Below are 43,814 nucleotides of genomic sequence, written 5' to 3' on the forward strand. Positions count from 1 at the left end.
AATCTTATTTAATCGTAGGGTGTGTTAGGCACGGGCGATAAATTCAGCATTCCAATCCATCAATAAATTCCCGTGCCTAACGCACCGTTCCCTGGTTTGTAACATTTATGAACATTTTTCCCCATTAACCCGAAAGAGCCATTCTTGTACCCAAATGCTTCACCCTCCCCCGCAGATAACCTGTATTTACAATCTTCCAATCTTCCGCTAAGACAGGGCGAAGCATTCGGATATTCATATTTTGGTTGAGTGGCGTAAATTGTCGCCCGAATGCTTCTCCCCTACAAAATTTCTGTTCGATACGCTATTTCACATTTGCTAAAAGTTTGTGGAGTCGATCGCACCCACCCCACCCAATTTAAAATATTAAAGTGCCTCATATTCTCCCCAAACTACCAACTAAAACCCATGACAAAAACCGAAATCTTACAAGTACTCAAGCAAATGACAACTGATGAACGCTTAGAAATTATCGAAGCTGCTTCGAGAATGATGCGGGAAGAGATAGCAGAAAAAGCCAAACGCAAAGCTGAAAGAGAGGAAAAACTTGCTGCTGCGGTTCAGGATGCAATTCCTGATTATATGCCAGGAGGTTGCTTATACGATCTCTGGTCGCCTGACAGCGAACCATATTATAAAAGTGAGGATGAAATTCCCGGTGGTGGACTAGAAAAAAATGCTTAGGGGTGAAATTTGGTTAGTTACACTTGATCCTACTGTGGGTGCAGAAATAGGTAAAACTCGCCCAGCAGTAATTATCAGTGATGATGGAATTGGAATTTTACCTCTTAAAGTTACCGTCCCGATTACTGTATGGCAAGACCGATATATTAATAGAGATTGGATGGTGAGAATTGAACCTAGCGCCGAAAATAATCTGACAAAAACCTCAGCAGTAGATACTTTTCAAGTCCGTTCACTTTCCCAAGAAAGATTTCTCCGTCAGATAGGAACCCTTCCCGAAACAATTATGGAAGAAATTAGCGCCGCCTTAGCAATTGTTCTAAATATTAACTAATAATTTAATTTGCTAGTTACATAAATTGTTGATTAGATCCCCCCTAACCCCCCTTACCAAGGGGGGAACCGGATTTAAACTCTCCCGCTTACAAAAAAGGGGAACCGGATTCAAAATTCAAAGTCCCCCTTGGTAAGGGGGATTTAGGGGGATCTCAAACTTCTCGGATTCAAAATTCAAAGTCCCCCTTGGTAAGGGGGATTTAGGGGGATCTCAAACTTCTCGGATTCAAAATTCAAAGTCCCCCTTGGTAAGGGGGATTTAGGGGGATCTCAAACGTCTGGGCTAATAACTAGCAATTTACGTTAATAGTTTTACAATTTAACTATGCAAAAGTGCAAATGTACTGCTATTAATAAATAAAGAAAGGTACGGCGAAACAGCCTGCATGATTCCTCTACAACTCTCATTAACAAACTTCCTCAGCTATCGTAAAGCAACCCTGGATTTTCGGGGATTGCATACCGCTTGCATTTGTGGCGCAAATGGGGCGGGAAAATCTTCCCTGTTAGAAGCTATCACTTGGGCGATTTGGGGCGAAAGTCGGGCGGCGACTGAAGATGATGTCATCCACTCTGGCGCGGATGAGGTTCATGTGATTTTCGTTTTTGAACATCAACAAGCAGTTTATCGCGTTTTGCGATCGCGTCGTCGAGGCGGAGGCGCAACTTTAGAATTTCAGGTACAAACCCCTACAGGTTATCGCGCTTTAACCGAACGGGGAATGCGTTCAACTCAGCAATTAATTTCCGAACACCTGAGATTAGATTACGATACTTTTATTAATTCCGCTTATTTGCGTCAAGGTCGAGCCGATGAATTCATGCTCAGAAAACCCACTGAACGCAAGCAAATTTTAGCAGATTTGTTGAAACTTAGTCAATATGAAGAATTAGCGGAAAAAGCCAAAGATTTATCCCGTCAATTTAAAGGACAAGCAGATCAAATTCAGCAGGATTTAGATAGAATTAAAATTCAGTTACAGCAGCGAGATGTCATTGCTCAAGAACAAGCGATCGTAGAAGCTCAAATCAACACTCTCCAACAAGCCCAAGCTGCTGATAATCATGAATTGCAAAGGTTACAAGCTCTACAACATCAGCGCCAAACTTGGGAACAACAGCTAACTTGGCAACAACAACAATATCAGAATCTCCGGGGAGATATTGAACGACTCCAGCAAGATTTGGCGAGTAGTCAACAGCAACAACAAGAATTAGAAAATCTCCTGAGTCAGGAAGCAGAAATAACTGCTGGTTATGCTCATTTTCAAAACTTACAATCTCAGGAAGAAGCTTTAGCTGGAAAATTTCAAGCCCATCAAAAAGCAGTTGAACAAAAGCGCAAATTACAAGAACAACAAACCGGGGTAATTAACGAGTTAAATCTGCAATTGCGTCAGATACAAACGCAGTTACAAGAGTTAGATAAACAGGAACAACAAAACCAACAAATTTTAAATCAAACTGGCGAAGTTGAAGCAGCTTTAGCGAAATTACAACAAGCACGAATTCGCTTAAATCAATTGGATGAATTGCAATTGCAAGTTAGTCCTTTGTTACAGCGTCGTCAACAGTTGCAAAACCAGATCGATCGCACTCATGCTAAACTCAGTGCCAGGTTAGAGGAAATCTCCGCTTCCGCTTACCAATTGCAAGCACAGCAGCAACGTCAACCAAAACTGCAACAAGCAGTCATGGAAGTGGCGACGCAAATCGATCAGTTGGAGAAAAAGCGGGTTTACCAACAGCGAGTGCAGGAGAAAGGTTTAGAAAGACGCAGCTTTATGGAGCGTCTGCAAGAAAATCAACGGGTATGTGAGCAAAAACTCGGAGAATTGCAGCAAAAAATCGATATGTTGCAAAATCCTGACGCAATTTGCCCATTGTGCGATCGCCCCCTCGACGAACACCACTGGAATCGAGTCGTACACAAAACTCAAAACGAACACCAGGAAATCCAGCAAGAGTTTTGGGTAATCCGAGAGCAATTGGCAGTCTGCGAACGAGAAATCCAGGTACTTCGCGGAGAATATCGCCAATTATCCCAAGAATTAGCTCCTTATGATAATTTACGGGAACAAAGGGGAGAATTGCAAGCCCAACTTCAGGCGACAGGCGACGTACAACAACGTTTGCAACAAATGAGGGCGGAAGTTGAGCAACTTGAGCGATCGCTAGCCACTGGAAATTATGCCACAGAAGTCCAGCAAGAACTCCGCCAACTAGAGCAAGAGTTACAAAACTTGAGCTACGATGAGAAAAACCACGCTTTAGCCCGAAATGAAGTCGAAAGATGGCGCTGGGCGGAAATTAAGCAAGATAGAATCAAAGAAGCGCAACGTCGTCAAACGCAAATTACCGCCAGAAGACCTGAACTTCACGCCGAAATCGCAGAAATTCAAAGCCAAATTGAGCAACAGCAAACTGATTCCGAATTATCGCGTCAAATTGCGGCAATTAACCAGAAAATCGCCGAAATTGCTTATAAAGAAAGCGAGTACAACTCTGTAAGAACTGCGGTGCGTCAAGCGCGGAATTGGGAAATGCGCTATCAACAATTGATTGCGGCTCAACAACAATATCCGCAAATTCGCCAACGCTGTCAAGAGTTAGCGGGTGTGTTGGAAGTGCGATCGCAAGACGTAGAAACTGCTAACTTACAAATTAACAATATCATCAAACAATTAGAGCAAATTCCCAACACAATCAATGAAATTCAAACCATAGAACAGCAGATGCAATGGCGAAAATTGCAATTAGAAGAACAGTTGCGTCAAATGGGAAGTTTGCAACAACAATTACAGCATTTAGAAGCCCTAAATCAACAATATCAAGCGCAAAATTACCAATTACAACAAGCGAAACGTCAATACAAAGTACATAGCTCTTTAGCAGAAGCCTTCGGTAAAAAAGGCATTCAAGCTTACATGATTGAGAACATTTTACCGCAATTAGAAGCCGAAACAAACTCTTTATTGGCGAGACTTACAGGGAATCAATTGCACGTTCAATTCGTCACCCAAAGAGCAGGAAAAAGCGGTAGAACATCAAGTAAAAAAGAAGTCAAAATGATTGATACCCTGGATATTTTAATAGCAGATGCGCGGGGTACTCGTGCTTACGAAACATATTCCGGTGGCGAAGCATTTCGGATTAACTTTTCCATTCGTTTAGCATTAGCAAGACTGTTAGCGCAACGTGCAGGAACAGCCTTACAAATGCTGATTGTAGACGAAGGTTTTGGAACACAGGATCAGGAAGGGTGCGATCGCCTAATTGCAGCGATAAATGCGATCGCCAACGACTTCGCCTGCATCCTCACCGTCACCCACATGCCATACTTCAAAGAAGCCTTCCAAGCGCGAATCGAAGTCAACAAAACTCCCAACGGTTCCCAGTTAAGATTATCGATGTAAATTTTCGGTAAGTTGTGATATAATTAATAATTGTGCCGATATAGCTCAGTGGTAGAGTAGCTGATTCGTAATCAGTTGGTCGTGGGTTCAAATCCCACTATCGGCTTTTAAATTTTCTACAACTCTTCTCCAGTAACTCTGGAATAGCGAACACTAAGCAAGCATTCTTCTGATTCTCCCATTGTTAAAACTCCTTTATTACAAATCGAGAAAATGTCTAATCCCACTATGTTTAAATTTATACAACCTCATAGGATCTAATGTTTCATCTGTATTACCAAAAACAATATCACCTATATCATGTCCATTAAAAAAATATACTAAAAAGCCTAGTTGGAACATACTACTATCTCTATAAAGACTAACTAATACATCTATTTCTTTTTTATGTACAGCTATATCGTCAGGGTACTTCCATCGTGTAGTTTTGTCTAATATTTCTATTGGAGCAAACTGTATTGGATCATTTTCATCAATTACACTTAGTAAAACATATTTATCTCTTCCTATATTTTCTAATATCTCTTTAGCATTATCCTTTAACCTTAATAACCAATATTCTAAAAAGTAATTATGGCTAAAATACAATCCATCAGATCTTTTTACCATACTTTCCCAATCAGATCCTTTACCTAACTGTGTACCTTTTTTCAAAATCAAGGTTTTAGCGAATCACCTTTACCTACCCAATCCATTAAACCATGAGAAGTTACCCTGGAAGTTACCAGGCTAAAATTGCTGGTAACTCGTTGAGTAACCGTAAGCAACAGTAGAGGTAAATTATGGCAACACTCACCATCGAAAACCTACCCGATGACTTAATGGCACAACTGCAACAACTTGCCAGCCAAAACAATCAAACCATCAACGAACAAATCATCAACCTATTAAAAGAAGCCATCCAAAAACCCCAACTTCCCCTAAAATTTCTCATCTCTCCCGAAACAGATCCCACCTGGGAAGAACGCCGCAAAGCAGTCCCGCAAATTCTTGCCGATCTTGACAAACGCCGTCGTCTTAACCCAGCAGACTTCGGACTACCCGACAGTACCGAACTCATTCGCGAGGATCGAGAAAGATGAGCAACCCTTTACAGTGTGTTATCGATGCCAACGTCGGCATCAAGCAATTTATTGCCGATCCGCTGACTCCGAAAGTTAATCAACTTCTGGCACACTCGAACATCTCGAACACAGAAATCTATATTCCAGACCTGTTTTATATTGAAGTCAGCAACATTTTCTGGAAATACGTCCGCGCTGGAATGTATACGGCTGTGGAAGTTCAAGCAGACTTAGCTACTCTCAAAAGCTTATCTTTCCGAGTTGTTTCTATGGTTGAGTTAATGGAAGAAGCCGTTAATATTGCCATAGCTTACGGAATTTCTGCTTATGATGCTTCTTATGTTGCGCTTTCTCACCGAGTCAGCGCCCCTTTACTCACATTAGATCAAAGATTAGTAAATACTCTCACCAATGCACCTTATAACGTGCAGTTATTTACTAACTTTTCCGTTCCACCTTTGCCTTAAAATAATGCACAAACAAATCCTGATTATTAACCGTCTCAAAGCTGGTTATTTTTCAGAATAATATTGAGGAAAAAACAATGGCGCAAGTTATTATTGAAGATTTAGATTCAGAGGTTATTGAGAAATTACAAATGCTTGCCCAGAGGAATGGGCGATCGCTCCAAGCAGAATTAAAGCACATCCTGGAAACAGCAGCCTCATCTACTTTATCAAAAGAGGAAATTATCCTCAAAAAAGCTGAAAAAATGCGTCAGCAAATCGCATATCATGCGGGACAGGATATCAGCGAACTTCCACCAATAGATAGAGAAAAAGCATTACAAAAGCTAGCCGAACTGAAAGAAATTAAAAAAATTTCATCTACTGGAATGTCTATTCGAGAAATGCGAGAAGAGGGTAGGAGATTTTAATGCAGTTTGTGCTTGATTGTTCAGTTGCTATTAGTTGGTGTATGGCTGATGAAGATAATCCATACGCCAACGCTATTTGGGCTTTTATGTCAGAAAATGAAGCTGTTGTTCCTGGTGTTTTTTGGCTAGAAATTGTTAACGTTTTGCTAGTTGCTGAACGTCGAGGACGGATAACACAGGCTAACACAACTGAAGCATTAACTAGGTTAAGAGCTTTAAGGATTGTTGTTGATACTGATAGTTCTCAACAATCACTTGATGCTACTTTAGCATTGTCTCGTCAGTATAATCTGGCTGCTTATGATGCGGCTTATTTGGAATTAGCAATTAGGGAAGGATTACTTCTGGCTACTATTGATAATAGGCTCGCTGAAGCAGCAAGACAATGTAATGTTTTATTGGAGAATCCTGCAATTGAAACTTGATTGAGGTTGTTAATTTTGCGATCCGCGCTACGCGCACACTTCGTGAACGCACTCCCAAAATTAGCTTTGAGAGGGAGCGATCGCCTCTTACCCTGACTCAACCAGAAAATCCGTTTTGTGCTATCTTAAAATTAACTAATTTATTTGGTGTTTTCAAAGCTTTATAAATATAAATGAACACTGTAAAAATTGTAGATGCTAACCAACAACTCACTGAACTTGTGAATCGTGCTACCAACACAGGTGAACTGATTATTTTAACAGCTGATGGAAAGGCAAAAGCAGTGTTGTTAGGTGTCGATGCTTTTGAAGAATTACTTGGGATGCGTGAATATTCTCAACGTGAACTTATGCCTTTTGATGATTTGCAAAAGCAGTTTCAGGAAGCACTGAGAGAAGCAGGTTATGATTCACACGAAAAGATTGTCAATTTGGTGCAAGAAATTAAACGGGAAATAGCTACTGAACGTCAAAATAATCTGTGAATTAATATCACTATAATTCATAAAGGTAACTGATGAGTGTTACTCCTTCACGCATATTTTTAGATACTAATGTTTACATTATTGGTGCTGCCGATCGCTCTAGCTACGAAAGTCAGTTATTAGAATGGATCGGATTTAGAGAAAAAAAGATAAGTGCAGTTGAGGTAGTGGTTTCTGAAGAATTGTTTGCTCAAATATTGCGAGTAGCAAAACGGTTACAGAATAAAGATTGGGGAGGTGAATTATTAGGGAGAATTTGGCAGAATCTCAATATTTGTTATGTACTACTTGACTGGGATGAGTTTTCTAGGGTGCAAGCGTTGGGAGTAATTCCCCGTGAAGATGTAGGCGTTTACTTAACTGCTAAAACTGGTAAAGCAGAATGTTTTATTTCTGCTAATCATAAGTTAATTGGTGCTTTGGTTAAGCAGACAGGGGATTTTGAGTGCTTAACGCCAGAAGAATTTGTCAAACAGTATATTGGATAGGTTGTTAGGCAATTTGCGCGATCGCACTTTTCTAACTAGTTGAATTCCAGAGAGAGCGATACGCGCTACGCGCACACTTCGTGAACGCACTCCCAAAATTAGCTAAAGTTGAAAAGGAGCGATCATTTTTTGGAGTCTAAAGGAGAAGCTATGACGAACAAAAAAATAAAGAATGATGAATTTTGGCTCTCTTATGAGGAGGAAAATCGAAATTTTCAGAATAGAGACTTAAGGAATGTGAATTTTATACATAGAGTTGTCAAAGAGGCAGATTTCCGAAGAGCAAATTTAAAAAATGCAAATTTGAGCTATTCTTCTTTTTTAGGGGTAAACCTATGTAGCGCTAACTTACAAGAGGCAAATCTTCAAGGAGCTATTCTATGGAACAATGATTATTATTATCGAGAAATTGTAAACCTGCAAGAGGCAAATCTGAAAAAGGCAAATCTCCAGCAGGCAAACCTTCAGGGAGCAAACTTCACTTGTTCAAACCTTCAAGATGCAAATCTTAAGCAGGCAAACCTTCGAGGAGCAAACTTGACTAGTGCTAATCTTGAAAAGGCAAATCTTCAATGGGCAGATCTGGCAGGGGCAAATCTAACAGGAGCTAATCTTCAAGGAGCTAATTTTCAAGGAGCTAAACTCCACGAAACTAGATTACCGTCTTTAGAAAAAATGCAAGGAGCTAATTTTCAAGAAGCTACTCTTCAGTGTGTTGAATTGACATCGGGTGAAAATCTCCATGAGACCCTAGAAAAGCATCAATACATTATTCCATTTACCCGTCAAAGAAAAGCTGGGAAGCCTGAGAAAAAATTGATTGCAAATACATACTTAGAAATAATTAATTCAGAAGAAAATCAGAAAATATTAGATCCAAATCAGCAAACTATTCTTACAAAAATTAGTAATATTGCCGAAGCTCAAAATTATCTTGATACTGAGGGATATTACTACCCAAAAAGTATAGAGGAAGCTAGATTCCGAATCATCGAATCTATTGCTCGAAGACAAGGACAAACAAAGTTTCGCCAGAATTTACTTGAAGCTTACGAAAATTGCTGCGCTATTAGTGGATGCCATGTAAAAGAGGCATTAGAAGCAGCCCACATTATTCCTTATTCTGAAACAGAAAACAATCACCCTTCAAATGGTTTGTTACTACGTGCAGATATTCACACTCTCTTTGATCTCTACCTAGTTGCGATTAACCCAGAGACAATGACTGTGCATTTTGCCTCTAGCTTATTACCTGCTTACAAAGACTTTGACAAACAACTTTTGAGGCTGCCTAAGAATAAAGATTTCCATCCGAAAAAAGATGCTCTTGAATGGCGGTGGAAACAGTACATACCCCAAGTTAAAGTTGATATAAATACTGCTATTGAGGAACTATTGAAGGCAATGGAAGACTGGTAGTTTTAGCCCAAATGCGATCGCACCCTCCACACCTACCTTCTCTAAAACTCAACCAGAAATCTTCTTCTTCAAATTCTCATCACTTGGCCCCAATTTTGCCACATCATAATTATTAGCAGGATAAGAACGAGAAGGACGATCGACAAATAAACCAGACTTAGTGCGTGCAGGTAAAAAACTCAACACCCAAGCGCGTGTGTGCAAACAAAATTCGACAAAGTTTTTGATTGCAACTGGAGGCGTTTCTAATTCAAAAGCTTTTAGCGATCGCTCATCTAAAATACAACGAAATACTAACTCAACCAACCCTCTAGGAACCAAGGGAAACCAACTAGAAATTAAGCCAACAAACAAGTGATACAATTCTTTAGTAGCCGGAGAATTATAAACAAACTTATCCTCATATTCCTGCTTAAAACGAGCTATTTCTTCTAAAGAATCAGGTAAATCTTTAATCTTCATTCGTTTACCAATCTCCAGCCAAAAGTTCAGCCATGCACAGCGTTCCTTTTCTGACATTCTTCGCCAGCCAAAGCGATCGTTCCAGTGAATAGGTTCTACGATTAAAGCAGCAGTACTATAAATAAAATCTTGATTATTGATCTTAAAATGACCGTGAATGTAATTCATTCGTTCAATGCAAGCACGACCTTGTTCGCTATCATAGCCATGCTTGATCATCTCAAACATCATAATTGAGCTATCATCATAACGCTTCTGAGTATGTGCCTGTGTGTAACCTCGCTTTGCCACTAAACTAGCTATTCTGGGACTAGCAAACGCCTTAGCTAAACCTAATTCAATGTAACTTCGCTGAAAGTCCCAAGGAAACTCATAACTAACCATAATTTTCACAATTTCTGAATGATCCTTAATAGGATCTAATTGCTCTATTTTTCTGAGATTATCGTAACGTCCCATTTTCTATTCCTCGTGTTAAATACTTTTTTTATAAAAGCTTCCAGCCAAGATATTTACCCAGTACTAAACAAAAAACTTCGACACAATACAACTAAAACTAGGCAACAAAGGCGAAGTTAATTCATCATCATTAATCAACGTCGCCACTAACACCAACCGCGCATTTTCTCTGCGATAAACTTCAATTTTTTTCAACCGCCAATCAGCAATCCAATACTCTTCAACTCCCCGCGAAGAATAAAGTTTCAATTTTGCTTCTCTATCTCGCCTCACATTCTCATTACCAGCAGATAAAACCTCTACCACCAACTCAGGCGCACCAGTCAAATGTCCCGCATCATCTAATAGTAAATCTAATCTTTCATTACTCGCCCAAACCACATCAGGAATCACATCATCTGACTCACCAAAAAGCACCCCAGCAGTGATAGTCGCCTGCCCTAAACCACTAGAACGCGACCAAGATTCAAGTTCTTGACAAACATTAAAACAAGTACGTTGATGTTTCCAGTGAGGCGCTCTCGTCATAAACAAATCCCCATTCACAACTTCGTAGCGCGTACCTTCATTTTCCGGTAAAAGCTCTATATCTGCGGTAGTCCAACGCACTCCCTGAGCTTTAGCATAACTCATGGTAGAACTCCTTTTCAGTGATACTAATATAAATAGTATAGTGAAATTAATTTACATCATTTAGCTATTAAAGCTTTATTTCCATAGTTATATGTGGAATTGTCAGAAATTCAAATAGTTCACCTTGTTCAGAAAAACCGATTTTTTTATAAAAGTCTATTGCTGTAATTCGTGATTTTAATCTCACAACGTGCAAATTTTCTTGCTGTGCTTTTTCGATTAACTTTTCTATTAGTTTTGTTCCGATACCTTGATTACGGAATTCTGGTAAAACAACGACAAAAGAAATAATTCCCAAGTTTTCTGATTCTTTTCGCAGTCTAGCTGAACCAATAATGCGATCGCCAAAAACCGCAACTAACTGAAAAGAATTCCCTTCATATTGATCCTGCTCAGTACCTAACGCCATTCCCAAAGGCTTTCTTAACACCAGCCAGCGCACATAGAACATCTGACTTAGTTCAACTTCATTAGCAACTAAGCGAATTTCAATTTCTGACTCAGAAATCTTCATCACATAAAAACTTCAACAACACAGCTAATTTTTCTCCTTCTCTTCTCTGTGTCCTCTGCGCCTCTGCGGTTTAATAAAAAAACTAATGGACATTTTCCGAAATCCAAGCTAAATAAGGCGGATACCCAGCAAGCAAAGGTAAAGCAATAATTTCAGGAACTTCGTAAGAATGTAACTCTTTCACCTTCGCCGCCAAACTTTCAAACTTTGCCAAATCAGTTTTAATTAAAAGTTGCCATTCTTCCTCTTTATACAACTCACCTTGCCAAGTGTAAATGGATTTAATTGGCACCAAACTGACACAAGCGGCGAGTTTAGACTCTACTAAACTTTGGGCTATCTCTTCCGCTTCAGCTTGGGAAGGTGCTGTTACCAACACTACACCATATTGAATTTCTGAACTCTCACTCATTACCTGCAACCCTTAATTCTGCTGCTTCAAAATGTAGCGCAGTTTGGGGTAAAGCGAAATAGAATTTAGTTTTTTTTTGGGGTGTAAACGCACATTTGGGCCTACAATGTTCAAGATTTGTACCTGTCAGCGTTGTATCCGTTAAATCAGCATCCGTTAAATCAGCTTGATTCAACCTTGCCCAAGTTAAATTTGCCTTTTCTAAACAAGCTCCAACTAAATTTGCTCCCGTTAAATCTGCTCCTGCTAAATTGGCATTCCGCAAAATTGCTGTGCTTAAATTTGCCCCAATTAAATTCGCCCCTTCTAAATTTGTCCCGATTAATTTAGCACCACTTAAATTAATAGTAGCCAAATCTACTCCACTCAAATCTAAACCATTCAAAAATGCTTTTTGGAAATTAATCCCACTAAAAGAAGAACCATAAAGCATTGCGCCGATTAATCTTGCAGCTTCAAAATTCACCCAATTTAAATTAGCACCACTTAAATTAGCACCTCGCAAATTAATTCCTTGCAAATTAGCGCCACAAAGATTTGCGCCCCACATATTTACCGATCGGAAATTAGCCCCCTTCAAATTAGCACCACTCAACTTTGCCCCTGGTAACTTAGACTTTACCAAAAAAGCACCTCTCAACTCCGCTTTAGTTAAATCAGCATCAACTAACTTAGCTTCACCCAATTTAGCAAACTTCAAATTTGCCCAATTTAACAAAGCACCACTCAAATCTGATTTATCCAGCAAAGCATGAGCCAGATTCGCCCCTCTTAGATTTGCTCCCGATAAATTTACCCCCTTTAAATTAACTTTCGTCAAATTAGTGCCGCTTAAATCTATTCCGGCAAAATTTCTTTTTCCTTGTTCATAAAGCTCTAATAAAGTACTAACTTCCATAATGATTCTGCCCCTTTCTCTTTAACTATGGAATCCTCTTCAATTCTCAACTACCAACAAAAGTCAAACAAATTACACCAACTAAAAGAGCATCGAACAGGAAAACCGTAAATTAGTTTTTGATAATTTAAAATGCTTTGCACAACTACAATTCAGCTTTATCCAAAATTAAAAAGACAAAACTAATACGATTAAATACTTGGATTTTAATTAAAATTTTACTATGTAATTTTTCCTTTGTTGTCCGCCAAACCACCTAGCGTTACAAATATTTTCATAATTTCATTTATTATTAACAAAAACTAAGCTGCTTTGTGTGAGAACCAAACTTCTCCAAAGCAGCTTAATTCCAGAAAAAGCTCAGATTTAAATTTAATTTGGCGACAAAGAATAAACTTGCCCATCTATGAGCAAGCGGGTAATTCCTTTCGCTTTCAAATAAGGGCTAGCTTTTTGCAGCATTCTACCATCAGGAACCTTAATCACCCGTTGATTCCGGTTAGAAAAACGTCTAGCGATGCGATGATTATCGAACACAGGCAGAGTTCTTTGTTGAATTTCGTCTTTAGGAATTTGACCCAAATCACCAAAATCCCTTAAAGGTCTGGTAATTAATTCTGCTGCCCGATCGACCACCAAGTAACATGGTCTAGGGAAAGAAGCTTCCGAGAGTGGTAAAACCTGAATCAAAGCGCCAATCTGCACTCTTCTTCTCGGAGTTAGTAGCACTTCATCATCATCTAAATCATCATCATCTTCATCATCATCTAAATCATCATCATCTTCATCATCCAAATCTTCTTCGCCATCGAGCAAATCTTCACCCAACATTTCCCTAATAGTGCTGACATCAGCATTGTATGCTTCATCAAGCAATTCATCATTTGTCTGTACTTCTGGCGGATCTTCGGAGAATTCCACTTGTGGAGGAGCAGGTTTATTTGCCAATTCTTCTTCCACTTCATGCACTGGTGAAGCAACAGCAGAAGAACGTTTTCTAGAACGTCTGGCAGAACTTACCTCTACTTCTGGAGAAACTTCTGGTTCTTCTAGTTCTTCTGGTTCTTTTTCTTTAACAACCTTTTTTGGTTGAGGTAGTACTGGTTTCGGTTTTTCCGGCGTGGGTTCTTCTACTACTTCCGGTTCAGGAACATCAGCAACATTTTGTCCGCGAGACGATCGCTTTTGTTGGATCAAAACTTCATATTCATCAGGCAACAAAGTACTTTTCAGCAACCGACTAATTGTGGAGTGACTAACACCATAGCGTACCGCCAGAGTAGAAGTTGTCTCCTCCGGGTTGTAATACAACTTAAGAATTTCCGACTTATCTTTTTGAGTTAATTTTTTAGCCATTATAGTTTACTTCCCCTAACCCCTTTTACGCGCCCCAGAACGCCGAGAACGGCTTGATGTCGATGTGTCATATTCTAAGGCAGCGCCAATTGCAAACAACACTCCACTGAACACCCAAAAAACCTCTGGCAGAGAACCACTTTGATAATCTGGTTGTTTTTCTGCCCATTTAAACCACATATCTGCAATGTACAGAGATAAAGCAGCCGCCGCAATCATCCGCCAAGACTGAGAAAAACGTCCTCCCCAGAAAGCTAATAGTAGCATTGTGGCAATGATTAATAGCAGGACATCTGCCACTACATAAAATAGACCGACTGGCGTAGCAAAAGGTTTAAGTTGTTCATCGATCGCGACAATCCAAGCTGGTGCTGATGTAGTTGCTTCTGGAACTGCTGCTGGTGCCACAGTAGGCTTGGCAACTGGTTTTGGTGCTCCAGCTGGCGTGACGTTTGTGGCTGGTGGGGGAGTTGGTTTAGCCTCTGGGGTTTTGGCAGCTGGGGGTTTAGCAGCGGGTGGTGCAGCCGCTGGCGAAGGAGAAGCTTGAGCAACCAAAGCGACGTTATTGCTAGATGGTAGGAATTCGGCTTGAGCAGATGTGTTACCCAAGGTAGTCACCCAATAAGCTAAGGCTATACCAATACAAGCGATCGCCACCACTATTCCCCATTGCCATTTCTCCAAATTCAACCTGCGAGCCACTACTGCTTGGATCATGCCCCAAGCCAGAGCAATATAAGTACCGATAAAAAACAGATCTCCCAAAGAGACATCTGGTTCAAGTTGCCAAACTAATTCCCAAAAACCAAATAAAAAGTTGCCCAAAAAATAGAACAGCATCCCCAAACCTATTCCCAGCCAGACTTGACGACCACTGACAATTTGAGGACTGCGCCAATTTCTAAAGCAGAGTATAGCTGCAAAGAGGAAAGCCGCCTGTTCAAAAATATAAGTGCCGATTAAATACCATTTCGGACGCTCCTCCCCTGGTGGTGTAATGCTAAACAGTAAAAAGAACAACAGCGCCAGAACAGCCCAAACAATGCCAGCGATGACGATCGTTTTCACTGAGAACAGGGGTTTAGGACTAGATGATTTATCCGAAATGTTGCTCATAGCGGTTCACAAAATAGCTGGGGAATGGAAAGCACAACCTGAATAAACTTTGAGAGCTATTGCACTCAACAGACTACTACTAAACAGCATATTGATTAATGCCCACATAAGTCATAGTAACTTTGATGGAGCATTTCATCAGCTATTGCCACAATTTACCTACAACCGGAGTTTGATTCAGCCAACTGACAAACAGGCTGCGCTCTGGAGGTTGCAGGTCTTCTAGGGCATCCATTGCGCGACTCACAAAGCTGTTATTCCCAAAACATTCTTTACCAAGACGATGCAATTCTCGCAACAGGGTAATCAGATGATGTTCTTCCCAAGCGGGAAGTTGGTTAGTACTCAACGGATCAATTGACAGCAAGTTCTTTACTGCTGCTGCTGATTCAGTCTGGGGGAAGCGCCACTGCTGGAAAACTTCAATGAGATTTTTTTCAAATAATCCCGCTTGCTTGTTACCTAAAATATCCTCAATGTCTATACTTACTGCTTGGAGCAGCAAAAGACAAGCTTGGGTAAGGGTCGTCGTTTTAGCATCACCAGCACCATCGCTGCCTAGCTGATCTAGGCGAATTTTGCCCCAAACACTGAATCTTTCCGGTTCTTCCAATAATACACAGGCTTTACCTCGGTTATCTGTTAGATCCCGCCAAAAGGCTTTGGCTTCTTCCTCTTGGTTGGCTCTAAACACACTGATTAGGCGAAAGGTTTGCCCTTGGTAATTAAGAATCGGTATTGGCTGATCCCGTTTGGGGTGCTGAATGCTAGATATTTCAACATCCTGCCGTTTCAAAATAAACATGACACTGGCGATTGACTCCTGTCAGAACCGGGGGTGCAGCAAGTGAGAACCGTAACCTCCCAGAGACTAGCTTTAAATGCAGAATGCTGGTGTTACAGGTGCGGCTCAAGCAGCGATCGCAACTTACACACTATCCTATCTAACACTTTTCGGTGCCACAGATAGACTCTTGCGCCTTTCCCCCTCAAAACCAGAAGTGCAAGTATCCCTGCCTCTAGTTCTTAAGATCTTTAATTCTTACTTGCTTTGTGATGACAGTCTAGATGATTTTGACTATCTCTTGCTTATTATGCCCAATAACTCTATTTACCCTGCTAACATCTCCGAATTTTCACTAAATTTTCGGTTTCGACCAGACAAAAGCCCACAAATTTTGATAATATAAGCAAACGTATACTTGGGTGCGTAACTCAGCTGGATAGAGTAGCAGCCTTCTAAGCTGCGAGTCACAGGTTCGAGTCCTGTCGCACCCGTTGTCTAATCTGTTAACCATTTAAATTACTTGTTGAGGCAGCAGGGGGGCTCCAGGAGCAGAGGGGCTCCAGGGGCAGAGGGGTTCAAACAGACAACTTAAAACTCAGAACTTTTTGCGTAACTTAAAACTCAACACTCAACACTCAACACTCAACACTTTATTCTCCGTTAAACCAGGCTGTAATCGCTAAAGCTAGTCCATCAGCGGCATCATCGGGTTTGGGAATGTAATCTAAATTCAATTCCCTCGCTACTGCTTGCTGGACATCAAGTTTATCTGCATTTCCCATTCCGGTTAATGCTTGTTTAACTTCTGCGGGGGTGAATTCAACTGTGGGTAATTTATGTTGTGCTAATACCAAAGTTAGTACTCCTCTGGCTTGGGCGACTGCGATCGTATTTCCCATGCGATAAAAAAATAGTTTTTCTATAGCAACTAAATCTGGTTCTAGCTCTTTAATAATCGTATTTAAATCTTCATAAATTGTACATAGCCTTTCCCCGATCGGAGTCTTGGCTGAAGTTTTAATTACCCCAAAATCTACTAACTTTGCGGGAACTTGCCAAGAATTTTCACAAACAATTAGCCCAAATCCTACTACCGCTAATCCCGGATCTAATCCTAAAATTCTCTGCTGCATACAAAAACTTTATCCTATTTTTAAATAAATAAACAAAAATTTTATATTAGAATTCCTAAAATCATGAAATACTGTATGCCAAGCATATTCATTTTCAGGATATAACTACAGAACTTGTTGAACTGGGTAGCTACTTGCCCCAATTGTATAGGGGTTAACAGTTGCTTAATAGGGGACTTTTCTGGTACAAGTACCTAGACAAATCTATTGGAGCCGCGAAATATTTTCACATAAAAGCCAAAGATTTTTACTATACACTCGTCTGACACACATTTCCTAATTCCTTATTTCTGAATCAGTCATGTCAATCGGTTTATTCAAACAAGCACTGCTTTTCCTGTCGAATGAATCCCGCAGTCGCACACCTGAGCGGTTTAACAGGCGGTTTAACAGGTGGTTTAAATGGTTGGCTCCTGGCTTGTTGGTGAAACGCTGGTTATTAATTAGTGCTGGTGGTGTTTTACTAACAACTTTGGGTTTGGCAATTTGGGTGAAGCTGACTCCCATTAACCGCTTGATTCAACTAGTTAACGATGTTTTAGAGAAGATTACCACGATCGTTCCCAATTACATTAGTGGGCCATTGGTGATTGGTGGCGGTTTGTTGTTGATTTTTTGGGGTCATACTCGTAGTTTAAATTCGATTACGGAAGTCCTGAAGCCGAGTGGAGATGAAGAACTAATTGATGTGTTGCTTACCCACCGGAAGTTGAATCGCGGGCCGAAAATTGTGGCGATTGGCGGTGGTACGGGACTTTCGACTTTATTGCGGGGTTTAAAGGCTTACAGCGCTAATATTACTGCCATTGTTACGGTAGCTGATGATGGGGGTTCTTCTGGACGGTTAAGGCGCGAGATTGGGGTGTTACCTCCGGGAGATATTCGCAACTGCTTAACTGCTTTGGCGGATGAGGAGAAGTTGTTAACGGAACTGTTTCGCTATCGCTTCAGCGCTGGGGATGGTTTGGTGGGACATAGTTTTGGTAATTTGTTCTTGACGGCGATGAGTGAGATTACCGGAGATTTGGAACGGGCGATCGCCGCAAGTTCTAAAGTATTAGCAGTAAGAGGTCGCGTTTTACCTGCTACACTTTCTGATGTTCGTCTGTGGGCTCAATTGGAAGATGGACGACGGGTGGAGGGCGAGTCTCATATTACGGAAGCAATGGGTAAAATAGTCAAAATTGGCTGTATCCCTGCTAATCCTCCGGCTTTACCCAAGGCTGTTCAGGCAATCAAAGAAGCTGATTATATTATTATTGGCCCGGGCAGTCTTTATACCAGCATTATTCCTAATTTATTAGTACCAGAAATTGCTGATGCGATCGCCCAACGGAAAGTTCCCCGCATCTATGTTTGTAACATGATGACTCAGCCAGGAGAAACTCAAGGTTACACGGTTTCCGATCATATTAATGCGATCGACAAAGCTTGTGGTAAAAAACTATTTAATGCTGTATTAGTCCAGCGGAAAATTCCTTCGGCTAAAGCTTTAATTCGCTATGCCCAAGAAGATTCTCACCCGGTTTACTTAGATAGAGAAGCGATCAATTTATTAGGTCGGCGGATAGTTCTCTCTAACATTATCTATGAAGACGAAAAAACTGGTTTAGTTCGCCATGATTCCGCACGATTAGCTAGGGTTTTACTCCGTTGGTATAGTCGCGCTCAATCAGAATCAATTATGGGATTCCATAAGTTATGATGTTTAAATCACAGGAAATTCTCCTAGCAAATGCCGCAGAAACTCGTCAGCTAGGAATTAAGTTAGGGCGCAATCTTACTGCTGGTGTTGTAATTTTATTGTCGGGCGATCTAGGTGCTGGCAAAACTACTTTAGTTCAAGGAATTGGTGCAGGTTTAGGAATTTCCGATCCCATAGTTAGTCCTACTTTTACTTTAATTAATGAGTATCCCGAAGGACGTTTGCCTCTGTATCATTTTGATTTGTATCGTTTGTCACCACCAGAAGTAGAAGCATTGAATTTAGAATCTTACTGGGAAGGTGGGGAGTTTTCTTTGGGAATTGTGGCAATTGAATGGGCAGAAAAGTTGACTTATATGCCGAACAATTACCTGCAAATCCAATTGATTTATACTCCCGACGATCGGCGGATAGCTAAACTGATTACTCTGGGAGATTTTACCTTAAATTTGAGCTAATTAAGCATCAAATGTTAAAGCTTTACCTCGGATTTCTGTAAATAATTTCCCTCGTTCATAAACTACATTTCCGCCGACAATAGTGATAACAGGCCATCCAGTTAACTGCCAACCTTCAAAGGGACTCCAACCGCACTTTGTTTGTAATTCTTCGCGCAAAACAGGGCGATAATTATCTAAGTCTACCAACACTAAATCGGCATCGTAACCAGGAGCGATCGCACCTTTATTAGGAATCTTATAACCTTGAGCCACAGCCGTAGACATCCAGTTAGCAACTTGGGCAATTGTACATTTTCCCTGCATCGCTTGAGTTAACATTACTGGCAAAGAAGTTTCCACCCCTGGCATCCCAGATGGCGTATTTGGGTAGCCTTTGGCTTTTTCTTCTAAAGTGTGGGGGGCATGATCTGTAGCGATAAAATCAATTACGCCATCCCGTAATGCTTGCCAGAGAATTTCGTTGTCTTTTGGCGATCGCAAAGGCGGATTCATCTGCGCTAAAGTGCCGATTTGCTGATAAGCTTCCGTATTAAGGACTAAATGTTGCGGCGTGACTTCAGCAGTTACCCAACTGGGTTTATCTTCACGCAACAATAAAGCTTCGTCCCCAGTGGAAAGATGCAAAATATGTAAACGTCTCTCGTACTTTTTAGAAAGTTTTAAAGCTAACTGCGTTGCTAACAGCGCCGCTTGGTTATCTTGGATTTGCGAATGAATAGCTGGATCGGTTATACCAGCAAACTCTTGTTTTCTTTGGTTAATTCTCGCCTGATCTTCCGCATGAACAGCAATTAACCGTTTTCCCTTAGCAAAAATCGCCTCTAACGCTGTTTCTTCGTCTACCAATAACTGACCGTGCATTGACCCCATAAAAATTTTAATCCCTGGAGTCGGATTAGCTGTCAACAAATCTGGTAAATTCTCTGCTGTCGCCCCCATAAAAAAGCCATAATTAACTAAGCACTTCTGGGCGGCGCGTTGTAGTTTATCATCCAAAGTTGCCTGAGTAGTGGTTAAAGGCCGAGTGTTGGGCATTTCCAGAAACGACGTTACCCCACCCTTAGCACAAGCACAGCTAGCCGTAAATAAATCTTCTTTGTATTCTAGTCCGGGTTCGCGGAAGTGTACTTGCGGGTCAATTACCCCCGGCAACAAAGTTAAACCAGCCGCGTCGATAATCTTAACGGCAGTTTCATCTATATTGGTGCTAAGATCCGATGCAACCTGGACAATTTTCCCATCTGAGATTTTTACATCTCCCACCAGAAATTCTCCAGTAGGTAAAAGTATTCTGGCTTGTCGAATTAATAGGTTAGTAGCAGAAGACATGGCAATAATTAAATTAAAGTAGATGTAGAAGGTAAAACTTTGTAGAGAACGCATACTCTGAGAGTATATCTGACTATAGCTCTGTTGCAGATCAAATTCTTCTTCCTGTTCGCTTAATTGATTAAATCTCTATGACTGAAGTTCAGAATCAAAATCCTGAAAAAAATCTCCAACAAAAATATGATAATGCCTGGTTAGAGGTATTGAAGACCATTTTACTAAGTGGTGTTTTAGCTTTGGGGATTCGTACTTTTGTTGCTGAAGCCCGTTATATTCCTTCGGGTTCGATGTTAGAAACTTTACAAATCAACGATCGCTTAATTGTTGATAAGCTAAGTTATAATTTTAGCTCTCCTAAGCGGGGCGATATTATTGTTTTCAATCCTACTAAAGCCCTAGAAGAACAAAACTTCCATGATGCCTTTATTAAACGAGTAGTTGGTTTACCAGGGGAAAAAGTAGAACTCAAAAATGGCAAGGTATACATTAACGGTAATGTTTTACAAGAGAATTATGTAAATGGGCAACTAACAGAAACAGATGTTTGTCCTATAGGAAAACCACCCTATTTGGCAAAACCAGTAGTTGTGCCTCCTAATTCTTATTTAGTTTTGGGTGATAATCGTCGCAATAGTTATGATGGTCGTTGCTGGGGTTTAGTGCCAAGAGATCGCATTATTGGTAAAGCTTCTGTGCGTTTTTGGCCTTTAAATAGTATAGGCGGGATCGATCGCGAACCCATCTATCCAATGGCTAAGTAAGGCACAGGGGCACAGGGGCACAGGGGCACAGGGGCAGAAAGGAAAACTCAAAACTCAAAACTTAAAACTCCCCAAAGTTTCCCTAACTCAAAACTCAAAACTCAAAACTCAAAACTTAAAACTTAAAACTCCCCTAACCCCAGTCCCCAGTCCCCAGTCCCCTAACACCAAGTTCGCAAAATTCTTCCGGTTAATTCTTTGCCTAACCAAGGGGTATTTGTAGCAAGAGAAGAGAGATTGTTACTATTTACTTGCCAGGTTTCTTGGGGTGCAAAAAGAGTTAATTCAGCAGGAGAACCTGGGTTAATTGTTGGGGGAATTTGCTGCAAACATTGGGCGGGGCGAGTGCTCAAAAGTCCCCACAGTTCTACGGGGGAAATTTCGCCTGTTGTTACTAAGTTTTGCCAGAGTAAGGGTAAGGCTAATTCTAAACCAATTGCGCCGGGAGGGGCTTCGGAAAAGGCGACGGTTTTCTCTTCATAAGTGTAAGGGGTGTGATCGATCGCGATCGCATCAATTATCCCCTGCTTGATTCCCTTTCGCAAGGCTAAACGATCGGATGGTGTACCTAAAGGTGGTTCTATTCTTAATGATGGGTTGTAAGTTGCGATCGCTTCCGTATCTAATAATAAGTGCATCCAAGTTGTACTAGCGGTAATGGGCAAATTGCGCGATCGGGCATCCTCAATTAGTTGTACACTACGGGCAGTGGAAACTCGCATAATGTGAACGGGCGTACCCACAGCAGCGACAACTTCCAGTAAAGCAGCGAGGGCGGAAGTTTCTCCCATAATAGGGTTTCCCGGTAGTCCCAAACGAATGGAATCTTTACCTTCCCGCATTACGCCATTGCCGACTAATTCGGGGTAGGATGCCCATAGTGCGATCGGTTTACCCAAAGGTTGAAGATATTCCAAAACTCTTCGCAATAAAGCCAAATTTACAATAGGTTTGCCATCAGCAAAACCTACCACTCCCGCATCGGCTAATTCTACCATTTCGGTCATTTGTTGACCTTGCACACCTTGAGTTATTGCGCCCCAAGGAAACAACTGGGGAGAGGTTTTTTGCAGTTTGGCGACAGCAGCGGGGTTATCTACTGACGGGGAAGTATCGGGGAGAATGGCGAGGCGGGTAAAACCTCCAGAAATAGCAGCTTTTTGTAATGATTCTAAAGTTTCCCGTTCCTCAAATCCTGGTTCGCCGGAATGACTGTAAAGGTCTACTAAACCGGGGGCTAAAATTAGATCGTGACAATTCCGCACTTGGGCATCAGAAGGAAATTCATAAATCTGATTTTCTACAGCTTTGATGTAACCATCCATGATTAAAACATCAGCTGTTCTTTCTGTCCCGGAAATAGGGTCTATGATTCTTACTTGTTGGAGTAATTCATTCATTCATTTGTCATTTGTTATGGGTCATTTGTTATTAGACTTCTTGCAAAAGTCAGAAATCTTGGTTTTTTTACCACAGATATCCACAGATAAACACAGATAAACACAGATGAATACAGAGATTGTCTATTTTTGCAAGAGGTCTAATGATAAATGACTAATACCCTTTAACCTTTTTCCCTTTCTTTCCTTCTGCCTTCTGCCTTCTGCCTTCTGCCTTTTTTACAATGCGCCAGCTGCGGTTTTATCTAATACGCCTCCGCCTAAGTGAGAGGTGATATTCATTGATTGCAGGACTGGTAAAGCTTCTATTCCATCAGGATAATCGATGACGGTGACGGCACAATTTCCTTGTTTGAAGTTCCAGAAATGTTCGGGGCTTAAGTTGAATAAATGGGCGAGAATGGCTTTATTTATTGCATCATGGGCAACAACTAAAATTGTTTTTGGTTGTTGGCTATATTTAACTATAATAGATTGCCATGCTGCGATCGCTCTTTCCCAAACTTGTTGTAAGTTTTCCCCTTCTGGCATTTGTACTGTTTCTGGCTCATTCTGCCATTTTTTCAACAAACCTGGATAACTTTCTTCAATCTCATTTTCGTACTTTCCTTCCCAAAGTCCGTGACTAATTTCTTGTAATTCAGGAAGCAATTCTAATGTTACTTCTGGGTGATATTTTAAGATAATTTCGGCGGTTTCTTTCGGGCGCAACATTGGGCTACTAATAGCCAAATCAATTTCGATATTTTTCAGAAATTCTGCTGCGGCTTTTGATTGTTCTTTGCCATTATCATTCAAAGGTACATCTATTTGCCCTTGGAATCTTTTCTGACGATTCCACTCAGTTTCCCCATGTCTAACTAATAATAACCTGGGGCCTTTGTGATTAGGGCGAGGTTTAGGTAAACTTTCCCCCAAATGACTAGTCACATTCATTGATTCGAGTTGTACCTGTTGAACTCCTTTGGCATTTTCTCCGGTTGCGTCAAAGGAGAAATTATCAGGGAAATTCAAAACGCTAACGCCACAATTCGATTGTTGAATTGAGTGATAGGAAGCTGGAGGAATGCCTGTTGCTGTACAAATTAAAGAGCGATTAATTCCGTTATGCGCCACAATCATAATTGTTTGCCCTTGATGGCGCGGTAATATTTCTTCCCAGAATGACTTAGCTTGTTCAAATAAAGCTAGTACCGGGAAATACTCTTCATTTTCGCCTGTTTCTGTTGGTACTAGCATTTTCAATTCATGAGGGCGATGCTTCCAACATTTATAATCTTCGAGAAACTTTTCTTTTACCTCTTCCTTTAACATTCCTTGCCAAAGAGGTAAGTGAATTTCCATTAAATTATCTTTGACTTCTACTGAAGTTGGATCTGATGTTTCTAAACAGGAAAAAATAGTTAATGCTGTCTCTTTAGCACGTTGTAAAGGACTACTATAAATTGCAGCAAATTTCAGTCCTTTGAGGGCGCTAGCAACTTGAACGGCAGTAGCACGACCTTCTTCCGTTAAGATAGACGCATCTAAGCGACCTTGGATTCTTTTTTCTTTGTTGTAGCTGCTTTGCCCGTGACGGACAAGGATAACGCGAGTTGACAGGGGTTTATCCTCCACAAAGGTTTTCGGTGCGGGAGCGGCAGAGCATAATTGTGCCAAGAAGATTTTACCTCATGGTTGGACATTTCGATGCTCTACTACAATAGACCTCTCCAACAAAGAATCTGAAAGGCAGGCAGGATGCCTACCCTACAAGAGTTATTGGAGATGTCTAATCTAAATCATGGAAGCTCAACCAAGACAAATTCAATGTTAGGTCACTCCTGATGGGAGAATTCCTTTTGAGGAGTGGTTTAATTCCCTGCGTAACCAGAAAGCTTAAATTAAGATTGATACCAGACTCAGGCGAGTTACACAAGGTAATTTAGGAGATTATCGTTCTGTCGGTGAAGGTGTTTTTGAGTTAATAATTGACTACGGCCCTGGCTACAGAATTTACTTTGGACAGCTAGGATCTACTATTGTACTTCTGCTTTGCGATGGAGATAAAGCTACCCAAGAACAAGATATTTCAATTGCTAAAATGTACTGGGCAAATTATCGGAGTTGAGAAAATGGGTAAAAGTGTAGGTTATCACGAATCTTTGATTGAACGGCTGAAAAATCCTGAATATGCTGCTGGTTTTATCGAAGCTATTTTAGAAGAAAAAGATCCCGAACCAAATTTACTCAAAGCGGCGTTGCAAGATGTAGCCGAAGCACTTGGTAATGAACAGCAGTTGGCAAAACTCGATCGCATTTTATCCGCCGAAGGTAGCGCCGAAATATACAATTTAAGTCTGTGGTTAGAAGAGTTAGGCTTAAAATTAACTGTAACTGTAAAATCTGATGAAAATGAGTAAATTAACATGATGTATAACACACCTGAGGAATATATTAACGCCGCCGATCGAGAATTAGATCGCTATGATTGGAAAGCAGCATGGCAAATAGCAACTGAAGGTCTTAAGCATTATCCAGAACATAAAGAATTACAAAAGTATGCTTATATTTTAGCTCCTGCTAAGATAACTACGGTCGATCGCGGAGGACATCCTGAAATTCAAGCAGATCACGAATGGATTAAGCAAAATATTGCTGAGTATCGCGGACGTTGGGTAGCACTGAAAAACGGTAAACTCTTAGCATCTGGGAATGATGTAGATGAAATAATCAAACAGATAGGTGAAATTAAGAATACAGGCATATTGGTGACACCGATTTACTAATGCTACTACTATTTTCTAACGGTGTTTTTTTTTGCCACAGGCGCTATTCCCTATTCTTATAGACCTGCAACGCCAACGGAAACCACAAATCGAATTATACTTCAAGTGGAAATTCAAGGTATTAAAACTATAACTGTAGTTGATACAGGCGCACCTTATGTAATTTTGGCACCAAAAATTGCCCGAATTGCAGGAGTAAATCCCGCTGCTGCATTGGAAAGAAGGACAATGTTAATTAGAGGTATGCGATTAGATGGGTTTATTGTTCGTTTGAATATTAGATTAGTAGCAAGAGAAGGTGAAGGTTTAGATGTGGACTCTACAGTTTTTGTACCGGAAGTTGAGGAGTATTGGGGTGATTTTCCTTCTTTTATTGGGCTAAATGGATTTTTGGAGAGGATACGATTTGCGATCGATCCTAATACAGATACTTTCTATTTTGGTCAAGTTTAAACTAGCTACACTCATTAGATGCCAATACTGCTCGGTTAACGATTTTCCCCTTTGTAGGGGCGAAGCATTCGGGCAGAAAATCTAGGGTTTGAGTCATAAATTGTTGCCCGAATGCTTCGCCCCTACTCAAAACCTGATCGGTATTGCATTAGATACCAAATAAGCTTTAATGGTAAGGATAAATTGCGGAGAGTTAAATGACACTCAAAAGGATAATTTTAGGTTTTCTAACGGTTTTTTTACTGGTATTTTTCATTGGCCCATCTTTGTTGGGTAGTTGGCAACAGCCACAGATCCAAAGTCGTTTGGAACTATACCAAACTAATTTACTACTCCACGCAACCGAGTGGCAAGGGGAACCAGGAGAGGAAGCAAATAGTAAATCTCTGCGGGATGCTTTAATTGGCATAGAACCTTTGAAAAATGCCCAAAAGCAGTATCAAGAAGCGAAAGAACAAGCTGAAACTAATTTAGCAAAAGCTAAGGCGCAAGCGGAACTTTTGCCAGCTAAAACTGAACAACTGGAAACAACTATTACGCAGTTACAAGATTTCATTAATCAAGTAGATTTGCGTTTGGGAATTTTCCAGGCTAAACAAGGAGAAAGCGAAATTGCCATTCAAACTTGGCAATCAGTAATTAAAAGATTAGAAGCAAAAAATTCTAATTCTCAATCTGGGAAAACTGCGGAGATTTTGCTTGGTTTGTGGAATCAACCAGCGCAAATTTTACCTTCTTCTGAAGCGACAATCAAAAAATCTTTAGATGGTTGGTTTCGTTATCAAGCTTTATCTCAACTTTATACAACACAGCAAAGAGAAGAGGCTTTATCCCAACTAAAAGCGGCGGAACAAGAAATAGCAGAACAGGCGGTTTTAAAATTGGCAATTGTGGGGGCTGTACCGACAATAGGTTTTTTAATTGGGGTGGGATTACTACTTTTCTTGTTAATTCAAAGAGCAATTAAAGGTAAAGATTCTCTGTTGGCGCGAAATGGAGATTTAAGTTGGTCAACACCTTGGGATGGGGAAACTATTTTACAGGTGTTTGTTGCTGGCTTTTTTCTGATGCAAATTTTGGTGTCTGTTTTGGTGTTACCAATAACGCTGAAATTGCTGGGTCTTGATACGACAAATTTTGATTTGCGATCGAAGGCTTTTTTAGTTTTTGTTAATTATCTCTTAGTAGCAGCAGCTGCTTTGTTGGTTTTGTATGGGTCGATTAAATCTTTCTTACCTTTACCTGAAGGATGGTTTCGGTTTAAAATATTAGATAAGTGGTTATTTTGGGGATTTGGTGGCTATTTGGCAGCTTTGCCTTTGGTGATTTTAATTTCCTTAATTAACCAGAGGATTTGGCAGGGACAGGGAGGCAGTAATCCGCTATTATCTTTAGCATTGGAAACAAAAGATCTGGTAGCTTTAGGTATATTTTTTGTCACAGCAGCGATCGCAGCCCCCATCTTTGAAGAAATCCTATTTCGGGGATTTTTGTTGCCTTCTTTAACTCGTTATTTACCAGTTTGGGGCGCAATTATTACTAGTAGTTTAATATTTGCGATCGCTCACCTCAGCCTTTCGGAAGTTCTCCCATTAACAACTTTGGGCATAGTATTAGGTGTAGTGTATACTCGATCGCGCAATCTCTTAGCACCAATTTTCCTCCACAGTCTTTGGAATAGCGGCACTTTGATTAGCTTGTTTATCCTGGGTAGCGGGGGATAAAATTTCTTTGCTAAAAAGTTGTAAAAGTTTGCTGAGTAATGTGTAAATTTTCCAGCTTTTTGTAACGATTAACCGGAAAAAATTACATTACTTAGCAATCTATTGACACTTAAGCTAATTAGAAAGAAGATCCAAAAAGGCAGAGAGTAAATTAAGCAATGAATAATTCCATCTATCCTAAGAGGAATTGGCTTTCATCTGGGTGGCGTATGGTGCCTTTTGTCGTAATTGGCGCGATCGCATTTTCCCTGACTTCAGCAACCGAGCTAAATGTTTATTTAAGAGCTTATTTGGTATTGTTGGAAGTCAAAGTAATTATAGTTTTACTCTACTTCCTAAATACTAAATTCGCCAAAAATAGAGACATCGATATCAATTAGTTAGAGCTAATTCAAGAACAGTATGTTCCGTAAAATTAGCTAGAAAATAGCAAAATCACTGATAATTTAAAGACGAGGGAAAAATGAAAAATCGAGGCGTAGCGATCGTTTTATGCTTCTTTCTAGGCGGCTTAGGAATTCATAAGTTTTATCTGGGGCAAAATTTAGCTGGAATAGTTTACTTACTATTTTGCTGGACTTTTATTCCTGGGTTAATTGCTTTCGTGGAATTTTTCCTCCTTCTATTTATGTCCGATCGAGAATTTGATGCTAAGTTTAACGGTAAGAGTGGAAGGTTTGCCGGAGGAGCAGTTTCAGCTAAAGATGCTACCAGTGCTTTAAGTGATTTAAAGAAACTCTACGAACAAGGTGTAATTACTGCGGAAGAATACGAACAAAAGCGCAAAAAATTACTCGATCAATTGTAAATTAATCACTATCTTTCACTAAAATGTCACGCGATTCATGGTTGCAACAAACTCCGCAATGGGTGTGGTGTTCCTGTATTCCGGGGTTCGGAGGTTTAGCACTTGTATATGCAGGTTATAAAGCTAACACATCCAATTGGATGATTTTAGGATCGGGAATTACAATTGCAGCATTGGTATTATCTTCAGGCCATTTAGCATTACCAATTTGGGTATCACAAATAGTTATTGCTTTCTATTTAAAAAAAAGGTATTTGATTAAAACTGCTCCTAAAGGAGTATTGTTACCAGAAACCGCCCAAACTGCCTCTTTAATTGCCCAAGTTCGGGGTAAAGTAGACATTAATAATTGTTCTAAAGATGACTTAGTGAATCTTTTAGGATTACCTATTGTCTACGCTAACGATATAGAATCGCTGCAAACAGAAGGATACATTTTTACTCACTTAGAAGAGTTACACGAAATAGCGGGAATACCGGAAAATTATTTGCCTCGCCTAGCACCACTGGTAACTTTTAGCTATGACTACAAGAAAGAGGCACACTCCTCTTGGAAACGCTTAAACATAATGTCAGTTCAGGAATTAATTGCTAGTGGACTAGAATCAGATGCGGCATTCAAAATAGTTGCGGAAAGGCAAAAACGAGGCGACTATAAATGTGCGATCGATATTAAAAGGCGAACAAACTTACCTTTTTATTCCTATCGGCATCTTGTTTAGCACCTGCTGGTAGATTAAAAAAGTTGTTGATTTACAGCCAATTAGTCTACCTTTGGCCTACCCTCAAAATAGGTAAACTATTTGATGCGCGTAGGTGTCAAGGTAAATTATAAAGTCTATGCAAGTGAAGAGCGAATTAGCGATCGCCAACTCTCACCCAGAATCAGAAACAATTACCCTGGATGTTACAGGAATGAAATGCGCTGGATGCGTCAAAGCTGTAGAAAATCAGCTGACACAACATCCAGACGTGATCTCCGCCTGTGTCAACCTGATTACGGAAGTGGCAGTTTGTGAGGTAAAATCCGGTAAAGTCGAACCTGCTACTTTAGCCGCTAAATTGACCGATGCAGGTTTCCCCAGTCAACCGAGAACTTCGCAAAATCAGCTAAAGGGCAGTGATTATGTTAGTCCAGCCGAACGTCATCGTCAGGAAATTAAATCTTCAATTGAACGACTGATAGTAGCAACTATTCTGATAATTCTGTCAGGAATTGGTCATTTAAGCCGACATTCCTTAATCCCTGGCGAACATTTGACAATTCTCACTTCATTTTGGTTTCACTGGGGACTAGCTACCGCTACCTTATTAGGGCCAGGTCGTTCTATTTTAGTAGATGGGTTTCGCGGACTGCGGCATGGTTCCCCGAACATGAATACTTTAGTTGGTTTGGGGGCGTTTACCGCTTATACTGCGAGTACGATCGCGCTACTATTTCCCCAATTAGGTTGGGAATGCTTTTTTGATGAACCAGTAATGCTCTTAGGCTTTATCTTGTTAGGGAGAACCCTAGAACAACAAGCTAGAGTCAAAGCCGCCGCTGCCTTTGAAGCCTTGCTTTCTCTACAACCACCCCAGGCGCGTTTAATCGCCGATCCTAGTGTGGCAGCATTCGGACAAAATAGCGTGGAAATTCCCGCAGATCAAGTGCGTGTGGGAGAATTTTTACAGGTATTGCCGGGAGAAAAAATCCCTGTAGATGGCGAAGTGGTGGCAGGACAAACTACGGTAAACGAGTCGATGCTTACCGGGGAAGCCATACCTGTGAGTAAGAAAAAAGGGGATCTGGTGGCTGCGGGAACTCTGAATCAAAGTGGAGCGATCGCCATTCAAGCTACCCGTACAGGTAAGGATACCACTTTAGCGCAAATAGTTAACTTAGTTGAAACGGCGCAAATTCGCAAAGCACCAGTACAAAGATTAGCCGATACCGTAGCAGGTTACTTCACCTACGGGGTGATGACAATAGCCACACTCACCTTTTTATTTTGGTACTTTGCCGGAACTCGGATTTGGCCCGATGTTTTAGTTAATGGAGCCATGAATCATGGCGCACACCATGTAACTCATCAGTTATCACCATTACTGTTGAGTTTAAAATTAGCGATCGCAGTTTTGGTAGTCGCTTGTCCCTGTTCCTTGGGACTAGCCACCCCAACCGCCATTTTAGTTGGTACTGGCATCGGCGCAGAAATGGGATTACTGATTAAAGGTGGAGATGTTTTAGAACGAGTATCCGCCTTAGATACAGTAATTTTCGACAAAACAGGTACCCTCACCAGTGGTTATCCTACCGTCACTGACTGTATCCCCAACCCAAATTTAGAATCAAAAAACTCGCAGGAAGCGAACTTTTCCCTCCTGCAACTTGCCGCCACCGCTGAAAGTGGTAGTCGCCATCCTTTAGGTTCCGCCATTAACCAAGCAGCAAATCAAGCTGGGTTATCGATTCTGGCTGCTCAAGAATTTTATACTGAACCCGGACAGGGAGTATCTGCAAAAGTCGAACAGCAGTTAGTGTTAGTCGGAACGGAAAGTTGGTTGCAACAGCATGGTGTAGAAATCGATCCGAGTCTGAGTCAGAAAGCCAGCATCCTGGCAGATGCCGGAAAAACTATAGTTTATGTGGCAGCTGGCAATTGTCTGTTAGGGTTAATTGCGTTTACTGACTCGGTGAGATCTGATGCGGCTACAGCAGTGGACGCTTTGAAACAGCTAGGGTTGCGAGTTATGATGCTAACTGGAGATCAGCAAAAAGCAGCTGTGTTAGTTGCCCAAAAATTGGGAATTGAAGCAGCGGATATTTTGGCGCAAGTGCAACCAGATGGCAAAGCGCAAACTGTAGCCGATCTCCAAAGTCAAGGTCATCGAGTAGCTATGATTGGTGATGGGATCAATGATGCACCAGCTTTAGCGCAAGCAGATGTGGGTATTGCCTGGGACGCAGGAACGGATGTAGCGATCGAAAGTGCCCAAATTATCTTAATGCGGGATGCCGTCATGGATATTGTGGCATCGATTAAACTTTCCCGTGCCACTTTCAACAAAATCCGCCAAAATTTATTTTGGGCACTTGCTTACAACATTTTGGGAATTCCCTTAGCCGCTGGTATTTTGTTACCTAAGTTTGGGGTAGTTCTCAATCCGGCTGCTGCTGGTGCAATGATGGCTTTTAGTTCTGTTAGTGTAGTGACTAACTCATTGCTGTTACGTCGCTTACCTGGGAGTCAACAAAACCCTAATGATTAACTAATACCAAAAACCAAAACAGTAAAAAGGGTCAAACTGCCAGAAAATTTACAGTTGTTGCTCTTTTTACTTTTGTGTTTCACACAAACGGATGCGAGTTAATTGATTTTGACACTAAGGTGAATGATAGTCTTATTTAATTTCGTTGCAGGACAGGTTCTTCAATGGCAAGATCAAACGGTAAATACCTTCTAATGGTGGAAGATGACAAGGGGCGTAAGGAGTTTGTACTCACTAAGCCTGCTTATTCGATCGGTCGAGATCCAGAGTGTAATATTCGGTTATACTCCCAATTTGTTTCTCGTCGTCATGCTACTTTAGTTCAGCTACCCAAAAAAGATGGCAGTTATTACTACCGGATTATGGATGGAGATGCTACTGGCAAGGCTAGCGCCAATGGTTTGATTATTAATGGCCGCAAAACATCTGCTCACGATCTCAAAGATGAAGATGAGGTGGTCTTCGGTCCAGGTGTAAAAGCGACTTATTATCAATTGAAGCCAGACACTACTGTACCCACAGGACCGCTTGAAGACCCTTACGACATTACGTTGATTAATCCTGCTAGTTTTGACGATTGATGCCGATCGATTCCATTGGATAAACTTATATAAAGTGTCCAAAAGCTTAGATAGCTATCCAGCTACTGGTTCAATTATTTGCCAACTGCGATAGCCAACTAACGCCTGACTGACCAACTGAAACATTTGATAGCAGTGGTTATCAAGTTGCAAGGGTAATTCTTCGTTTTTGACCACCAAAGTCATTTTAGTTTCCTTCTCAGTAGAAGTGGTGCGGTCTATCAGGATTTCGACGCTGGCAAGTTTGGAAAAAGAAACTTTACCAGGCGTTTCCCTTGCCATAATATATTCCCCTGTGTTGTAGGTGATTTCTAATGGACAAGATTTTAAAACTTCTACCACCAATTCCCCCATGCGTGGGAAGGGGAGGCCAACTGTATAGGAGCTAGTGTAACGAGCCATCAATTCCTCCAGCTTTTGTTCCAAGACCCTCTTATAATACCTAACCTTTGCAAAGATCAAAGAGATGTTTTGATTCTCTTTTGCCAACTTTGTTATTCTGCTAGCACTGTCTTTAAATTATGTTCACATTCAGGAAAATGGGTCAAGGAAATCAGCAGGAAATGGCAACAGTTTCTGAGTTTTCACGGGATAATTCTGGGCACTCTGGCAAACTGATTGTCTTTGAAGGAGTAGAGGGTTGTGGTAAAACTACTCAGTTGCGGCGGTTACGTGATTGGTTAACTCAAAGTGGTTGGGGGGAATTTCGAGAAGAGCAGATTCAGGCTGAACCAGTAATGGTAACGCGGGAACCTGGTGGGACAAATTTGGGTTTAGAGTTGCGGCGATTGTTGCTAGAACCAGGTAAAGAGACGACGATTCAGGAGAGAGCCGAATTGTTGTTGTATGCTGCCGATCGATCGCAGCACGTTGAAGAGTTGTTAAAGCCGAATTTACTTAAGGGTGTGGTGATTTTGTGCGATCGCTTTACCGATTCTACGATCGCCTACCAAGGTTATGGTCGCGGACTTAATCTATCCTTAATTTCCCAGCTTAACGATATAGCTACAAATGGCTTAGAAAGCGATTTAACACTTTGGCTAGATATTGATGTCGAAATTGGTTTAGCAAGAAAGCGCCAACAAGGGGAAATCACCTTAATGGAACAAGCTGATTTAGCCTTTCACCGCCGAGTACAACAAGGTTTTACCGAGTTAGCCAAAGCTCATCCCCAGCGAATTATCAGGGTAGATGCCAACCAAAATGAAGAATTAATCGCCGAACAAATCCAAAAAATTTTAAATGCCAAATTTACTCAGTGGTACAATCATTAAATTTAAGATTTCATAATTAAGTTCGTAGTAGCGACTTGGGTCTTACTTGGACTAAAGTCCTTACAACCAACCTAATTTAAAGGTTCGTTGTAGCGACTTGGGTCGTTCCTAGCCTCAATAATAGGACTAAAGTCCTCACAACCAACCTAATTAGGGTTTGCTGAATAAATGTAAAAAGTAATATAGGCAAGGGTGAAAGCGCTTTTTTGGTCAAAACAAATGCAACTTTTTCAGACCTTTTGGCGCTTTCATCCTTGCTTTTTTCCAGGAAATTGTAGGGACACGGCATGAAAAAGATAACGGTAGGAATTGCAAATATTAATGATGCCGTGTCCCTACCCCCACCAACAGACTTTTTCAGCAAGCCCTAATTAAAAGGTTCGTTGTAGCGATTTGGGTCGTTCCTTGCCTCAATAATAGGACTAAAGTCCTCACAACCAACCAAGTTTATTACGAGTGATTTATTTGCATGGAATTTTTTCACCCAGTTATAGGTCAAGAAAAAGCAGTAGAACTCCTCAAGCAAGCAGTAGCACAAAATCGCATTGCTCCCGCTTATTTATTTGCTGGATCTGATGGCATTGGACGCAGTTTAACAGCTAGTTGTTTTATTGAATTAATCTTCTACAATTCCCTACCTCCTGAAAAAAGAGTCGAAAAGAGTGCCGCAATAAAAAAACGCATTCAACTCAGAAATCACCCCGATTTACTTTGGTTAGAACCAACATATTTACATAATGGTGAGAGAATTTCGGCAGCCGAAGCAGCAGAAAAAGGCGTAAAACGCAAAGCACCGCCACAAATTCGCTTAGAACAAATCCGCGAAGTTAGCCAATTTTTAGGTCGTCCGCCTTTGGAAGCGTCGCGTAGTTTTGTCGTAATTGAACAAGCCGAAAGCATGGCAGAAGCAGCGGCAAATGGCTTATTAAAAACCTTAGAAGAACCGGGAAAAGCCACAATAATTTTAATTGCTCCGGCGGTTGAATCTTTGTTACCGACTTTGATTTCTCGGTGTCAAAGAATCCCGTTTACTCGGTTAAATTCAGCAGCGATGGAACAGGTATTAACTCAAACTGGAAACCAGGAAATTTTACAACATCCAGAAGTTTTAGCATTAGCCGCAGGAAGTCCGGGAGAAGCAATTTTTGCTTGGCAACAATTACAAGCGATTCCCGAAGAATTCCTAAATAAAGTAAGAAAAGTACCGCAAACTTTGCGCCAAGCTTTAGATTTAGCCAGAGATATTGATAAAGATTTAGATACAGAAGCTCAACTTTGGTTAGCCGATTATTTACAACAATATTATTGGCAGGAATTTTGTCATCAAGGGATGGTTGAAAAGTTAGAAAGAGCGAAAAAGCTTTTACAAAAATATGCTCAACCCAGGTTAGTTTGGGAAGTAACTTTTATGGAAATGGCAAAATCTTTTGTAGCTTAAGATTTATTCAAATACGGGAGGCCAAAGTTCAGAGATAGGCAGTTCCCAACCGGGAAATAATTCGGGGATAGTTAATATATCTGAGTTGGTTAATATTTCTAGTTCGCTATTGCGACGATAAACTGTTAGAGTTAAGCGATCGGGATCGATAAGTATACCAATTTGAGAACCTAAAGTGAGAAAGAGTTGAATTTTTTCTTGGAGTGGGGGAATGCGATCGCTCTGTGATTTAATTTCAACAGTTAAATCAGGAACCATCTGAGCAAAATAACGCGGACTTTGCCGCATTCTAGCTGCCGAAACAAAAGAAACATCCGGCGCTTTTAAATCAGAATTGGGCAGAATAAACCCACCACTTGAATCTAAAACTCGTCCCAGGTTGCGAGGTGCAACCCAATTCATGAGTAACCAGATAAAGCGGCTACCTATTTCACTAGATTGGATATCAGATGGCCCCATAATGATTATTTTCCCATCATTTAGTTCTAATTGGTAGTCGAGTTCTTCTTTTTGGAGAATTTCTTGGATTTGTTCTAAGTGTTTGACAGTAAGTTTCATGGTAAGTGTTTAGGGAGTGGGTGAGGCTATGGCGATTTTAACTTAATTTAACGCTACAAAAATTGTAGAGACGTTTCATGAAACGTCTCTACAGATTGCTTTAAAATTTTTCATGTACAATAATTGGTGAATAATGAAAGCAATTACTACTTAGTTTGATGAGATAAAGTTTTATGACTGAACTATATGAAGTAGATTTTCACGCCTGGACACAAGAACAAGCAAAATTTCTGCGTAATGGTGCTTGGGACTCTTTAGATATTGCTAATTTGGTTGAGGAGATAGAATCTTTGGGTAAGCAAGAAAGACAGGAGTTAAGAAACCGTTTGGGAGTTTTATTAGGACATTTACTTAAATGGGAATTTCAGCCTTACTACCGTTCTAAAAGTTGGTTTTCTACGCTGCGAGAACAACGCCGCCGAATTCGAGATTTACTGGATCAAAGTCCTAGTTTAAAACCTTATTTACCAGAAGTTTTAGAAAAAGCTTATCAAGATGGAGTAGATTTAGCTGTGCGGGAAACCTCTTTTAAGTACAAAGATTTTCCTGCTCAATGTCCTTACAGTTTAGAACAGATTTTAGATTTAGAGTTTTTTCCTGGTGAGGAATCTATATTTGAATACTAACAGGGAAACGCCCACAGACTGAAGCCTGGGGCTAATTAAATAAATTTTAAACTTTGAGAGGTAGCATTTTAATGCTTGTTAAACTAATTAAGCTGCTGTTTTGTAGAATAAATTGAGGCGTTTTTGCCAAGCTTGACGATAATGATTTAGTTGATTGCAGCCAAATTCAAAGATTTGTGCTTCTTGATTAGGAAGAGCTACAACAATTAAAGCGTGTTCGATCTTACTACCAAACAAGCTATTACCGTAGTAATAGTTAACTGCATCGACGCTAGCTACAAGCTGTAAAGGTTTGTCGTATAAATGGCTTTCGTCAGGTTTGGGTTCTTCAGCAGTTATCCATTGGATTGTATATGGAATACCTTTGTAACGGGTTACACAGCCAACTTTTGACTTGTAGGATTGCTCATCATTTGATATAAATTCATCTATTATTTGGACATTGCTAAGTTGTTCCAGAATAGACTGAATACTGGATATGTAAGGGAGAATTATGCTCTCTGAAGGTTTGGGTGATAGTTCTTGAAGATATCTTTTGATATATTGCCGTAATTCCTTGTTTCGGCAACGACTGTTAGTAGCATTTAGGGTCATTTCATCTCCTTTTTTTTGACGGGAATTAGACAGAGCAGCTTTATACTGCGAGGGCAAAGTTTTGTTGAGGATAGTGCTGTCAGCAGGAAGACGGGAGCTTTCATTACGGTGAATTGATTTCATGATGGTAATCTCTTAAAAGTTGCTAATCTCAATGTCGCAACTTAGTTTTAGAGATTTCGCTAAAAGTAGCCTTACATAGCCTTACATATCTCTAAATTGTTAAAATCATTTCTAATAACCTGACTTTGAGCAAGTTGACATACAACCAATGTTCCCTAAAGAATTCTTAAATCAGATAGCGCAGAATTATAGTCTTTCAGAAAAACAAAAAGATGTTTTTCTAGCGAAGTATGGTGGTGATAAGAACGATTTTGAAATTGCAACTAATCTATATATCTCTGAAGATGCCGTTCGTGTTCGTATGACCGGAATTTACAACAAGTTCCATATCAGAGGAAAAGGTTCAGGTAAATACGGTCAATTGCTCAAATTTTTAACTAATGAGTTTCAAAAATATACTCCCTCGCAAGTTTCTAAATCAGATGTTTCAAAGCATCATTTTTCAGTTCAAAATGAATTGCATTCCCCAACACCCCTGCAACCTGAAGAAGCAGAGGAAAGTAAAAAAATGTCCAATCAAACAATAAACACCTCTGCTCAGATTGAAATCAATTCAATTCGAGAATGCTTTTCTAAAGCAATTGACCATCTCGGAAGTGAAAAACTTCACGTCAGAATAGGTGCTATTTATAGTCTTGAGAGAATTGCCAATGATTCGTCCGCAGACTATTGGAGAATCATAGAATATTTAGCTGCTTTTATTAAAGTTAATACTGAGCAGATGCAACCGGAAGGATTCTACAACAGTATGATTTCTTTAGATATTCAAACTGCTCTTACTGTTATTGGAAGGCGTAATTTTAAGCAAGATCCACCTAATGCAACACTTAACTTAACTCACATAGATATTCAGGGTGCAAACCTAAGTGGAGCATACTTACGAAGAGTAAATTTGTATAAAGCAAATTTGCAAAGATGTATTTTATTTGGAGCAAACTTGCAACAAGCAAATCTTCCAGTAGTCAATCTAAAAGGAGCACTCCTTGATGGAGCAAATTTGGAAGAAGCATGGCTCGATGAGGCAAATTTACAAGGAGCAGACCTCAGTGGACTCCTTAATGAAACAAACCCTAATGCAAATTTTAAAGGAGCAATAATATTAAAAGCAGACATTAGAAGAACGAATTTTAGTGGTGTCAGACATCTTGAATTATCGCAAGTAAAATCTGCACGCGGAGACGATACCACTTGCTTACCAGAATATCTTAATCCTTATCAAGAAGAGATCCTAAAGCATTGGAAAGAATATCAATAAATAATAGTTGTAGTATCAAATTCATTTATAGTAAAGTAATAGCTAATAAAAAAATTGTTAAATCCTATTGCTAAACTGGAATGCGGAATTGATACTGCTAAAATCAAGACACTAAAAACTTTATTTAGCCTTTAAAAACGCAGAAATGATTGCTAAGAAATATTGGTTATTACTTAGTGTTTCGATCGCACTCTCCACCACCCCATTCCTGATAACTGAAAGAACACAGCAGGGATTAAAAAGTGCGGCAACTGCCCAAACTCCCCCTACCACAGCAAATTTACCCAAACAACCCTTTTTGCCCACACCTGGCTGGTTAGGGTTGGCTACAATTGCAGGTGGGGGAAGGCAACAATATCCTTGGTCGCCAGCGCACCCAAACGGGCAAGCGGTCATTGTTTCTGATACCGAAGCTTGGGCAAAAGTGAAGGCAGGCACTCCCCTGGTAGCAGTTGCCCCAAATTTCAAACAAAAAGTGACATTCCTGCGTTCTTCCGAGGAACGCTACGGCTGTGATGGCGTTCCCACCGGAATGGCAGCCTTTTCTGCACCCAGACGACCTCCTGAAGGCCCTGTTTGGCTGTTACCGGAACGGGATGCCCAAACAGCTACCACCATACCCGTGCAAAAGTTGCCTTTAGCACAGGTTCCTGAGAATCTGTTACCCAGACCTTTGCCGAAAAACAGCGAAGTCCGTGCTTGGAAAGCAGGCTCAATTATTATTTTGCAGCGTAAAGAAAGCGCTCATAAAGTGAAGATGACTGTCGCTAATAATTCGCAAATTATCTTCACTCAAACACAAGAAAAATACTTCTTTAACAATGGCGAACCTCGACCACCTCTCAACCTTGCTACTGCTAAAGGCGAACCAGGAATTTCCGAACCTGTAGGCGTAGTTCAGTTGAAACCAAATGTTACTCCGACTATTGTTTTATGGGTTCCTGGTTACGAGGGAAACGGTTTTACAATTCTTGCTTCTGATGGTAAAAAAGTGAAGGAGTATGAAGGCGCAAGTTTGTACTTTTGCGGTTATTAAAGTTAGTTATACTCGGCGCGGGCACAAACTGTTGTTTTTGATTTGTAGGGGCGAAGCATTCCGGCAATAATTTGTTGGTTATCGCCAAATATATGTACCGGAATGCTTCGCCCCTACTCTATGACCGTGAACAGTATAGCTAAACAAAAACCCGCTAAAAATTGTGTTTAGTCTTGAAAAACTTTTAGCGGGAATGGTGCGTTACGTTGCACTAACGCACCCTACGAACTACGCCTAATGCGGTTCAATTCTCTTCTAATCCCACCGCTTGAGAAATATTTGACAAACCCCTTTCTTCCAACTTCACCAACAACCCTTGTAAAATGCGTTTTACCATAAAAGGGCCTTGATAAATCCAACCAGTATAAGTTTGTAACAAACAAGCGCCAGCAGTAATTTTTTCCCAAGCATCATCAGCGGTAAAAATTCCGCCAACACCCATAATTGGCAATTTTCCTTTAGTTTCCTTTCTAATAAAACGGATTACTTCAGTCGATCGCCCTTTCAGCGGCAAACCACTAATCCCTCCAGCTTCATCCTTAACCAAATTTCCCGTCTCCCGCAAAATTTGAGTCTTTAAACCCTCACGATTAATAGTAGTATTCGTAGCAATAATTCCCGCCAAATTATGAGATAAAGTAACATCTAAAACATCCAAAATAGCATCCCATTCCAAATCGGGGGCAATTTTGACTAGAATTGGCTTATTAGCCTTTTGGTTTTCTTGTTGTAAAGCAGACAAGATTGCACTTAGCATCGGCGCATCTTGGAGAGTTCTTAAACCTGGAGTATTAGGTGAGGAGACATTAACAACAAAGTAATCGCCCAAATCCTTTAACAGGCGAAAACTACCCAGGTAATCTGTAGCTGCTTCCTCCAATGGTGTTACCTTAGACTTACCGAGATTAATTCCTACGGGGATAGGTCGAGGTCGTCTTTGTAAAGCTGCGGTGAGTGCGGTTGCCATCGCTGCTGCACCATCGTTATTAAACCCCATACGGTTGAGTGCGGCTTCGTCTGCTAACAGCCGAAACAAGCGCGGAGTCGGGTTTCCCGGTTGCGGGTGCAGGGTGACAGTACCCAGTTCAGCGTAGCCAAAACCAAAGCTTGACCAGACACCCGATGCTGTCCCGTTCTTGTCAAATCCAGCTGCTAATCCCATAGGGTTCTTAAACAGCACTGATTTGGGAATAATAAGTGAAGACCCTGAAATTGGATTTTCTGATCCTACCTCCGGTTGATTTGGGTAATCCCAAAGAGTTTGTTCCAGGCGTGCATCTGCGATCGAGAAGTTTTGTTGTAATTGGTTGAGTATCCAATTACTTGGGGGGCGATCGGTATGACAATCCAACCAAGTCGAGATTTGCATAAATTGCTTATGCAAAAATTCTGGATCGGTTTTTAATCCAGAAAATACAATGGGGCGTAAAACGTCTTGATATATGTCCAAAGCTATTAAGTAGTAGATACTAAGTGGTAGATGGTAAGTTGATTTTACCTATTACCTGGGGAACTGGGTAGTACTCACTAGTACCTTTTTAACTTATTACCTAGAAGAAAGGCAGAGGTAGAGAAGTGGAGAAACAAATTAAAGCTCAGAACTTTCTCCCTGTACGGACAATTCATGAATTGTCCCTAACTCAAAACTCAAAACTTAAAACTTTCTTTCTTAATTAAACTACCCATTACCCAACGGGAGTGATAGTAAATGGCCCAACAACAAAAGCGGTATTCTGAAGACAAAAAAATTGTTAATTTGGGTCGTGTTCTTCAAATCCTTCGGGAAGAAGAAAACGTAGATGTATTAATTGAAACAACCCTAAATTATCTGCAATCAGAATTTCAATACGATTTAATTTGGCTTGGTTTGTACGATCACATAGAACATCGCATTTTGGGTAAAGGTGGCATTACCCCAAATGCGGATATTAGTTTTTTGAAGCAAAAGTTTTTCCTACAACCGGGAGATTTATTAGAACAGGTAGTAATTCAACAAAGACCGATCGGAGTTCCCGATTTAGGAGATGCAAATCGGGCGGGGGAATGGCGCAAAGCAGCACTTAATTTCAAGATTCGGGGAACGTTAATTTTTCCAATTCGCCATCGCGATCGCTGTTTTGGTGTAGTATTGTTGGGATTATTAGGCTGGGGAATTTCGCCGCAAGCAGAAGAAAAGGCGCAATTATCTGTACTTTTAGGAACGCTAGCATCTTCATTAAATCAGATTGAAATTAACTGGAATCACCATCGGATGAAGCGTCCTGATGAACCTTTGTTGGCAATCATGCAGAAGTTGCCTTCTCTACCCACAATGTTGCAGCGACTAGAAGCGATCGTTGCCGAAACCCATCAATTTGTCAACCCAACTCGTACAAATATTTACTGGTTTGAACCAGATAAACGCTACTTTTGGCGTTACATGAGTAATCGTTTAGCGGGGATTGCTGGGGATAGTCAACAACCAGCTTCTGGGATAACTGTGCAAGAATCAGGCAGTTTTTATAGTGCAATGTTGGCCGATCAAATTGTTGCCATTGGGGAAAGTTTGAGTTCTCTAAAGGCTGATGTTACTAGTAGATTATTGCAGAGAATGGGAGCTAGATCCTTATTAGCTGCACCAATTCTTTTACAAGATGAACTATTAGGATTTTTATCAGTAGAAGGTAACGAACCGCGAATTTGGAAAGAGGAAGAAAAAAATTACTTGCGCGGGGCAGCGAGAATAGTTGCTTTAGTTTCACCGATCGAACAAATGGAAACAATGATTAAGCAAACTAAGCAAGATCAGTTGTTACTAGCAGAAATTGCCAAAGGCATTTATAGCGATGAAGATTGGTATAATACCTTGAAAGAAGCTAGCGATCGACTAAAAGAACGCTTTCAATCCGAGCGATTTTTGGTATTACTTTTCGATAGCGATCGCAAACACTTTGAAATCTCCTATCAAAATCATCCCAGTAATCGCCGACCTTTAGGTTCTACTAGTAAACCAGCAAAACGTAACGGCAAAGAAAACAGAGTTAGCAATCCAACTTCTTCCTCAGAAAATCCTTATATATTGCCTCATTTAAGCGATGTAGATTGGAAATTACTAGAACGTAGTTCAGAATCAGTAGTAATCGAAGACCTAGCAACAGACTTAAAATTACTTTCTTGGCGAGACGGATTCTTAGAAGCAGGAGTAAGAAGCGTTTTAATTTCTAACACCAGCATCGGCAAATCACTCAAAGGTTTGTTGATGATTACCTGCGAAAGTGCCCGTACCTTTTCAGCCGCAGAAAAAGAAGTTTTTCGCGTAGTTAGCCAACAAATCGGCTTAATCTTACAGCAATGGCAAATCCAAAAACAATCGGCAAGGGAACAAAAAACCTACCAAACATTGCAGTGGGGTTTAAGTATGATGCAGCAAAACTACCAAAGCCTGCAACAGTTAGAAGAATGTGCGCTACAGGCTTGTGCTAGTTTGCTAGAAGCGCCTGTAGCTGCCTTAGTTTCTTGGCAACCTGGAGATGAAATTGCCCAAGTTACGGCGACAACACCTCCTAGTGCTGAGTTTGCCATTAATACAGAACAAACAGTTTCAATTTATGCTGATGAATTGATTCAAGAAGCTTTAAATACCGATGGTTTACTCTATAAAAATGTCCAACAACTAACGCCTAATACTAGACAATGGCTGACAGGTTCAGGAGTTGAAGAAATTCTCGTTATGGCTTTGCGAACTACACCGGAACATTTTCCCACAGGTGTAGTCGTCCTTTGTAATGGCTTAGGTTTTCATTGGCCCGAAAGTGCGTTACCAGCCTTTGGTTTACTTGTAGCACAATTTGCTTGGTTCCGCCGAGCATCTTTTAGCAGCAGCAGTTTGCAACAAGAACGCGAAGAACTGCAATGTTTAAACTGGTACAAACATCGGGCAATAGAAGATTTTTGCCGCACTGTCGCATCTTCTTTAAAGGTATTTGTGTCTCTTGCCCCTAAAGAAGCTGCCCAGGAAGTGCGCTATCAACAACTTTGTTCTCATTTAGGTGGTTCTTTGGCGGCGCTTTCCCGAATGCTGGCGAGGGAATTGTGGAATACCCAATCTGTTTTACAATCGCAGTCAGAAGATCCGATTCGAGTCACAAGTTTGCTGCGTCGGAGTTTGGAACGGGTAGATGATTTGATTAAAAGTCGCCGCCTGTGGGCAAAAGTTCATGATGCAGGAGACTGGCGTACTGAAGGACAAGGGCAACCTCCTGTCACTTCTGCCGCTTTGTTACTCAAGCATGGTTCTACCTTAGTACAGTTAGTAGTTTATGAACTCTTATTAGCTGCCTGTCAACGTGGCGAAGAAGGCGGAAGAATCGATATTTGGTATCGTCAACTCAATGCCCAAGATACAGGAATACCTTATCCCCAATGTTTTCATTCGGATTATTTTTTGGAGTTGTCGATTACTGACAATGGCAACATCGATCCACAATTAATTGTTGATTTACAAAAGCAACCAAAAGATGATTTAGCGCCTCATACTTTGCGCCAACCCCCCGGACTACACTTACGAATTTGTCAGTTACTTATCAGTGCGATCGGAGGTTTCCTCAACGTTTATATTCTCGATGATCGCAGAATTCTGTCTCAGGTGTTGGTACCGATCGACATCTCCACCTAGAAGAAAGTACGTTGTTGCGCTTTAGCGCTATCTTTTAGCGCTAAGGCGCA

Annotated in this window: 45 protein-coding genes, 2 tRNA genes and 1 pseudogene; 31 read left to right on the top strand and 17 right to left on the bottom strand. The window is 40.7% G+C overall.

Features of this window, described 5'->3' with window-relative positions:
* The first annotated feature begins 408 nt into the window (after positions 1–408).
* The 4 genes from ACE1CC_RS09930 (at position 409) to ACE1CC_RS09945 (ending at position 4,542) form a co-directional block, all read left to right on the top strand.
* On the top strand, positions 409–684 hold the full coding sequence (locus ACE1CC_RS09930; RefSeq protein WP_413270304.1) for a hypothetical protein: 276 nt from the start codon (positions 409–411) through the stop codon (positions 682–684).
* Positions 677–1,018, top strand: a complete 342-nt coding sequence (locus ACE1CC_RS09935; RefSeq protein ID WP_413270305.1) for a type II toxin-antitoxin system PemK/MazF family toxin — start codon at positions 677–679, stop codon at positions 1,016–1,018. The genes ACE1CC_RS09930 and ACE1CC_RS09935 overlap by 8 nt, the downstream gene beginning before the upstream one ends.
* A gap of 388 nt (positions 1,019–1,406) precedes the next feature.
* Entirely contained in the window at positions 1,407–4,436 is a 3,030-nt protein-coding gene (sbcC, locus tag ACE1CC_RS09940; protein ID WP_413270306.1) for an exonuclease subunit SbcC, read from the top strand.
* Positions 4,437–4,470: 34 nt separating this feature from the next.
* Positions 4,471–4,542 (top strand) — tRNA-Thr (locus tag ACE1CC_RS09945).
* A 92-nt stretch (positions 4,543–4,634) separates the two neighbouring features.
* Here the strand turns inward: ACE1CC_RS09945 and ACE1CC_RS09950 are convergent.
* A complete protein-coding gene (locus ACE1CC_RS09950; protein ID WP_413270307.1) occupies positions 4,635–5,090 on the bottom strand; it encodes a hypothetical protein in 456 nt (151 codons plus the stop codon).
* A 128-nt stretch (positions 5,091–5,218) separates the two neighbouring features.
* Between ACE1CC_RS09950 and ACE1CC_RS09955 the strand changes: the two genes are divergently transcribed.
* From ACE1CC_RS09955 to ACE1CC_RS09985, 7 genes are all read left to right on the top strand, one after another.
* The gene (locus ACE1CC_RS09955; RefSeq protein ID WP_413270308.1) at positions 5,219–5,518 is read left to right on the top strand and encodes a FitA-like ribbon-helix-helix domain-containing protein; all 300 of its coding nucleotides are present in this window, start codon (positions 5,219–5,221) and stop codon (positions 5,516–5,518) included.
* On the top strand, positions 5,515–5,967 hold the full coding sequence (locus tag ACE1CC_RS09960) for a type II toxin-antitoxin system VapC family toxin (protein ID WP_413270309.1): 453 nt from the start codon (positions 5,515–5,517) through the stop codon (positions 5,965–5,967). Before ACE1CC_RS09955 ends, ACE1CC_RS09960 begins: the two co-directional genes overlap by 4 nt.
* Before the next feature lie 77 nt (positions 5,968–6,044).
* Positions 6,045–6,377 (top strand): FitA-like ribbon-helix-helix domain-containing protein, encoded by a 333-nt coding sequence (locus tag ACE1CC_RS09965; RefSeq protein ID WP_413270310.1) that lies wholly within the window; start codon positions 6,045–6,047, stop codon positions 6,375–6,377.
* Positions 6,377–6,802 (top strand): type II toxin-antitoxin system VapC family toxin, encoded by a 426-nt coding sequence (locus ACE1CC_RS09970; protein WP_413270311.1) that lies wholly within the window; start codon positions 6,377–6,379, stop codon positions 6,800–6,802. The genes ACE1CC_RS09965 and ACE1CC_RS09970 overlap by 1 nt, the downstream gene beginning before the upstream one ends.
* 173 nt (positions 6,803–6,975) lie before the next feature.
* Entirely contained in the window at positions 6,976–7,287 is a 312-nt protein-coding gene (locus ACE1CC_RS09975) for a type II toxin-antitoxin system Phd/YefM family antitoxin (protein ID WP_413270312.1), read from the top strand.
* 32 nt (positions 7,288–7,319) lie between these two features.
* On the top strand, positions 7,320–7,775 hold the full coding sequence (locus ACE1CC_RS09980) for a PIN domain-containing protein (protein WP_413270313.1): 456 nt from the start codon (positions 7,320–7,322) through the stop codon (positions 7,773–7,775).
* 150 nt (positions 7,776–7,925) lie between these two features.
* On the top strand, positions 7,926–9,194 hold the full coding sequence (locus tag ACE1CC_RS09985; RefSeq protein ID WP_413270314.1) for a pentapeptide repeat-containing protein: 1,269 nt from the start codon (positions 7,926–7,928) through the stop codon (positions 9,192–9,194).
* A 48-nt stretch (positions 9,195–9,242) separates the two neighbouring features.
* Here ACE1CC_RS09985 and ACE1CC_RS09990 read toward each other — a convergent pair whose 3' ends face one another.
* The 8 genes from ACE1CC_RS09990 to ACE1CC_RS10025 form a co-directional block, all read right to left on the bottom strand.
* The gene (locus ACE1CC_RS09990; RefSeq protein ID WP_413270315.1) at positions 9,243–10,115 is read right to left on the bottom strand and encodes an oxygenase MpaB family protein; all 873 of its coding nucleotides are present in this window, start codon (positions 10,113–10,115) and stop codon (positions 9,243–9,245) included.
* A 63-nt stretch (positions 10,116–10,178) separates the two neighbouring features.
* A complete protein-coding gene (locus ACE1CC_RS09995) occupies positions 10,179–10,748 on the bottom strand; it encodes a Uma2 family endonuclease (RefSeq protein ID WP_413270316.1) in 570 nt (189 codons plus the stop codon).
* Between the two features lie 67 nt (positions 10,749–10,815).
* Positions 10,816–11,262, bottom strand: coding sequence for a GNAT family N-acetyltransferase (locus tag ACE1CC_RS10000; protein WP_413270345.1), 447 nt, complete (start codon positions 11,260–11,262; stop codon positions 10,816–10,818).
* Positions 11,263–11,344: 82 nt separating this feature from the next.
* Positions 11,345–11,674, bottom strand: a complete 330-nt coding sequence (gene cutA, locus ACE1CC_RS10005; RefSeq protein WP_413270317.1) for a divalent-cation tolerance protein CutA — start codon at positions 11,672–11,674, stop codon at positions 11,345–11,347.
* Positions 11,667–12,572, bottom strand: coding sequence for a pentapeptide repeat-containing protein (locus ACE1CC_RS10010; RefSeq protein WP_413270318.1), 906 nt, complete (start codon positions 12,570–12,572; stop codon positions 11,667–11,669). Before ACE1CC_RS10010 ends, cutA begins: the two co-directional genes overlap by 8 nt.
* A 372-nt stretch (positions 12,573–12,944) precedes the next feature.
* On the bottom strand, positions 12,945–13,928 hold the full coding sequence (locus ACE1CC_RS10015; RefSeq protein WP_413270319.1) for a transposase: 984 nt from the start codon (positions 13,926–13,928) through the stop codon (positions 12,945–12,947).
* A 15-nt stretch (positions 13,929–13,943) separates the two neighbouring features.
* The gene (locus ACE1CC_RS10020) at positions 13,944–15,044 is read right to left on the bottom strand and encodes a hypothetical protein (RefSeq protein WP_413270320.1); all 1,101 of its coding nucleotides are present in this window, start codon (positions 15,042–15,044) and stop codon (positions 13,944–13,946) included.
* A 142-nt stretch (positions 15,045–15,186) separates the two neighbouring features.
* On the bottom strand, positions 15,187–15,849 hold the full coding sequence (locus ACE1CC_RS10025; RefSeq protein ID WP_413270321.1) for an Npun_F0813 family protein: 663 nt from the start codon (positions 15,847–15,849) through the stop codon (positions 15,187–15,189).
* Between the two features lie 399 nt (positions 15,850–16,248).
* Between ACE1CC_RS10025 and ACE1CC_RS10030 the strand changes: the two genes are divergently transcribed.
* Positions 16,249–16,322: transfer RNA gene (locus tag ACE1CC_RS10030), tRNA-Arg, on the top strand.
* A 159-nt stretch (positions 16,323–16,481) separates the two neighbouring features.
* Here ACE1CC_RS10030 and ruvC read toward each other — a convergent pair.
* On the bottom strand, positions 16,482–16,964 hold the full coding sequence (gene ruvC / locus ACE1CC_RS10035; protein ID WP_413270322.1) for a crossover junction endodeoxyribonuclease RuvC: 483 nt from the start codon (positions 16,962–16,964) through the stop codon (positions 16,482–16,484).
* A gap of 301 nt (positions 16,965–17,265) precedes the next feature.
* Between ruvC and ACE1CC_RS10040 the strand changes: the two genes are divergently transcribed.
* Positions 17,266–18,669, top strand: a complete 1,404-nt coding sequence (locus tag ACE1CC_RS10040; protein WP_413270323.1) for a gluconeogenesis factor YvcK family protein — start codon at positions 17,266–17,268, stop codon at positions 18,667–18,669.
* Positions 18,666–19,127, top strand: coding sequence for a tRNA (adenosine(37)-N6)-threonylcarbamoyltransferase complex ATPase subunit type 1 TsaE (tsaE, locus tag ACE1CC_RS10045; protein WP_413270324.1), 462 nt, complete (start codon positions 18,666–18,668; stop codon positions 19,125–19,127). The genes ACE1CC_RS10040 and tsaE overlap by 4 nt, the downstream gene beginning before the upstream one ends.
* Here tsaE and ACE1CC_RS10050 read toward each other — a convergent pair whose 3' ends face one another.
* Positions 19,128–20,459 (bottom strand): dihydroorotase, encoded by a 1,332-nt coding sequence (locus ACE1CC_RS10050; RefSeq protein WP_413270346.1) that lies wholly within the window; start codon positions 20,457–20,459, stop codon positions 19,128–19,130. It abuts the gene before it with no gap.
* 131 nt (positions 20,460–20,590) lie between these two features.
* On the opposite strand from ACE1CC_RS10050, the gene lepB reads away from it, so the two are divergent.
* A complete protein-coding gene (lepB, locus tag ACE1CC_RS10055) occupies positions 20,591–21,220 on the top strand; it encodes a signal peptidase I (RefSeq protein ID WP_413270325.1) in 630 nt (209 codons plus the stop codon).
* 161 nt (positions 21,221–21,381) lie between these two features.
* Here the strand turns inward: lepB and ACE1CC_RS10060 are convergent, their stop codons facing one another.
* Together ACE1CC_RS10060 and ACE1CC_RS10065 are read right to left on the bottom strand one after the other, a co-directional pair.
* Positions 21,382–22,620 carry a dihydroorotase gene (locus ACE1CC_RS10060; protein ID WP_413270326.1) on the bottom strand — a complete coding sequence of 413 codons (1,239 nt, stop codon included), beginning with the start codon at positions 22,618–22,620 and terminating at the stop codon, positions 21,382–21,384.
* Positions 22,621–22,839: 219 nt separating this feature from the next.
* Complete coding sequence (locus ACE1CC_RS10065) at positions 22,840–24,222, bottom strand: histidine phosphatase family protein (protein ID WP_413270347.1); 1,383 nt, start codon at positions 24,220–24,222, stop codon at positions 22,840–22,842.
* Positions 24,223–24,454: 232 nt separating this feature from the next.
* Between ACE1CC_RS10065 and ACE1CC_RS10070 the strand changes: the two are divergent.
* From ACE1CC_RS10070 to ACE1CC_RS10115, 10 genes and pseudogenes are all read left to right on the top strand, one after another.
* Positions 24,455–24,730: pseudogene (locus ACE1CC_RS10070) on the top strand (type II toxin-antitoxin system RelE/ParE family toxin).
* Positions 24,731–24,734: 4 nt separating this feature from the next.
* Positions 24,735–25,022 carry a helix-turn-helix domain-containing transcriptional regulator gene (locus tag ACE1CC_RS10075; protein WP_413270327.1) on the top strand — a complete coding sequence of 96 codons (288 nt, stop codon included), beginning with the start codon at positions 24,735–24,737 and terminating at the stop codon, positions 25,020–25,022.
* 6 nt (positions 25,023–25,028) lie between these two features.
* Entirely contained in the window at positions 25,029–25,388 is a 360-nt protein-coding gene (locus ACE1CC_RS10080) for a DUF5678 domain-containing protein (RefSeq protein WP_413270328.1), read from the top strand.
* Between the two features lie 21 nt (positions 25,389–25,409).
* Positions 25,410–25,841, top strand: coding sequence for a pepsin/retropepsin-like aspartic protease family protein (locus tag ACE1CC_RS10085; protein ID WP_413270329.1), 432 nt, complete (start codon positions 25,410–25,412; stop codon positions 25,839–25,841).
* 197 nt (positions 25,842–26,038) lie between these two features.
* Complete coding sequence (locus tag ACE1CC_RS10090; RefSeq protein WP_413270330.1) at positions 26,039–27,565, top strand: CPBP family glutamic-type intramembrane protease; 1,527 nt, start codon at positions 26,039–26,041, stop codon at positions 27,563–27,565.
* Positions 27,566–27,723: 158 nt separating this feature from the next.
* Complete coding sequence (locus tag ACE1CC_RS10095) at positions 27,724–27,945, top strand: hypothetical protein (protein ID WP_413270331.1); 222 nt, start codon at positions 27,724–27,726, stop codon at positions 27,943–27,945.
* Between the two features lie 83 nt (positions 27,946–28,028).
* Positions 28,029–28,373: an NINE protein gene (locus tag ACE1CC_RS10100; RefSeq protein ID WP_413270332.1), complete on the top strand. Its 345-nt coding sequence runs from the start codon at positions 28,029–28,031 to the stop codon at positions 28,371–28,373.
* 23 nt (positions 28,374–28,396) lie between these two features.
* Positions 28,397–29,095 (top strand): helix-hairpin-helix domain-containing protein, encoded by a 699-nt coding sequence (locus ACE1CC_RS10105; RefSeq protein ID WP_413270333.1) that lies wholly within the window; start codon positions 28,397–28,399, stop codon positions 29,093–29,095.
* A 118-nt stretch (positions 29,096–29,213) separates the two neighbouring features.
* Positions 29,214–31,625 carry a heavy metal translocating P-type ATPase gene (locus ACE1CC_RS10110; protein WP_413270334.1) on the top strand — a complete coding sequence of 804 codons (2,412 nt, stop codon included), beginning with the start codon at positions 29,214–29,216 and terminating at the stop codon, positions 31,623–31,625.
* A gap of 164 nt (positions 31,626–31,789) precedes the next feature.
* Entirely contained in the window at positions 31,790–32,206 is a 417-nt protein-coding gene (locus ACE1CC_RS10115) for an FHA domain-containing protein (RefSeq protein ID WP_413270335.1), read from the top strand.
* Between the two features lie 54 nt (positions 32,207–32,260).
* Here ACE1CC_RS10115 and ACE1CC_RS10120 read toward each other — a convergent pair whose 3' ends face one another.
* On the bottom strand, positions 32,261–32,608 hold the full coding sequence (locus ACE1CC_RS10120) for a hypothetical protein (protein WP_413270336.1): 348 nt from the start codon (positions 32,606–32,608) through the stop codon (positions 32,261–32,263).
* Between the two features lie 161 nt (positions 32,609–32,769).
* Here ACE1CC_RS10120 and tmk point away from each other — a divergent pair, with 161 nt between their 5' ends.
* Both tmk and ACE1CC_RS10130 read left to right on the top strand, forming a co-directional pair.
* A complete protein-coding gene (gene tmk, locus ACE1CC_RS10125) occupies positions 32,770–33,480 on the top strand; it encodes a dTMP kinase (RefSeq protein ID WP_413270348.1) in 711 nt (236 codons plus the stop codon).
* Positions 33,481–33,949: 469 nt separating this feature from the next.
* Positions 33,950–34,918 (top strand): DNA polymerase III subunit delta', encoded by a 969-nt coding sequence (locus ACE1CC_RS10130; protein ID WP_413270337.1) that lies wholly within the window; start codon positions 33,950–33,952, stop codon positions 34,916–34,918.
* Positions 34,919–34,921: 3 nt separating this feature from the next.
* Here ACE1CC_RS10130 and ACE1CC_RS10135 read toward each other — a convergent pair whose 3' ends face one another.
* Positions 34,922–35,476, bottom strand: coding sequence for a Uma2 family endonuclease (locus tag ACE1CC_RS10135; RefSeq protein WP_413270338.1), 555 nt, complete (start codon positions 35,474–35,476; stop codon positions 34,922–34,924).
* Between the two features lie 173 nt (positions 35,477–35,649).
* Between ACE1CC_RS10135 and ACE1CC_RS10140 the strand changes: the two genes are divergently transcribed.
* Entirely contained in the window at positions 35,650–36,102 is a 453-nt protein-coding gene (locus ACE1CC_RS10140) for a DUF29 domain-containing protein (protein WP_413270339.1), read from the top strand.
* A gap of 87 nt (positions 36,103–36,189) precedes the next feature.
* Here the strand turns inward: ACE1CC_RS10140 and ACE1CC_RS10145 are convergent, their stop codons facing one another.
* Positions 36,190–36,819 (bottom strand): hypothetical protein, encoded by a 630-nt coding sequence (locus tag ACE1CC_RS10145; protein WP_413270340.1) that lies wholly within the window; start codon positions 36,817–36,819, stop codon positions 36,190–36,192.
* Positions 36,820–36,967: 148 nt separating this feature from the next.
* On the opposite strand from ACE1CC_RS10145, the gene ACE1CC_RS10150 reads away from it, so the two are divergent.
* Both ACE1CC_RS10150 and ACE1CC_RS10155 read left to right on the top strand, forming a co-directional pair.
* Positions 36,968–38,074, top strand: coding sequence for a pentapeptide repeat-containing protein (locus ACE1CC_RS10150; protein WP_413270341.1), 1,107 nt, complete (start codon positions 36,968–36,970; stop codon positions 38,072–38,074).
* A 145-nt stretch (positions 38,075–38,219) separates the two neighbouring features.
* Positions 38,220–39,110: a hypothetical protein gene (locus ACE1CC_RS10155; RefSeq protein ID WP_413270342.1), complete on the top strand. Its 891-nt coding sequence runs from the start codon at positions 38,220–38,222 to the stop codon at positions 39,108–39,110.
* A 244-nt stretch (positions 39,111–39,354) separates the two neighbouring features.
* Here the strand turns inward: ACE1CC_RS10155 and ACE1CC_RS10160 are convergent, their stop codons facing one another.
* Positions 39,355–40,560 carry a quinone-dependent dihydroorotate dehydrogenase gene (locus ACE1CC_RS10160; RefSeq protein WP_413270343.1) on the bottom strand — a complete coding sequence of 402 codons (1,206 nt, stop codon included), beginning with the start codon at positions 40,558–40,560 and terminating at the stop codon, positions 39,355–39,357.
* A gap of 258 nt (positions 40,561–40,818) precedes the next feature.
* Between ACE1CC_RS10160 and ACE1CC_RS10165 the strand changes: the two genes are divergently transcribed.
* The gene (locus ACE1CC_RS10165; RefSeq protein WP_413270344.1) at positions 40,819–43,764 is read left to right on the top strand and encodes a GAF domain-containing protein; all 2,946 of its coding nucleotides are present in this window, start codon (positions 40,819–40,821) and stop codon (positions 43,762–43,764) included.
* The last annotated feature ends 50 nt before the right edge of the window (positions 43,765–43,814 follow it).

This window comes from Floridaenema aerugineum BLCC-F46, assembly GCF_041929345.1.
In the GTDB taxonomy this organism is placed as follows: domain Bacteria; phylum Cyanobacteriota; class Cyanobacteriia; order Cyanobacteriales; family Aerosakkonemataceae; genus Floridanema; species Floridanema aerugineum.

Coding starts and splice junctions, on each gene's coding strand:
- ACE1CC_RS09930 (WP_413270304.1), top strand. CDS start 409: ATGACAAAAACCGAAATCTTACAAGTACTCAAGCAAATGACAACTGAT.
- ACE1CC_RS09935 (WP_413270305.1), top strand. CDS start 677: ATGCTTAGGGGTGAAATTTGGTTAGTTACACTTGATCCTACTGTGGGT.
- sbcC (WP_413270306.1), top strand. CDS start 1,407: ATGATTCCTCTACAACTCTCATTAACAAACTTCCTCAGCTATCGTAAA.
- ACE1CC_RS09955 (WP_413270308.1), top strand. CDS start 5,219: ATGGCAACACTCACCATCGAAAACCTACCCGATGACTTAATGGCACAA.
- ACE1CC_RS09960 (WP_413270309.1), top strand. CDS start 5,515: ATGAGCAACCCTTTACAGTGTGTTATCGATGCCAACGTCGGCATCAAG.
- ACE1CC_RS09965 (WP_413270310.1), top strand. CDS start 6,045: ATGGCGCAAGTTATTATTGAAGATTTAGATTCAGAGGTTATTGAGAAA.
- ACE1CC_RS09970 (WP_413270311.1), top strand. CDS start 6,377: ATGCAGTTTGTGCTTGATTGTTCAGTTGCTATTAGTTGGTGTATGGCT.
- ACE1CC_RS09975 (WP_413270312.1), top strand. CDS start 6,976: ATGAACACTGTAAAAATTGTAGATGCTAACCAACAACTCACTGAACTT.
- ACE1CC_RS09980 (WP_413270313.1), top strand. CDS start 7,320: ATGAGTGTTACTCCTTCACGCATATTTTTAGATACTAATGTTTACATT.
- ACE1CC_RS09985 (WP_413270314.1), top strand. CDS start 7,926: ATGACGAACAAAAAAATAAAGAATGATGAATTTTGGCTCTCTTATGAG.
- ACE1CC_RS09990 (WP_413270315.1), bottom strand. CDS start 10,115: ATGGGACGTTACGATAATCTCAGAAAAATAGAGCAATTAGATCCTATT.
- ACE1CC_RS09995 (WP_413270316.1), bottom strand. CDS start 10,748: ATGAGTTATGCTAAAGCTCAGGGAGTGCGTTGGACTACCGCAGATATA.
- ACE1CC_RS10000 (WP_413270345.1), bottom strand. CDS start 11,262: ATGAAGATTTCTGAGTCAGAAATTGAAATTCGCTTAGTTGCTAATGAA.
- cutA (WP_413270317.1), bottom strand. CDS start 11,674: ATGAGTGAGAGTTCAGAAATTCAATATGGTGTAGTGTTGGTAACAGCA.
- ACE1CC_RS10010 (WP_413270318.1), bottom strand. CDS start 12,572: ATGGAAGTTAGTACTTTATTAGAGCTTTATGAACAAGGAAAAAGAAAT.
- ACE1CC_RS10015 (WP_413270319.1), bottom strand. CDS start 13,928: ATGGCTAAAAAATTAACTCAAAAAGATAAGTCGGAAATTCTTAAGTTG.
- ACE1CC_RS10020 (WP_413270320.1), bottom strand. CDS start 15,044: ATGAGCAACATTTCGGATAAATCATCTAGTCCTAAACCCCTGTTCTCA.
- ACE1CC_RS10025 (WP_413270321.1), bottom strand. CDS start 15,849: ATGTTTATTTTGAAACGGCAGGATGTTGAAATATCTAGCATTCAGCAC.
- ruvC (WP_413270322.1), bottom strand. CDS start 16,964: ATGCAGCAGAGAATTTTAGGATTAGATCCGGGATTAGCGGTAGTAGGA.
- ACE1CC_RS10040 (WP_413270323.1), top strand. CDS start 17,266: ATGTCAATCGGTTTATTCAAACAAGCACTGCTTTTCCTGTCGAATGAA.
- tsaE (WP_413270324.1), top strand. CDS start 18,666: ATGATGTTTAAATCACAGGAAATTCTCCTAGCAAATGCCGCAGAAACT.
- ACE1CC_RS10050 (WP_413270346.1), bottom strand. CDS start 20,459: ATGTCTTCTGCTACTAACCTATTAATTCGACAAGCCAGAATACTTTTA.
- lepB (WP_413270325.1), top strand. CDS start 20,591: ATGACTGAAGTTCAGAATCAAAATCCTGAAAAAAATCTCCAACAAAAA.
- ACE1CC_RS10060 (WP_413270326.1), bottom strand. CDS start 22,620: ATGAATGAATTACTCCAACAAGTAAGAATCATAGACCCTATTTCCGGG.
- ACE1CC_RS10075 (WP_413270327.1), top strand. CDS start 24,735: ATGGGTAAAAGTGTAGGTTATCACGAATCTTTGATTGAACGGCTGAAA.
- ACE1CC_RS10080 (WP_413270328.1), top strand. CDS start 25,029: ATGATGTATAACACACCTGAGGAATATATTAACGCCGCCGATCGAGAA.
- ACE1CC_RS10090 (WP_413270330.1), top strand. CDS start 26,039: ATGACACTCAAAAGGATAATTTTAGGTTTTCTAACGGTTTTTTTACTG.
- ACE1CC_RS10095 (WP_413270331.1), top strand. CDS start 27,724: ATGAATAATTCCATCTATCCTAAGAGGAATTGGCTTTCATCTGGGTGG.
- ACE1CC_RS10100 (WP_413270332.1), top strand. CDS start 28,029: ATGAAAAATCGAGGCGTAGCGATCGTTTTATGCTTCTTTCTAGGCGGC.
- ACE1CC_RS10105 (WP_413270333.1), top strand. CDS start 28,397: ATGTCACGCGATTCATGGTTGCAACAAACTCCGCAATGGGTGTGGTGT.
- ACE1CC_RS10110 (WP_413270334.1), top strand. CDS start 29,214: ATGCAAGTGAAGAGCGAATTAGCGATCGCCAACTCTCACCCAGAATCA.
- ACE1CC_RS10115 (WP_413270335.1), top strand. CDS start 31,790: ATGGCAAGATCAAACGGTAAATACCTTCTAATGGTGGAAGATGACAAG.
- ACE1CC_RS10120 (WP_413270336.1), bottom strand. CDS start 32,608: ATGGCTCGTTACACTAGCTCCTATACAGTTGGCCTCCCCTTCCCACGC.
- tmk (WP_413270348.1), top strand. CDS start 32,770: ATGGCAACAGTTTCTGAGTTTTCACGGGATAATTCTGGGCACTCTGGC.
- ACE1CC_RS10130 (WP_413270337.1), top strand. CDS start 33,950: ATGGAATTTTTTCACCCAGTTATAGGTCAAGAAAAAGCAGTAGAACTC.
- ACE1CC_RS10135 (WP_413270338.1), bottom strand. CDS start 35,476: ATGAAACTTACTGTCAAACACTTAGAACAAATCCAAGAAATTCTCCAA.
- ACE1CC_RS10140 (WP_413270339.1), top strand. CDS start 35,650: ATGACTGAACTATATGAAGTAGATTTTCACGCCTGGACACAAGAACAA.
- ACE1CC_RS10145 (WP_413270340.1), bottom strand. CDS start 36,819: ATGAAATCAATTCACCGTAATGAAAGCTCCCGTCTTCCTGCTGACAGC.
- ACE1CC_RS10150 (WP_413270341.1), top strand. CDS start 36,968: ATGTTCCCTAAAGAATTCTTAAATCAGATAGCGCAGAATTATAGTCTT.
- ACE1CC_RS10155 (WP_413270342.1), top strand. CDS start 38,220: ATGATTGCTAAGAAATATTGGTTATTACTTAGTGTTTCGATCGCACTC.
- ACE1CC_RS10165 (WP_413270344.1), top strand. CDS start 40,819: ATGGCCCAACAACAAAAGCGGTATTCTGAAGACAAAAAAATTGTTAAT.